Genomic DNA, 56,233 nt, shown 5'->3' with positions numbered 1-56,233 from the left:
GTGGGCGGGCAGGTCGTAGTGGTCCCGCTCGAAGGCGCGCGGCGGCACCCCGATCCGCGCCGCGAAGGCGTGCAGTTCCTCGTACGAGACGTCGCTGACCAGGTGCGACCAGAGGCGGCCGTGTCCGGGCCAGGCCGGCGGGTCGATGTAGATCACGGGCGCCCCGTCAGCCGGTGGCGCCGCCGAGCGAGCCGACCGGCGCGATCACGGCCCCGGCCTTGCCGCACACCCAGTGCGGGTCCTCACCCAACTCCGGCTCCACGTCCAGCGCGTGCGGGTCCTCCTCCCCGCACAGGGGGCAGAGCGGCCAGCGTCCCACCCGCTCCAGCAGGGCGTCCTGCACGTCCTGCGCGACCAGCCCGGTGACGTACGCGGCCCCCTCCGGCCACTGCTCCACCCACCACCGCCGCCCGGCCACCGCGTCCTCCACCAGATCAGCCTCCTCGGCCGACCGCGCCCCGAGATCAGCGAGGACCGCCGCCCGAGCGCCGTGCAGGGCCTGTTCCGTCCGCGCCATGTCGTTCATGGGTCCATTGTCCCCCGGAGGGGGCGGGGAGTGGCCGGTGACGCCGTGCCCGCGACCTCGACTGGGGCCGTCCACGTCCTCGGAACCCCGGAGCAGATCACAGAACGCCGCTACGCCGAACGGGAGTTCCGGGTCGGGACCTGACCGGTCCGGCATCCGGTACGCGCCCCAGCCGTCCGCACAGGCGGATCGCCGGGGCGAACGTGCACCGGGCCGGATCAGCGATTGACCGCCTGAACCTCCTGGACCGTCATCTCCCGCGTCGTCTCGAAGGTGCCGTCAGGGAGGACGCCCCGTGTGCCGCTCGATCCTTCCCAGGAGATCTCCCAGGTGACCGACGCCTTCAGTGCGTACGGCTCGCCGTTGGTGGCGCGGAGGTAGCGGATGCCGCAGGGCGGCGTGCTGTCGGCGTCGCCCTCGGTGTACGGCATGCCGATCGAGCCGTCGCCGTTGATCCGGCAGTCGCCGGAGGCGGGGTACGTGCGGGCGTCCGCGGTCCCCGGCTCCAGGCGCAGGCCGACCGGCTTCGCGGTGGTCTCGGCCCGGACTCCAGACGACACGGGGGGGCAACTCGGACGGACCAAAGCTCTCCAGGCGGCGTACGGGCGCACCAGTCGAGATTCCGCACTCTCCCGGCAACCCGCCCGGCCCGGCCGGCTCGTTCGGGAGGCGCCGCGAAGGCGGGGCCGTCGGGGCTCTCCGCACATCTGGCCGGGCCGGCGAACCCTCCCCGATCGCCCTCCCCGCCCTTGCCAAACCCCCGGTCTGAAAATACCTTCCAAACGTGAGCAGCAACGTGAAGGAAAGTTTCGGACGGTCCGCCCCGCCCGCGCCGGCGGCGCTTGCGGCCAAGGTCAGGACGTTGGGGCCGTCGATGACGCGGTCGGTGCAGCGGGTGGCGGAGGCGGTGGCCCAGGACCCGGCGGGGTGTTCGGCGTTGACCGTGACCGGGTTGGCGGAGCTGACCGGGACCAGTGAGGCGACCGTGGTGAGGACGGCGCGGCTGCTGGGGTATCCGGGGTACCGGGACCTCAGGCTCGCGCTGGCGGGGCTCGCCGCGCAGCAGGAGTCGGGGCAGTCGCCGGCCGTGACCGCCGACATCGCGGTGGACGACTCGCTGGCGGACGTGGTGGCGAAGCTGGCCTACGACGAGCGGCAGACCCTCGCCGACACCGCCGCCGGACTGGACACCGCGCAGCTCGCGGCGTGCGTGGACGCGCTCGCGGGGGCGCGCCGGATCGACCTCTACGGCATCGGGGCCTCGGGGCTGGTCGCCCAGGACCTGGCGCAGAAGCTGCTGCGGATAGGTCTGATCGCCCACGCCCACGCCGACCCGCACCTCGCGGTGACCAACGCCGTGCAGCTGCGCCCGCGTGACGTGGCGATCGCCATCACCCACTCCGGCACGACCGGCGACGTGATCGAGCCGCTGCGCACCGCCTTCGAGCGGGGTGCCACCACGATCGCGGTGACCGGGCGGCCCGACGGCGCCGTCTCCCAGTACGCCGACCACCTGCTGACCACCTCCACGGCGCGCGAGAGCGAGCTGCGGCCGGCCGCCATGTCGTCCAGGACCAGCCAGCTCCTGGTCGTCGACTGCCTCTTCGTGGGGGTCGCCCAGCGTACGTACGAGACGGCGGCGCCCGCGCTGTCCGCCTCGTACGAGGCGCTGGCGCACCGCCACGACCCGCGCTCGGCGCGTCGCTGACTCCGTACGCACCGCCCGGCCGCACCCCGCACCCCGCACCCACGTACCGAAAGAGCCCGTTCCGATGACCGACACCACCGCCCGTGAAGACGTCCCGTCCGACGAGGGTCTCCGTGCCCAGCTGGAGACGCTGACCACCGAGGCGTTCCGGCCGGAGCTGGCCGAGATCGACCGGCTCTCCACGCTGGAGATCGCCCGCACCATGAACGCGGAGGACGCCACCGTGCCCGGCGCCGTGGCGCGGGTGCTCCCCGAGATCGCCGCCGCCATCGACCAGATCGCGGAGCGGATGGCGCGGGGCGGACGGCTGATCCACGCGGGCGCCGGTACGGCCGGACGGCTCGGCGTGCTGGACGCGAGCGAGTGCCCGCCCACGTTCAACACCGACCCCGCCGAGGTCGTCGGCCTCATCGCGGGCGGCCCCCGCGCCCTGGTCACCTCGGTCGAGGGGGCCGAGGACAGCGCGGAGCTGGCCGCCGAGGACCTGGCCGAACTGGCGCTCACCGCCGACGACACGGTGGTCGGGATCTCCGCCTCGGGCCGCACCCCGTACGCGGTCGGCGCCGTGGAGTACGCCCGGCGGGCCGGAGCGCTCACCGTCGGGCTCTCCTGCAACGCGGGCAGCGCGCTGGCAGCCGCCGCCGACCACGGCATCGAGGTCGTGGTGGGGCCGGAGCTGCTGACCGGCTCGACCCGGCTGAAGTCCGGCACCGCGCAGAAGCTCGTGCTGAACATGGTCTCGACGCTGACCATGATCCGGCTCGGCAAGACGTACGGGAACCTCATGGTCGACGTGCGCGCCTCCAACGAGAAGCTGCGCGCCCGCTCGCGCCGGATCGTCGCGCTGGCCACCGGCGCCGGGGACGAGGAGATCGAGGCGGCACTGGCCGCCACCGGCGGCGAGGTGAAGAACGCCATCCTCACGGTGCTCGGCGGGGTCGACGCCGCCACCGCCGACCGCCTGCTCACCGACGCCCGGGGCCACCTGCGGGAGGCGCTCGCCGCCGCCCGCCCCGGCACCACCTGACCGCGCCACCCCCCGCACAGCAAGGCAGCACGCACCATGGCTGAGAACAAGAACCGCGCCCTCGCCGCCGCGATCCTCCCCCTTGTCGGCGGCGCCGCCAACGTCATCACCGTCGTCCACTGCATGACCCGGCTCCGGCTGGGCCTCGCGGACCGCACGCTCGTCCAGGACGAGGCGCTCAAGGCCGTGCCCGGCGTGCTGGGCGTGGTCGAGGACGACACGTACCAGATCGTCCTCGGGCCGGGGACGGTCGCCCGGGTCACGCCGGAGTTCGAGGCACTGGTGGAGGAGGAGCGGGCCGCCGCGCCCGCGCCCGCCCCCGGACCGGAGACCGCCCCCGGTGCCGCCTCCCCCGAGCCGCACCCGGTGACCGCCGGAGAGCTGGCGGCGCGCGGGGCCGAGATCAGGGCGGCCCGCAAGGCGCGCAACGCCACGCCGGTCAAGCTGTTCCTGCGCCGCGTCGCCGACATCTTCGTGCCGCTGATCCCGGCCCTGATCGGCTGCGGCATCATCGCGGGCGTCAACGGCCTGCTGGTCAACCTCGGCTGGGCGCCGGGCGTGACCCCGGCGCTCGGCGCGCTCGCCTCCGGCTTCATGGCGCTGATCGCGGTCTTCGTCGGCTACAACACGGCGAAGGAGTTCGGCGGTACGCCGATCCTGGGCGGCGCGGTCGCGTCGATCATCGTGTTCCCGGGGATCGGCGACGTCGAGGTGTTCGGGTCGAAGCTCTCGCCCGGGCAGGGCGGGGTGCTGGGCGCGCTGGGGGCCGCGGTCCTCGCGGTGTACGTGGAGCGGTGCTGCCGACGCTGGGTGCCGGAGGCGGTGGACGTCCTCCTCACGCCGACCGTCACGGTGCTCGTCTCCGGCCTGGTCACCGTCTTCGGCCTGATGTTCGCCGCCGGGCGGATCGCCTCCGGCATCGGCACCGGCGCCGACTGGCTGCTGGAGAACACCGGCGCCTTCGCCGGGTTCGTCCTCGGTGGGCTCTTCCTGCCGCTGGTCATGCTCGGCCTGCACCAGGCGCTCATCCCCATCCACACCACCCTGATCGAGTCGCAGGGTTACACCGCGCTGCTGCCGATCCTCGCCATGGCCGGCGCCGGGCAGGTCGGCTGCGCCGTCGCCGTCTACCTGCGGCTGCGCCGCAACGCCTCGCTGCGCCGGACGATCCGCTCGGCGCTGCCGGCCGGCGTCCTCGGCGTCGGCGAGCCGCTGATCTACGGGGTCTCGCTGCCGCTGGGCCGCCCGTTCGTCACGGCCTGCGTCGGCGGCGCGGCCGGCGGTGCCTTCATCGGCGCCTTCTCGATGCTCGGCGACACCGTCGGCTCCACGGCGATCGGCCCGTCCGGCTGGGCGCTCTTCCCCCTCCTCGCGGGCACCCGGGACCTCGGCCCGCTCATCGCCGTCTACGGCGGCGGCCTGGTCGCCGGCTACCTGGTCGGCTTCCTCGCCACGTACTTCTTCGGCTTCAGCAAGCAGATGCTCACCGACCTCAACGCCGAGGCCGGGGAGTCCGGCGGGGCCCGCGCCGAGGCGGAGCCGACGGACGCGGGGCCGGACCAGGACCCGGGGAGCCCGGGCCCGGGGGGCGCGGCCGACCCGCCCGGCCGCCGCCCGGGGACGCCTCCGGCCCCGGCACCGGCCCCCGCGCCGAGCAGCTGACCCCTGCGGTCCCCAACACCGCGTCACGTGTGCGCGAAAGCGCCACCCTGGAACCGTACGCCTGCTTGAATCCAGCCCATGACCACGACCACACCCCGCCCCTCGGCCCTGGATTCCGGCACCTGGCAGCTCGCCGACGACCTGCCCGCGGTCCGCCGCGTCGGCTTCGGCGCGATGCGGCTGCCCGGCCCCCTCGACGGGCCCGGCACCGACCGCGAGCGCGCGCTGAGGGTGCTGCGCCGCGCGGTGGAGCTGGGGGTCAACCACCTCGACACGGCCGCCTTCTACTTCTCCACCACCCGGTCCGCCAACGAGCTGATCAACGCCGCCCTCGCCCCCTACGCCGAGGACCTGGTCATCGTCACCAAGGTCGGCCCTGGGCGGGACACCTGGGGCGAGTGGCAGTGGGCGTCGCCCCGGCAGTTGCGCGGCCAGGTCGAGGAGAACCTGCGCCAGCTCGGCCGCGACCACCTCGACGTGGTCAACTTCCGCGTCAAGCGCCAGCAGACCACCCAGTCGCTCGCCGACCACGTCGGCGCCCTCGCCGAACTCCGCGAGGCCGGCCTCGTCCGCCACCTCGGCGTCTCCAACGTCCGCCCCGACCATCTCGCCGAGGCTCGCGCCATCGCCCCCGTGGTCTGCGTGCAGAACCCGTACGGAGTAGGTGCGAGCGTCCAGGAGCAGGAGTTCGTCCAGGAGTGCGGCGAGGCGGGCATCGCCTACGTCCCGTTCTTCTCCGTCGCCGGCGCCCGCCGCGAGGCCGGCGCCGGCGAGCCGGGCGAGGCCGTCCGCGAGGTCGCCGAGGCGCACGGCGCGACGCCGGCCCAGGTCAAGCTGGCCTGGACGCTCCAGCAGGGCCCGCACGTCCTCGCCATCCCGGGCACCACCGATCCGGCGCACCTGGAGGAGAACGTGGCGGCGGGCTCCCTGCACCTGAGCGAGGCGGAGTTGGCGCGGCTGGGGACGCCGGACGCCTGACGCCGCGGCGGCCCACCCACCGCGCCCCGGCGCCGGGTCGTGGCGCGATGGCCGTACGAGGAGTCGGCCCCGTCGGCGTGGCCGTCCCCGGCCTGGGGGCCGCCACCCGCTTCCTGGTCGGCGCGCTGCCGAGCCCCGCCGCCCGGGACCGGTACCGGGGAACTCCTCGACGGGCCGATGCCCGACTCCCCCATGGGCCGCCCCCGTTCTGCGGCGTACCCTCGGCCGGATGAGCGAGCCCGACACCCCCGCCCCCGTCCCGGACGCCCTCCTCCCCGGCGGTGCCCTGATGCGGCTCGTACGCCCGGACGACGCCCCCGCCCTGCTCGCCGCGTACCGGCGCAACGCCGCCCACCTCGCCCCGACCGAGCCCCGGCGCGGCGCGCGCTTCGCCACGTCGGCCGGGCAGGCCGAGCGGATCGCGGGGCAGTTGCGGGAGTGGGAGGCGGGCCGGGCGGTGCCGTGGGTGCTGGACGGCTCCGGTGTCCCGGGGGCCCACCCGGTGCTCGGCACCCTCACGTTCACCGGCGTCGTCCGGGGCCCGCTGCTCAGCGCCTCGGTCGGCTACTGGGTGGACCGGGAGCACACCGGACGCGGCCTCGCCGGGCAGGCGCTCGCCCACGCCGTGGCGTACGCCCGCGACACGCTCGGCCTGCACCGGCTGGAGGCGGGCACCCTGCTGGACAACACCGCCTCCCAACGCGTCCTGCTCCGTGCCGGCTTCACCTGGTACGGAACCGCCCCGGACTACCTGCACATCGCGGGTGCCTGGCGCGACCACCACCGCTACCAGCTGATCCTCGGCGAGGTGGAACCCCAGCCGTGACGGGCGCGCCGGTCCCCCGTGACCGGCGCGCCCCGGCCCGGCTCAGGGGAGCCTCCCCTCCCAGTTGATCTCCCGCACCTTGGCGCGCAGCACCTCCTTGCGGTCGGCGGCCCGCACCGCGCGCGGCGGGCAGTCCCACTCCTTGCCGCCACCGGGCGGCCGGAGCTGGATGTACGGGCCCTCGCTGCCCATGACCCGGCCGAGACGGCCGTCCCGGACATCGACGGCGAAGGCGCCGACCACCCACACGGCCTCGGGCACCTCCGGCTCGTCGGCGTCGGCGCAGCAGGCATCGTCGTCGCTCATCGCTGCCGAGCCCCCTCCAGGACGGCGCTGAGCCGGTCGGCGGTCTCGACGTTGCACCGCCCGAGGTCGACGAGCGGAGCGGGGTCGTTCCCCGCGCTCGACACCGGCTCCAGCCGCAGCGACGGCAGGATGATCCCGGCCTCCGCCAGCCCGGCGCGGAGCCGGTCCACCGCCTCCTGAGCGGCCCCCACCCGATCGGTGGTCCTGCCGTGCGCCTCCGTGCCCTTCACGGCGCTCACTCCCTCTCCATCGTCCACGCTCTGTAGCGAGCTAGCCCACACAGCGTGTTCAACGCGCCGAGGCCCCCGACAGTGGCGCTCCTCCCCACATCCGGGGGTAGCAGCAGGCACATCCGGGGGTGGCGGGGGCGCGCGGAGCCCGTCAGGCAACCGCCCCGCACACCCCCCGCCGGGCCGCCGCACGCCCGTGTGCCGGGGGATGGGCGCCACGGCCGCGCCCCGCCCCGGCACCGCCCCCGAAGGAGCGGGCGCCCCGTACGGGCCGGCCGCGGGCGGCGCGCGGTCCGTGTACGACCACCGCGATCCGCTGGGCCTCGCCCTGATGCCGCCGGCGCCGCTCACCGCGCTCGGCGGCATCCTCCCCCTGCGCGACTCCGGCAGTTGGAGCCGCGAGGGGACTGCGGGACGCGGTCCGCACGGCGACTGAGGGGACGGGCCGGCCCCGCACGTCCACCACCGCGACCTCGGCTACGGCCTGGTCGCCGGAGGACGCCGTCGACCGGCAGCCGGGCACACCGCCCATCGGCTCCCGCGTCCACCGCGGCACCGGCCCGGACCGCACCGCACCGCCCCACCGTGACCGGCTCCGGCACCTGCGCCGCGCACCGCCTCCACGCGTACGGGGGCCACGACGCTGCCGCCGACCGGTCGATCCTCCACGCCCCGGCCGACTACGGCCCCGCCGACCCGGAACGCACGACGCCCCCGTCTGCCGCCTGCGGCGGTGTGACGGGGGCGTCGTGCCGGTGGTCCCGGGCGCTTCGGGGTCTCCCCCGGCCTCAGGACCGCCGCACGGAAATCAGGACTGCGGCCTCTTGCCGTGGTTGGCGCCGTTCTTGCGGCGAGCCTTCTTCTTACGGCGACGCTTGGAGGACATGACCGCGCTCCCTTCTCTCGAACGATGCTTGGGCCGTGAGGCCGGGTCCACCCTCGCACATCGGGGTGCCGGAAGCGATCCCCGATGCGGGCAGCACGAACGCCACCGGGGCGGCATCCCTCGTAAGAGGGACACCGCCCCGGTGGGCGTGGTGTCGGACGGGCCGACCGGAAGCGGGTCCGGTCAGAAGTCCATGTCACCGCCGGGCATGCCACCCGGGGCAGCGGCGGCGGCCTTCTCCGGCTTGTCGGCGATGACGGCCTCGGTGGTGAGGAAGAGGGCGGCGATCGACGCGGCGTTCTGGAGCGCGGAACGCGTCACCTTGGCCGGGTCGAGGATGCCCTCGGCGATCATGTCGACGTACTCGCCGGTCGCGGCGTTGAGGCCGTGGCCCACGGAGAGGTTGCGCACCTTCTCCACGACCACGCCGCCCTCCAGGCCGCCGTTGACGGCGATCTGCTTGAGCGGGGCCTCCAGGGCCAGCTTGACGGCGGCGGCACCGGTGGCCTCGTCGCCCTCCAGCTCCAGCTTCTCGAAGACCGAGGTCGCCTGGAGCAGAGCCACGCCACCACCGGCGACGATGCCCTCCTCGACGGCGGCCTTGGCGTTGCGCACCGCGTCCTCGATGCGGTGCTTGCGCTCCTTCAGCTCCACCTCGGTGGCGGCGCCGGCCTTGATGACGGCCACGCCGCCGGCCAGCTTCGCCAGACGCTCCTGGAGCTTCTCGCGGTCGTAGTCCGAGTCGCTGTTCTCGATCTCGGCGCGGATCTGCGCGACGCGGCCGTTGACCTGGTCGCTGTCGCCGGCACCGTCGACGATCGTGGTCTCGTCCTTGGTGATGACCACCTTGCGGGCGCGGCCCAGCAGGTCGAGACCGGCGTTCTCCAGCTTGAGGCCGACCTCCTCGGAGATGACCGTGCCGCCCGTGAGGATGGCGATGTCACCGAGCATGGCCTTGCGGCGGTCGCCGAAGCCCGGGGCCTTGACGGCGACGGACTTGAAGGTGCCGCGGATCTTGTTGACCACCAGGGTCGACAGGGCCTCGCCCTCGACGTCCTCGGCGATGATCAGCAGCGGCTTGCCCGACTGCATGACCTTCTCCAGCAGCGGGAGGAGGTCCTTCACGTTGCCGATCTTGGAGTTGACGATGAGGATGTACGGGTCGTCGAGCGACGCCTCCATCCGCTCCATGTCGGTGGCGAAGTACGCCGAGATGTAGCCCTTGTCGAAGCGCATACCCTCGGTGAGCTCAAGCTCCAGACCGAAGGTCTGGGACTCCTCGACGGTGATGACGCCTTCCTTGCCGACCTTGTCCATGGCCTCGGCGATCAGCTCGCCGATCTGGGTGTCGGCGGCGGAGATGGAGGCGGTGGAGGCGATCTGCTCCTTGGTCTCCACGTCCTTCGCCTGCTCCAGCAGCGCGGAGGAGACGGCCTCGACGGCCTTCTCGATGCCGCGCTTCAGGGCCATCGGGTTGGCACCCGCGGCGACGTTGCGCAGACCCTCGCGGACGAGCGCCTGGGCCAGGACGGTCGCGGTCGTCGTGCCGTCACCGGCGACGTCGTCCGTCTTCTTCGCGACCTCCTTGACCAGCTCGGCGCCGATCTTCTCGTAGGGGTCTTCGAGCTCGATCTCCTTGGCGATGGAGACACCATCGTTGGTGATCGTGGGGGCGCCCCACTTCTTCTCGAGGACGACGTTGCGGCCCTTGGGGCCGAGGGTGACCTTGACGGCGTCGGCGAGCTGGTTCATCCCGCGCTCGAGACCGCGCCGCGCCTCCTCGTCGAACGCGATGATCTTGGCCATGTGAAGTGGTCCTCCCAGGACTGGGGGTCCCCCCGGACTCTGTCTGGGGGAGGGTGGATACTCCGGACCGTGTTGGCGCCCGCGACGGACGGCCTGCCTGCCTCGCGGTTCCTTGCCCCGCGCGGCCTGCGGGCCTCACCGACCCGGTCCTTCTGTCACTCTCACTCGGAGAGTGCTAACGCAATAATTAGCACTCGGGGTAGGAGAGTGCAAGGCGCTAGGGGCCTTCGGCCCCGCGCCCGTCGGCTGGGGGTGCCCTGTCCGCGCCGGCGGATGCGGGTGGCCTCAGACGCCGGCCGGGCTGTCTTTTGACGAGCCGTCCGCTCGCCGGCGGGCCTCAAAGACGGCCTCAAGCGCCGGCCGGGCCGCCTATAGCCCGGCCGGCGCTTGAGGCCACCAGCCCGGTCGGCGTCTGAGGCCACCAGCCCGGTCGGCGTTCGAGGTCGCCCCGTCGGGCATGGCAGAGGGCCCGCCCCCGGTGACGGGAGCGGGCCCTCTGGTGAGTGTGGTGCGGTCGGCGCCTCAGGCAGCCGCGCGGACCATGTCCGCCTGCGGCCCCTTCTGACCCTGCGAGATCTCGAATTCGACCCTCTGACCCTCTTCAAGGGTGCGGTAGCCGTCCATCTGGATCGCGCTGTAGTGGACGAATACATCCGCACCACCGTCGACCGCGATGAAGCCGTAGCCCTTCTCCGCGTTGAACCACTTGACGGTGCCCTGAGCCATGCCTAACTCCCCTATTACTGGCCCTTGCACAGGCCCGCACTTCGCGGACCCGGGTCAGACCTCACCCCCCAACCTTCGGTCGGGGGTGTGCGCCGGAACGCGTCGACCGCCGCTGAATGTATCTGCCCAACTGCCGTCTGCAACAGGTCAGTCGGACGAGAAATCCGAAGGCCGGGGACGGACGGAAACGGGAGGATGCGCCGGAGTTCCGGGCAAGTCGGGCCCGGCAAAAGGCGCGCATGGGGGCGAATGGCCGGGCTACTTTGCCTGCAGTCCGCCGGAGGGAGAACGGCGGCTCATATGCTCCTGGCACAAACACGGGAGCCTGTTCCCCAACTCTATCGCGCTCAACCATGCAGAATTGCCCCCTCCGCTTTCCCGGGAGGGAATGGAGCGGAGAGGGCAATTCGGTGGCGCGGGTGGTTCCGCGGGCGCGGGAGGCTCAGCAGCCGCCGGCCACCGCCGGGATGATCGAGACGCCGGCGCCGTCGGGCGTGGCGGTCTCAAGGCCCTGCTCGAAGCGGACGTCGTCGTCGTTGACGTAGACGTTGACGAAGCGGCGCAGCCTGCCCTGGTCGTCGAGGACGCGGGCGGCGATGCCGGCGTGGTTCTCCTCCAGGTCGGCGATGACCTCGGCGAGGGTGGCGCCCTCGGCGGGGACCTCGGACCGGCCGCCGGTGTAGGTGCGCAGGATGGTGGGGATGCGGACGTTGACGCTCATGGGACAGCCTTCCGGGAGTTGGGGCGGCGGGACGGGCGGGGGCGCGTCACGGACGCGCGGGCGACGGCGTCAGGAGGTGGCGAGACCGGCGGCGCGGAAGGCGTCCAGGTCTGGCCGGATGGTCGCGGTCGGGCCGGTGGTGGGCGCCACGGCGTCCAGGGTCTTGAGGCCGTCGCCGGTGTTGAGGACGACGGTGGTGAGGGACGGGTCGATCCGCCCGGCCCCGATGAGCTTGCGGGTGACGCCGACCGTCACGCCGCCCGCGGTCTCCGCGAAGATCCCCTCGGTACGGGCGAGCAGCTTGATGGCGTCGACCACCTGCGCGTCGTCCACGTCCTCGACGGCGCCTCCGGTGCGGCGGGCGATGTCCAGGACGTACGGGCCGTCGGCCGGGTTGCCGATGGCCAGCGACTTGGCGATGGTGTCGGGCTTCTGCGGGCGGACCACGTCGTGCCCGGCCTTGTAGGCGGTGGAGACCGGCGAGCAGCCCTCGGCCTGGGCGCCGAAGATCTTGTACGGACGGTCCTCGACCAGCCCGAGCGCGATCAGCTCCTTGAACCCCTTGTCGATCTTGGTCAGCTGCGAGCCGGAGGCGACCGGGATCACGATCTGGTCGGGCAGCCGCCAGCCGAGCTGCTCCGCGATCTCGTACGCGAGGGTCTTGGAGCCCTCGCCGTAGTACGGGCGCAGGTTGACGTTGACGAAGCCCCAGCCCTCGCCGAGGGGGTCGCCGATCAGCTCGGAGCAGAAGCGGTTCACGTCGTCGTAGTTGCCCTCGATGCCGACCAGGTCGCCGCCGTAGACCGCGGCCATGACGACCTTGCCCTGTTCCAGGTCGTGCGGGATGAAGACGCAGGAGCGGAACCCGGCGCGGGCGGCGGCGGCGCCGACGGCTCCGGCGAGGTTGCCCGTGGAGGAGCAGGACAGGGTGGTGAAGCCGAAGGCGCGGGCGGCCTCGACGGCGATGGCGACGACGCGGTCCTTGAAGGAGTGGGTCGGGTTGCCGGAGTCGTCCTTGACGTACAGGCCGCCGGTGACGCCCAGCTCGGCGGCGAGGTGGTCGGCCTTGACCAGCTGGGTGAAGCCCGGGTTCAGGCTGGGCCTGGTGGCGACGTCGGCGGGGACGGGCAGCAGCGGGGCGTACCGCCAGATGTTGTCCGGCCCGGCCTCGATGGCGGCGCGCAGGGCCTCGGGGGCGCCGGTGGGGAGGGCGTAGGCGACCTCCAGGGGCCCGAAACAGCTCACGCAGGCGAAGACGGGGCCGAGCGGGAAGCGCTCGCCGCACTCGCGGCAGGAGAGGGCGGCGGCGGGACCGAGGTCGACCGCGGGGGCGTCCTGCGAGGGGGTGGCGGGGGTGGCGACGGTGTGCACAGCCATGACGGCGAGGCCCTTTCTCCTCATCTTCCTCGCGACGCATCTCGCCGCGAGACGGAATTGGCACCTTCCCGAGCCGGGAGCCTCGCCGGACGCGGGTGGAACACGCGCCGGGAGTACCGACCGGAGGGTTGCCGGGGCTTCAACGGGCCGTGTCCCTCTGCCCCTCTGGATGAGCGGTATGGCGTCGGTTCCCTTGTCTGACAAGGCCGAACGCGTTTGTCGGGCGCGGAACCGGCGTCTTTCGACATGCGGTGGTCACGCGCGCTGTTCAAGACTGTAACGGACGGCCCGGACGGTCGAGTGGGTCGTCCGAACCGCGAGATGGGGCCCCGGGCACCGGCAGCGCCGCCGGCCGCAGCCCCGCTCGTCGTCGGCCGCCCTTCGGCGTATCGCCCTCCCGCGAGGACGCGCGAAGGCCCGGGAGATCATGGGAGAACACCTAGGACATGGCCTCGGACATGACCCGGAGACGAGGGGACGATCACGTGCTCGAAGAGGTGGAGCGCTGGCTCACCAGGCGGTCCTGGTCCGCCGCCGACCGGCCGCTGAGCGCACTGGCCGCCGCCAAACGCGGCAGCGGCACCACGGTCAGCGTGGTGCTGCCGGCCCTGAACGAGGAGGCGACGGTCGGGGCGATCGTGGCGGAGATCCGCCGCTCGCTCATGGAGGCCGTGCCGCTCGTCGACGAACTCGTGGTGATCGACTCCGGTTCCACCGACCGCACCTCCGAGGAGGCCGCCGCCGCCGGGGCCCGGGTCGTGCACCGCGACGCGATCCTGCCGCGGCTGCCCGCCGTGCCCGGCAAGGGCGAGGTGCTGTGGCGGTCGCTGATGGTCACCAGCGGTGACATCGTCTGCTTCGTCGACGCCGACCTGAAGGACTTCTCGCCCGACTTCGTCTCGGGCATCGTCGGCCCGCTGCTGACCGATGCGGACGTCGACTTCGTCAAGGCGATGTACGACCGCCCGCTCGGCTCGGCCCCGGGCCAGGGCGGCCGGGTCACCGAGCTGATGGCCCGCCCGGTGCTCAATCTGCACTGGCCGCGCCTCGCGGGCTTCGTCCAGCCGCTGGGCGGCGAGTACGCGGTCCGCCGCGGCCTGCTGGAGCAGCTGCCCTTCCCCGTCGGCTACGGCGTGGAGCTGGGCCTGCTGGTGGACGCCCTGCACACGGTGGGCCTGGACGCGCTGGCCCAGGTCGACGTGGGCGTCCGCGTCCACCGCCACCAGGACGGCCTGGCGCTGGGCCGCATGGCCGCCGCCATCTACCGCACGGCCCAGCTCCGGCTGGCCCGCGGCCACCTGGTCCGCCCGGAACTGACCCAGTTCGAACGCGGCGACGACGGCTTCGTCGCCCACACGGCCAAAGTCGACACCGAGGAGCGTCCCCCGATGGTCGAGGTCGCCGAGTACCGCGGCGGGCGCCTCGCCGAGGCCCCACCGGCCCCGCTCCCGGAACACACCGCCCACACCCGCGTCCCGGACCCGTACCACCGGCGGACGGGATGAGCCAAGGTCCGGGGCGAGTGTTTGCCGTGTACGGGAAGGGGCTAGGTAGGCCGCATGGCTGTTACGTCTGACGGTGCACGCATTCTGGTCGCGTCCAACCGCGGCCCCGTCTCCTACGCCCCGCGCTCCGACGGCGGGCTGGAGGCCAGGCGGGGCGGGGGCGGGCTGGTGTCGGGGCTCTCGGCGATCGGGGCGGACGCCTCCACCCTGTGGGTGTGCGCCGCGCTGGGCGACGGGGACCGCGAGGCGGCCCGCCGGGCGGGGACCGGCACGCTGGACGCGGAGGACACCGGCGGGCAGCGGGTGCGGATGCTCGACATCCCGGCCCGGACGCACGCCGCCGCGTACAACGGCATCGCCAACTCCGTGCTGTGGTTCGTCCACCACATGCTGTACCAGACGCCCCTGGAGCCGGCCTTCGGCCCGGAGTTCCGGGAGCAGTGGGCGGCGTACGAGGCGTACAACCGCGCGTTCGCCGAGGCGCTGGCCGCCGAGGCGGGCGAGGGCGCGGCGGTGCTGGTGCAGGACTACCACCTGGCGCTGGTGCCGGGGCTGCTCCGCGAGCTGCGCCCGGACCTCAGGATCTCGCACTTCACGCACACGCCGTGGGCGCCGCCGGACTACTTCCGACTGCTGCCCGACGACATCGCCGCCCAGCTCCTGTCCGGCCTGCTCGGCGCGGACCGGCTCGGCTTCCTCACCCGGCGCTGGGCGGGCGCCTTCGCCGACTGCGCGCAGACGGTCCTGGGCGCCGAGCGCGCCGGGGCCTCGGAACTGTCGTACGCCGGGCGCCGTACGGCGATCGGGGTGCACGGGCTGGGGGCGGACGCGGAGTTCCTGCGGGAGCGGGCGCACCGGGCCGATGTGGAGGACCGGCTGGTGGCGCTGCGGGAGCAGATCGGCGAGCCGGACCGGAAGACGATCGTCCGGGTGGACCGCACCGAGCTGTCGAAGAACATCGTGCGGGGCCTGCTCGCCTACCGCCAGCTTCTCCTCGACCACCCGGAGTGGGCGGGCCGCGTGGTGCACCTCGCCTTCGCCTACCCCTCCCGCCAGGACCTCGCCGTCTACCGCGCGTACACCGCCTCCGTGCGGACGCTGGCCGACGAGATCAACGAGCAGTTCGGCACCGTCGGCTGGACGCCGGTGGTGCTGCACGTCGAGGACGACTTCGCCCGCTCGCTGGCCGCCTACCGGCTGGCCGACGTGGCACTGGTCAACCCGATCCGGGACGGCATGAACCTGGTCGCCAAGGAGGTCCCGGTCGTCTCCGACGCGGGCGTCGCCCTGGTGCTCTCCCGCGAGGCGGGCGCCTACGAGGAGCTGGGCGAGGACGCCCTGCCGGTCAACCCGTACGACGTGAGCGCCACCGCCCGCGCCCTGCACGACGCCCTGATGATGCCGCCCTCGGAGCGCGCCGAGCGCGGCAGACGGCTGGCGGCCGCCGCGACGGCCCTGCCGCCCCAGCGCTGGTTCCTCGACCAGCTGGCGGCCCTGGGCGGCTGACCGGCGCCGCCCCCGCACGCCGCGCCGCCCGCGCCCCGTCAGCGCGTCCGGCGGATCGTCTCCGCGATCCCGGCCAGCAGCGCGGCGACCTGACCGGGCCCCGGCACGACCAGATCCGCGCGGGAGGCCAGCTCGGGGACCTCGTCGCCGCTGCACACCAGCAGCCCGGGGACGCCCTCCGCGCGCAGCCGGTCGACGGCGTCGTACGCGGCGAGGTCGCCGAGGTCGTCCCCGGCGTAGAGCACGGCGCGGGCGCCGGTCTCCTGGACGTACGCGGTCAGGGCGACGCCCTTGTCGACGCCGGGCGGGCGGATCTCCAGGACGAGGCGGCCCGGCTCCAGGTGGAGGCCGTGGCGGTCGGCGAGGTCGGCGAGGGGGCCGCGCAGGGCGGCGAAGCCGGCTTCCGGGTCCTCGGCGCGGCGGGTGTGGACGGCGAACGCCTGGTCCTTGTCCTCGATCCAGAGGCCGGGCAGGTCTCCGGCGGCCTCGACGACGGCGGGGAGTTCGGCGAGGGCTGCGGCGAGGCCGGGGGGCGGCTTCGGGGTGTGGAGTTCGCCGGTGGCGGCGTCCCAGCGCTGGGCGCCGTAGTGGCCGAGGACGGTGAGGTGGCCGAGCCCGGGCTCGTCGGCGAACCCGCCGAGCAGGACGGCCTTCTCGGCGGGCCGCCCGGTGATCACCGCCACCGAGCGCACCAGCGGCGCCAGTTCGGCGAGGGCGGGGACCGCGTCCGGGTGGGCGCCGGCCCGGTCGGGGTCGGCGACGATCGGGGCGAGGGTGCCGTCGAAGTCCAGTGCGACCACGGCCTCGAAGGGCCGGGCCAGCAGGGTCTCCAGCCCTTCCCGCCCGGCGACGGTGTCGGGCAGGGGCAGGGGCGAGGGGCGCGCGGGGCTGGCCATGCGCCCGACCCTACCGAGCGGGGGCGCGCCTGCCCACGGGGCACGCCCGGCACGGTCAGCGGGCGGCTCCGCCTTCGCGAGACGGTTGACGGTGGCGGGTCGCGGCGCAGGACGGCCCGGAGCCCCCGGGGCGGGCCCGGCGGCGTCAGCGGGCGGCGCGGCGTTCGCGGAGGCGGTTGACGGTGGCGGGTCGCGGCGCAGGACGGCCCGGAGCCCACGGGGCGGGCCCGGCGGCGTCAGCGGGCGGCGCGGCGGGCGGCGCGGCGTTCGCGGAGGCGGTTGACGGTGACCGGGTCGTGGCGCAGGGCGGCCGGGTCGTCGAGGAGGGCGCCGAGCAGCTGGTAGTAGCGGGTGGGCGAGAGGCCGAGCTGCTCGCGGATGGCGCGCTCCTTGGTACCGGGGCGCTGCCAGCCGCGCGCCTCGAAGGCGAGCACCGCGCGGTCCTGGTCGCTGAGGCCGTCGGAGTCCGGCTCCTGGGGCGTCGCCGCCGGTGGGGAGGCGGGCTCGTGGTCGGTCATACGGTCAGCCTAAGTCCGCGTGCCGTGTTCCGCCCCGGCCGGGGTCGCCCGCCGCCGGACCGCGGATTCTCGTGGGCGGCGTGGCGCGGGAGGCGGGTGAGGAGGGACTCGGGACCGTCTCCAGTGGCCGTTGCCCCGGCTTGTCCAGGGCTGCTATGCACGTGCGTGCGCGGGCCCGTCGGCCTCGCGCACCGCGTCCGCCGCGCGTCACCGGGACCGCACGCGGACGGCGGCGGGCCCGCCCGCCGCCGACGTACCGTCAGGTCCTGACAGCACCACCGCAGCCAGGTCGCCGACAGACCGCGAGAGCACAGCCCCGCCGGGGGCGGCCGCACCGGAGCCGCCCGGGCGGACCACCGTGAGGGGTACCCGCGCATGTCCCGTACCGCAGCAGAGATCACCACCCAGCCCGCCTGCTGGCGCCGCGCCGCCGGGGAGGCGGCCGGCTTCACCGCCGCGCCCCGGCCCGGGGAGCGGGTCGCCGTCGTCGGCTGCGGCACCTCGTGGTTCATGGCGCAGGCGTACGCCGCCCTGCGCGAGGGCGCCGGTCAGGGCCGCACGGACGCCTTCGCCGCCTCGGAGTTCCCGCGCGGCCGGGCCGTCGGCGCGTACGACCGGGTGGTCGCCCTGACCCGGTCGGGCACGACCACCGAGGTCCTGGAACTGCTCGCCCTGGTCCGCGCCGCCGGAACCGCCACCGTCGCCCTGACCGCCGACCCGGCGACCCCGGTGATGACCGCCGCCGACGAGGTGGCCGTCCTGGACTGGGCCGACGAGGAGTCGGTGGTGCAGACCCGGTTCGCCACCACCGCCCTCGCCTTCCTGCGCGCCGCCCTCGGCGACCTTCCCGGCCTCGTCTCCGTCGACCGCGCCGCCGACGACGCCGAACACGCCGTCACCGAACCGCTCCCCCGCCCCCTGCTCACCGCCGAGCAGTGGACCTTCCTCGGCCGGGGCTGGGCGTACGGCCTGGCCCAGGAGGCGGCCCTGAAGATGCGCGAGGCGGCGGGCGCCTGGACCGAGTCCTACCCCGCGATGGAGTACCGCCACGGCCCCGTCGCGATCACCGCCCCCGGCCGCGTCACCTGGCTCTTCGGCGGTGCCCCCGAGGGCCTCGCCGACGACGTCCGCGCGGTCGGCGGCCACTTCGAGCACCGCCCGTCCACCGACCCCCTCGCCGACCTCATCCGCGCCCAGCGCCTGGCCGTCGCCCTCGCCGAGAGCCGGGGCCAGGACCCGGACCGGCCGCGCAACCTGACGCGCAGTGTGGTGCTGGAGGCGGGGGTGCTGGAGGGCTGACCGCCTCTCCGGCGCACCGCCACGAGCCGGCGCGTGGCAGCCGGCGAACACCCGCCGCTGCCACGCCGCCCGGGGGGAACTCATGGCCTACTTCCCACCTCCGGAAGAGGAGGGGACTTGCCCCACGGCCTGGGCCCCGGCCGGCCTGTTCTCCCCCTGACGAGAACAGGCCGGGCCACAAGCGGATCGTCGCGGCACCGGATGTGCCCGTCCGGTCACCGCAGGCTGCCCGCTCGTACCTTGTGCCAGCGACTCCCAGCCACGTACCCAGGGGATTGACAGTCTCATGCCAGAAGAGGGGCGCCCGTGCACGACCACGAGAAGGCCGACTCCCCCACCAGGGCGGGCAACAGCCGTACACCTGCCCGTCGGCCCGCCTCCGCCCCGCCCCCGCAGCACGGCCTGCTCGGCCTGCAGGCCGCCGCGGGCAACGCGGCGGTCGTCCAGATGCTCCGCGGCGCCGGCCATCCCTGGGCCCGGGAACAGCACGAGCACGGCGCCGGCTGCGGCCACGAGAACCACCAGGAGAACGCGGCCTCGCCCGCACCCGTGCAGCGCTCCGCCGTCCACGACGTGCTCCGCAGCCCCGGAAGGCCCCTCGGCGAGCCGGTGCGCCAGGAGATGGAGGCGCGGCTCGGCGCGGACTTCTCCGACGTGCGCGTCCACGACGACAACGCCGCCCGCGCGTCGGCCACCGAGGTCGGCGCCCGGGCCTACACGTCCGGCAGCCATGTCGTCATCGGCGCCGACGGTGGGGACAAGCACACCCTCGCCCATGAGCTGACCCATGTCATCCAGCAGCGCCAGGGCCCTGTGGCCGGTACGGACAGGGGCGACGGACTCCGCGTCTCCGACGCTTCCGACAGGTTCGAACGCGCCGCGGAGGCCAACGCGCAGCGTGTCATGCAGGCTCCGCTTGAGGTGCAACGCGCCGTGGAGCCACGGACCGCCCCCGCCGCCGGTGCCGCCCACGAAAGTCGCGGCGGCCCGGTCGCCGTGCAGACCGCGCCCACCGACGGGAAGAGGCAGCCGCCGCCCGTCCCGAAGAAGCCCGCCAGCCTGAGCGCCGGCGGGGCCGCGCGGAGCTCCAGCGCCGAACAGGCCACCTCGGCCGGACAGACGTCGGCCGCCGAGGAGCCCGCGCAGGCACAGTCCGACACCCCCGCGCACGGGTACACGCTGGCCGGATCGGCGAACCTGACCTGCTTCCGGGCCGATGGGCGCTCCCCCGAGGCCATCCGGCAGGCGGGCGGGATGAGGTCCCGCAACGGTACGTCCGTCTCGTCCGAACTCGCCGTGTTCCTCAAGGACCCGATCGACTACGCCCGGGCCCATGTCAGCAGCCCCAAGCCGACCCTGGTCTCCACGGCGCTGGACGAGGAGTGCGGCGGGTACGCCAACAACCGGAACGTCTACCGGATCGCGGTCGACGGCTGGTACAGATTCGCCCCGCCGCCCGCGCGGAGCAAGATCCTGACCAAGCCGGCGGTCTACGCCAACAGCACATCCCTGGAGACCGCGACCGCGGCCGTCATCGGTCCCGTCGGGAAGACCCAGGAGATGGACTTCATCGGAGACATCCCCCTGCCCGCCATCACTGGCTGCCGCCGGGTGGGGGAGAGCGGCTTCACCGCGCTCTGACGCCCGCCGGCGCAGGCGGGCCGCGCCCCCGCCCGGACTCCGTAGGCGAGGGCCGACCGGGGCCACTCGGGGGCCGCGCACCACACCTGTGCCGCCCCCGCGGGCCCCGTCCGGGGACGGCACGGGGCCCGGGACGGGGGCTGGGCCGGGGCCCGGCGCGGGATGGCATAGTGAGCGTCACCGCGACGGTCGATCAGGGGAGTTGGCGGACCGTGAAGATCCCTCGCTGGATGGTGCCGGTCATGGCCGTGGCCGTGGTGACGCCCCTGTCGATCGGACTCGGGGTCGTGCTGCTCGGCACAGGCGAGGACGGTGAGGCGGCCGGTACGGGCGTCCCCGCACCGCAGAGCACCGCGTTGAAGGCAGGGGACGTGGGGGTGCCCGTCGTGTACGCGAAGCTGCTGCGCGACGCCGCGTCCGACTGCGACGACGCGTCGCTCACCGCGCCCGTACTGGCGGCGCAGCTGAAGCGGGAGAGCAACTTCAACCCGAGGGCCCGGTCGGTGGCGGAGGAGGGAACCGACGACGACGGCGGCTCGCTGACCGACCCGCGGAGCGCCGAGAAGCGGGCGGAGGACGGGGAGAAGAGCGGTGAGGGGCTTCCCGGCGACGGGGGCCCCGACGCCTCACCGGGCGCGGACCCGTCCGGGGTGGCCCGGTCCGAACGGCCCGTCACCAGGGGGATCGCGCAGTTCTCCGACGCCGACTGGGCCGAGGAGGGGATCGACGGCAACAACGACGGCGTCAAGGACATCCTGGACCCGGCGGACGCCATACCGTCGCAGGGCAGGAAGATGTGCGCCCTCCTGCGGACCGCGAAGGAGCACCCGGACTACCGGGGCAAGCCCCTCGAACTGGCCCTGGCCGCCTACCGGGTGGGCTGGAAGGCGGTCGAGGGGTACGGCGGCCTGCCGTGGGCGACCGGGCCGGACGGCGACACGTACGAGTACGTCAAGGCCGTCATGAAGGCCCGTGAGCAGATGGTCGTCCCGGCAGGCGACGTGGTCGGCGGCTGGGCCCTGCCCGTCGAGGGGCCGGCCGGCACTCCGTACCACCAGCGGGGCTCCGCCTGGTCCACCGGGTTGCACACCGGCGTCGACTTCGTGGTCCCGACCGGGACGCCGGTCAAGGCCATCGGTCCCGGTGAGGTGCTGGCGGCGGGGGCCGGCGGCGCCTACGGCAACCAGGTCGTCATCCGCCACGAGGACGGCACGTTCAGCCAGTACGCCCACCTCTCCCAGGTGAAGGCCGTGGTCGGCCAGCGCGTCCAGGGCGGCACGCTCGTCGGCTGGTCCGGCGACACCGGCAACGCCACGGGGCCGCACCTGCACTTCGAGGTGCGCACCGGCGCCTCCTTCGGGTCCGACGTCGCTCCCGTGCCCTACCTCCGGGCGAAGGGCCTGATTCTCTGACGGCGGGGCCGGACCGGGGGCCGGGCCTCCCGCGCGGACGCCGTCGACGGGACCGGTGAAGGGGCAGGGCCCGTGCCGCCTGGGCTCCCGTGACCCAGCGGCCACCGGGGGAAGAGGGCGGTCCGGTCGGACGGCCTGGCCGGACGGCGACGGAGTCCGCCTCGGACGCGTCGTTCCGGAGAGGCCGGTTGCTCCTGCCCGGTGGTCGGCCCCCGGCGGGCTGATCTTCGGCAGACGCCCGCCGCGCCCGGCGGGCGCGGTCGGCCGGACCGGGCGGCGCCGACGAGGAGATCCCTCGACCTCACGGAGAACCAGGGCGAGGACGCCCCGAGTTCGACTGGCGACGAACCGCACGCGAAGCGGAACTCCCCCGCACGACCGGCGCGTACGGCGGCGGTCCCCGCGTCGCCTCCGGAGCGGGCCGGAGGCGACGTCGGCCGGGCACACCGCTCGGAGGCGGTGTGCCCGGCCGGCCGTCTGCGGCGGGAGCGACCCCTACTCGCCGCTGGTGGCGCGGGTGAAGAACTCGATCTCGGCGATCGAGACCTGCTTCTTGTCGCCCGCGTTGTACGCCGAACGGATCACGAAGCGCACGCTGACGACGTTCTCCGCCCGGAACTTGCGCTGCTGGGCGCCGCTCATCTGGTCCAGCTTGAGGGCGCGGGTGGTCTTCTTGCCGTCAGCCGTCGTGATGACCGCGTCCATGCGGTGCGGCAGCGCGGCCTCGGAGAGGTCGGACGCCTTGTCGGAGATCCCGGACGTGATGAGGATGTCCAGCAGGCGGACGGGTTCCGCGAAGCGCGCCTCGACCCACTCGCCCTCGGCGGACTGCGCGACGCCGGGCCCCCACCAGCTGTTGCTGATCTTGTCGAAGAGCACCTTCGGCGGATGGCCGCCGAAGGAGCGTGACGCCGCGGCGGAGTCCGGGCTGATCTGGGCCCGCTTGGCGAAGTGGTCCCGGGCCGCGTTCCACGCCGTGTCGATGTGGAACGCCCCGTAGACCACCAGCCCGAGGGCGAGGCCGTACCCGATCCAGCTGAAGACGCGGCTGCTCCTGCGGCGCAGCTTGGGGCGTTCGCCCGCCCACGGCGCCGGGCGGTCGCCGGCGCGCCGGATCCGGCGCCACCACGGAAGCCGGGCCTCCGCAACACCGGGGCGCTCCGCGAGGGACATGCCGCAGCGGCGGCAGAAGTGCCGGTCCGCCCGGTTGCCGATCTCGCACCAGGGGCACGGGGGGCCGTTCTCGTCGGCAGGTTCGCCGACGGGGCCCTGGACCCGGGGGCGGGCCGTGGCGGGCATCCCGGGGAGCACCGGGGCGATCTCGTGCTCCGGTGCCGGGGCGGACTGGTCGGCGACCGGGACGAGCAGCGCCCTGGCCCGTGCGCCCGCGTCGGCGGCCTCGGCCTCCGGCGCGGCGGGGACCAGCGGTATGGAGCGCAGGGTGTCGTCCTCCTGGGGAGCGTCCGCCGGCGCGTCGGCGCGGGAGGGCTCCCGCGCGGGCTCACGCGCGGGGTCCGCGCCCGCGGCTCCGGTGTCCGTGCCGGGAGCCCCGTCCGCCTCCGGACCGGGGTCCGCTGGCTTCGGGGCGGACGCGTCGGAGCGCGGGCCCGCCGTGCTCGTGCCGCGGTCCCTCCGGTCCGAGGTCCAGCTCAGTACCGCACCGCAGTCGTCGCAGAAGGACTGCCCCGGGGTCGGCAGTGTGCCGCACTCGGCGCAGTGGCGTGGCTCGTCCCCCGTGCCGCCTGCCCCCGAGGAGGGCGGCTTGGAGGGGGAAGCCTGCTGACTGGTCACCTGTCGGATGTCCTTTCGGCGGTGGTCACATGGACCGTGTAAGGCATGTGGGCGGGGCGGGCCGCCTCGACGAGGCGCTCCAGCCGGTGTTCTGCGGCGGGGCCGGGTTCCGGCAGCCGTACGGTGACGTGCAGGTGCGGGCGGCCCTCGCCGGGGAACGGGCCCAGCGGTCTGGCGTCCCAGGCGGCGGCGCCGCTCTCGGTGATCTCCGGTCGCACCCCGAAGGCCAGCTGTACGGCCTCCGACAGCCCGCGCCGGGTGCCGCGTATGCGGTGCAGCCGGACGGCGGCGGTCACCGCGGCGCGCAGCGCGACCGTCTCCCGGGTGTCCTGCGGGTGGCCGGTGGCCAGGGCCGTGAGGGCGGCCTCGGTGAGCCGCGCCTCGGCGCCCGTGCCGGCCGGCCCGTCCGGCTCCGGGGCCTCGGTCTCGGCGCCCACCCACTCGCCGAGCCACCGGGTGAAGTCCGCGGGCGCGAGCGAGGGCGTGAAGTACGCGTCCAGGCAGTCGAGCACGTTGTGCAGCGGCGCGAGGACCTCGTCGATCCCGGCGACGAAGCGCTGGGCGAGGTCGTCGTCGGCGAACACCGCCGGCAGCATGACCGACAGCGGCGCCGAGGAGCCGAGTCCGTCGACGGACCCGCGCGAGCTGCCTTCCGTCGTCACGACGCGCCCCCGATCACCCGGACACGGTGGTCGAAGGAGAAGACCAGCGCGGGGGGTTCGAGGTCGATCCGCTCGGTGGGCTCGCCGCGCTTGCCGCTGAGCGGGTCGGCGGGGTGCAGCAGCACCTCGTCCACCAGTTCCACGCCGGGCACCCGTTGCAGCACCGCGAACACCTCGCCCGCCTGCACCGGACGGCCGAACGGCCAGCCCGTTCCGTGGGCTCCGCCGGTCAGCGGGTCGAGGTGGCGGTAGAGGGCGTCGTGCGCCTGGCGCCTGACCCGGTCGGTGTCGGCGCCGCGGAACGCGTGCACCGTCGCGACGACCGTCACGCCCTGGTAGAACGGCGGCCCGACCGCGAGCCGGGTGCCGATCAGCCGGCGCTGCTCCAGGTAGCGGGTGATGCGCGCCAGCAGGTCGTCGCCCGGGACGAGTTGCTCGAAGCGCAGCCGGCCGCCCGGGTCGGAGACGGCCTGCGGGACGACCAGCACCCGCACGGCATGCGCGCCGTGCTCGTCCGGATCGGCCGCGAGGCAGGTGATGCGCGCGGTCTCGGGCGCCGCGCGCCGGGCGAGTTCCTCGTAGTCCCGCAGGGTCACGGCGCGGTCCTGCGCGCTCAGCGCGATCGGTGCCCTGCGCTTGGCCTCCTCGACGGTCTCCCCGTCGACACCGCCGCGCGCGGCCTCGCGGTTGACGACGTCGGAGACGTACGGGACGGAGTCGCGCAGCACCTGGATGGCGCCCCGTGCGACGTTGCCCGCCTTCCCGCCGCCCGTGCGGTAGCGGCGGGCCCGGATGGGGGCGCCCTTGGGCGGCACGGCGCCGTACTGGCGCAGGGTGCCGTCCTGCTCGCGGACGGACGGGCCGAAGGCGATCTCGCCGGTGGTCGCGTCCAGGGTGACGTGCCGGTCCGTGGGGCCCGAGGCGGCAAAGTGGCCGACGGTCTCCCAGTCGACCCAGCCGTCGCGCTCGGCGACCTGGAGCAGCAGCGGCTGCGCGTCGCCGACGACGGGGCTGTTGGCCAGCTTCAGCCGGTGTCCCGGCAGGCCGGTGGCCTCCCCCAGCGCCTCGTCCCGCACCGTCTCGGCGTGCACGACACCGGTGGTGCCGCCGATGCTGAAGCCCTCGGCGGAGCGGATGGTCGGCGAGACGGTGTAGAAGGGCTGGTCCTGCGCCGGTTCGAGGACCCGGCAGCGCAGCCAGCCGGCCTCGCGCCGCCCCGTGCGGGAGAGCCCGTGTCCGCCGGGGACGTGCAGCACGACCTCACCGGGGCGGTTGAGCCCGCCCGTGGTGTCCCGCTCGACGTCGCAGGCGACCCAGCCGTCGGCGGTCCACGCCTCCCAGGCGAGGGGCGGCTGCCGGGGGTCGACACCGACGCCGTCCACCTGGCTGTCGAGCTTCAGGACGACCACGCAGTGCGGTACGGCGGCACTGAGCCCGAACAGCACGCGGTCACCGGCGCGCGGAGCCTGGGTGAAGCAGTCCACGTCCTTGGACTCCGCGAGGTCCGCGGTGCGGTCGGCCGCCTCCTGGCCGGCCGGCTGCACCACGAGGTAGGACAACTCGCAGGGGATGACGGTGAGTTCGTGCTCGGTGGCGAACACCACGGCGTCTTCGGTCTGGGTGCGCACCGTGGCGACCTCGGTGCCGGTCGCCAGCACCACGGGCTGCTGCTGGGGTGCCGAGAGCCAGAACGTGACGTCGGCGCGGGCCGCGGTCGGGGGGAACAGGGTGATCCCGATCAGGTCCAGGAACGCGAGGTGGTTCTTCTCGGGGACCCGGTTGAGCCGGTACACGATCTGGTCGGCCATGTGGGCGACCGTCTCGACGAGGGTGATCCCCGGGTCGGAGACGTTGTGGTCGGTCCACTCGGGGGCGCGCTGCTGGATGTAGCGCTTGGCGTCGTCGACGAACTGCTGGAAGCGCCGGTCGTCGAGGTTCGGGGAGGGCAGTGCCATCAGCGGTCGCTTCCAAGCTGCTCGTCGGACGTGCCGGACCCCTCGGGCCCGTCGTGGGAGGGAATGACGTAGAACGGGAAAACCAGGCTGCGCGGGTTGTTGGTGCCCGTGATCGAGTAGCGGACGTCGATGAAGAGCACGCCCTGCTCCTCGCCGGCGGTCACGGTGACCTCGTCCACCTCGATGCGGGGCTCCCAGCGGTCGAGGCAGCTGTGCACCTCGTGCTGGATCCGCCCCGCGGTCGCCTCGTTGACGGGGGCGAAGACCATGTCGTGGATGGCGCAGCCGAACTCGGGGCGCATCGGCCGCTCGCCGGGCGCGGTGGACAGGACGAGCCGGATGGCCTCCTCGACCTCGCGCTCCCCGCTGACCAGGGCGATCCCGCCGGTGGGGCCGATGCGCATCGGGAAGGCCCATCCGGAGCCGACGAACCGTTCGGCCATCAGATTCCGCCTACCGTCAGCACCGGCTTCATCTTGGACAGGACGAGGGGGGCGTTCAGGCCGACCTCCAGGGCCGAGTTGATCTTCAGGGCGAGCCCCGCGTTCAGCGTCATGGCGGCACTGGCCGTCAGGCTCAGCGCGTTCGAGACCACGGAGGTGGCACCCGCCTGCACCGACAGGGCGCCGGCGTTGATGTTCATGGGTCCGCCGCTGCGGATCGTCATGGAGCCCACCGCGTTCAGCGACAGGTTGCCGCCCGCGTTGACGGCCACGTTCGCGCTGCCCCGGATGGAGACCTTCCCCTTGCTGTCCACGACGATCTCGGTCCTGGTCCGGTCCAGATTGATGGTGAGCCGGTTGTCGCCCGTGGAGAGCCGCACCCCGCGCTTGAGGCCGACGCTCTGGTCGAGCAGGTCGAGCCGGTTGTTGCTGCGGTCGGACAGGGTGCGCCGGGTGACCTTGCCCCCCGTCCCGTCGTAGACGGGCACGTCGACGGGGTCGGGCTTGTCCACGCCGTTGTAGAGGCCGCCGATGACGTACGGGTGGTCCAGCGCGCCGCGGTCGAAGGCCACCAGCACCTCGTCGTCGACGTCGGGGGTGATCATGCTGCCGCCGCCGGTCCCGCCGAGCTGGACGGTCCGGGCCCAGTCGCTGACGTACATGTCGTCGAGCCAGGGGAACTTCAGCTTCACCCTGCCCTGCCGCAGCGGGTCCTTGATGTCGGTGACCAGGGCGTTGGCGACGCTCGGCAGTCCGGGCGCCCCCGCTTGGGCGCCGCCGGAGGTGAGACCGTACAGCGAACGCCACTGACGCCCGCTGACGCTCAGGAACGTCTCGTAGTGCTCCTGGTCGCCGAAGCTGTGGCGGGCGGCGGTGATCGTGTACTTGCCCTGGAACGGCTTGCCGACGTCCTTCAGCGTGACGGCGACGCCGGGACGCAGTGCGGTGTTGCCCCGCGCCGTGATCTCGACCTCGGCGAAGGACGAGGTGACGTCGTCCGCGACGGCGTCCGCGGCGTGCTTGACCTCGTCCAGCTTGTCGTAGGGCGTGTCGGTCACGACGAGTTCGGCCTTGCCGAACACCTTGGACACCTCGGACGGCGTCGTCCCGATGGCGAAGCCGGTGTTGTCCAGGGCGGGCGCCTTGGAGACCAGGGGCTGCTTGGTGGTGACGTTCCAGCCGCGTGCCTCGACGGCGGTGACCTGGTCGGCCGAGGTGACCGCCGCGCGGCAGCGCAGGATCTCCTCGCCGCCCTTGAGGAGGAGGGCGCTGTGGGTGCTCGGCAGGCTCTCCGGAGGGGCCGATGCCGCCTGCTGCCGCTTGACGAACTGGAACCGGCCCTTGGAGTTGATGGACATCACCATCTCGTTCTCGTCCGCGAGCCGTTGGACGAAGTCCCAGTCGGTGACGTTGGCCTGGCCGATGAACTCGTACTGGCCCTTGGTCCGTTGGGTCTTGCCGATCGGGATGCCGCTCTTGCGGGCGAGTTCCACGGCGATCTCGGTGGCGGTCTTGTTCCGGTACGCCGCGACCCTGCGCTGGCGGACCATGCGGTGGCCCTTGTCGTAGCCGCGGATGACGGTGAAGGTACCGGTGCGGTCGTAGTCGGTCTCCAGGGCCGTCACCTCCCCGGTGATCAGCGGCGTGCCCTTGCCGTCGGAGAGGGGCGCGATGACCACGGGCACACCGATCTCGGCCCCCAGCCTGGCGAGGATGTCCTTCTTGTCGTCGCGGAAGGTGAGGTGGAAGGCGCCGGGCACCCCCGCGCCGAAGTCGACCCCGCCGGCGACCAGCGTGGTGTTCTCCGGCGACTTGAGCTTCTTTCCGGCGATCTGCACCATGAGGATGTTGGAGAAGCCGATGTCGGACATCAGACGCCGACCTCCTCGGCGGCCGGGAGCATCAGCTCGGTGCCGGGCCTGAGCGCCTTCGGGTCGTCGATGTCGTTGGCCTCGGCGATCGTGCGCCACACCGTGGCGTCGCCGTACTCCCGCCAGGCCAGGAGCTGGAGCGAGTCGCCGGCCACCACCCGGTGGACCCGGCGGGTGGTGAGCGCGCCGGAGGTGGGGTTCTGGCCGGGGGTGCTGCTCGGGATCTCGTGCAGGCTCACCTGGCAGACGGCGCGGATCGGCATGCCGTTGGTGTTGAAGAGGGTGTACTGGGCCTCGACGGAGCTGACGTACGCGTTGAAACGGGCCGTCGAGAAGGCACCCCACTCGAAGATCACCCACGGGGTGGACGGCTGGTTCGCCGCGATGCTGGCGGTGGTCGTCTCGCAGCAGGAGAAGAGGGACTCGACCTTCTTGCGCACGTCGTTGCTGTCCGGGTCGTCGGAGCGGTCGAGGAAGATCTCCACCGTCATCTCCCTCGGCTCGGGCCCCATGAACTCCGGGACGGCGCCGTCGCGCACCGCGGCGGTCGGTGTCGTCTTCCACTGGGCCCTGCGGGTCAGCGACAGCTGGGACGGGTTGAAGTCGAAGTTGAAGGTCTTCATGAGCGCGCCGGGGCTGGTGCTGCTGCCGACCGGCGGCTGGTGGATGGCGAGCGTCGCCCGTACGAGGCTGTCGCCGACGCCGAAGCTGGAGAGGTTCATGGGCTACGCCGCTCCCGCGTCCGTGAACCCGTGGTGGGCGATCTCCAGGACCTCGGTGGCGACCGCGGGGTTGGCCGGGTCGAAGGAGGGACCGCGCCAGCTGACCGGGAGGACGTCGATCAGCCCCCACTGGGCGACCATCGAGCCGTCCGCCCGCAGGGCGGCTATCTGCCCGGTGGGGCGGGTCACCCCGGTGGTCACGGAGGAGATCCACTCCGCCACCTTCGCGGTGCTCTCGGTGAGCGGCCGGGTCAGGGTGATGTGGGAGAAGGTGACACGGGAGGGCAGCTGCCAGACGAATCCGTTGTTGCCGCCCTCCTGCCGCTGCTCGATCTCGACCTGGGAGGAGAGCCCTTCGCAACCGTTGAAGGTGCCCAGGCTCTCACCGTCGATGGTGAGGTGGAAGAAGATGGTGGAGCCTGCGTCGAGTTCCTGGGGCATCGGGTGGGGCCTTCCTGCGGTTCCACGTGCGGTGGGGCGAGGTCGCGGCGGAGATCCCGGCGGGGATTCCCGCGGGTCTCTGCGGGGTTGCTGCTGAGAGGACGTACGGGGGTTCTGCGGGGTCGGTCAGTGTCGTGGGTCGCGCAGCCTGCCGATCCGCTCACGGTCGAGCCGCAGCTCGGTGCGGAGCAGCCGGGTCATCGGGCCGATCAGCCGGTTGACCAGCTCGACCACCTGGTCCTCCCTCAGGTCGCGCGGGTTCACCTGGCTGGTCACGGAGGGCGGGGGCTTGCCCTTGGACTCGCCGCCCGTGCCGCGCTGGACCACGGCGGGGGTGGTCCGGGGCGGGGCGGTCACCCGCTGGACGGCGGGCACCGGTGCCCGTCGGGCCGGGGCCGGGGCCGGGACCGGGACCGCAGCCGGCGCGGGCCGCTCGGCCGCATGGGCGTGCGCCCGCTGCACGGGGAGCGCGGCGGCCGGAGCCGGCGGGGTGGGCGCCAGGGCCACGACGGGGCTCCGGACGGGCCGGGCCGCCGGCTCGGCGGGGACGTGCGGGCCACCGGGGACGGGCGGCAGCTCCGTACGCGCACGCCCCGCACCCGGGACAGGCGGCGGCACCGGCGCGGACACCGAGCGCTGGACGACCGGGTGGGCCCCGCCCCCGGGCCGCGCGGGCGCGGGTGCCGGGGCGCGCGGGGGCACCGGAGAGGGCGGACCGGCGGCGGGCCGGGGCAGCGGGGGGCGCGCGACGGCGGGCGGCTGCGCCGGTGCGGGCGCGGCGGAACGCTGGACGACGGGCCGGTGGGCGTCCGTACCGGCACTGGCCGCGCTCGGTACGGTCCGGACGGGGTGCGGACGCACGGCGGCCGGGGCGGGGCGCACCGGCGCGGGGCCCGGAACCGGGGCGGACGGTCGCGAGGAGCCCGGCACGGCACGGGAGACGGCCGGCACCGCGGGCGCCCGCGGTGCGGTCAGACGCCGTACGGGGGCCGCGGCGGCGGTGGGTCGAGCCGCCTGGTCACGTCCTCCCGGGGCCGACGCCGGAGCGTAGCCCGCCGCCCCGGCGGGGGACGCGGAACGCGGCGGCGCGGGCGCCGGAGTGAGCCCGGCGGCGGTGACCGGCCCGAAGGAGCCCACCAGGGCGGCGCCCGGTGCGGGCGGCGGCACCGGAGCGGCGGCGGCCGGACCCGCGGACACGCCGGGCGCTCGCACCACGGACGGCCGGGGCGCGGATGAGGGCCGGGCCGGGGACGAGCGCTGCACGGACGGCGCGCTGCCCGGACGGCCGGACCCGGACGTGCCCCCGGCCACGGGCCGCACCGGCACGGAGCCCGCGGACGGGCCGGGGGCGGGAGAGGCGCCGGGCGCGGCAGGGATGCCCCGCACGGATGTGGTGCCGGTGGCGGACGAACCGCCGGCGGACGGCAGGGGACGGGTACGGCGGGCGGGCGGGGCGGCGGGACCCGGGGCGTGCCTTCGCACCGGCACCACCGGCAGCGGCGCTCGCTGCACGGCCGGCGCGGCGGCGGGCCGGACCGGGCCGGAACCGCCCGCCGGTGCGGCAGGTGCGCTGCGTCGGCCGGCGGCGCTCCCCGCCGATCCGCCCGCCGGCCGCGCGGGCACGCCTGGGACGGCCGACGGGCCTCCGGCGACCGGGCCGGACCGAGGGGCCGCCGTGGGAGGCGTGGGGGCAGCAGGGACGCCGGCCGGGGAGCCGGGGGTGGAGACGGGACTCGGAGTGTGTGCGGCACCCGGTGCGGGCGCCGGAGCCGGCCGCACCGGAGGTTCGGCCACAGGACGGGCACCGCCCTGCGGACCGCCCTGCGGACCGCCCGACGCGGGTACGGCGTCGGACCGTGCCGGGCCCGGGACGGCGAGCGGCCGGGTCGGCGGACCTCCGGCCCGTCCCGTGGTCGGGCCGCCCGTCGCCGGGGAACCCGGCCGCGCGGGGACGACCGGGCGGACGGGGGCACCGGATGCCGCGACCGCGCCGATCACCCCGGCGTCGGAACCTGCCGGGCCGGACGTGCCGGAGGCGCTGGGGGAACCCGCGGATCTGGCGCCGGTCGCCGGACCGGGACCGGCGCTGACGGCCTGCGTCCGCCCGGCCGGTGACACCGCGTCAGAAGCCCTACGCCGCTGGACGGGAGGGACCGGAGCGGTACCACCCGCGGGTGCCACGGGGCCCTGCGCGGGGGGCGCGGGGGACGCCGCCGGGGGGCTGAGCACCGCGACGCGTGGGACGACGGGGGCACGGCCGGAAGCCGGCGTGGCGGCCGGACCCTCGGCGGGCCGGGGGCCAGGCCCCGTGACGCGTGGAACAGAGGGCGTGCGGCCGGACGCCGGGACGACGGCCGGGCCCTCGACCGGCCGGGGGCCAGGCCCCGTGACACCTGGGACGACGGGAGCACGGCCGGAAGGCGGCGTGGCGGCCGGGCCGTCGGCGGGCCGGCTCGACGGGGCGCCCAGCCCCGGCCGGACGGCCGGACGCGGACCGGGCGTGCCCGTACCGGAGTTGCCCGTACCCGGGGCGCTCTTGGCGGGCGCACCCGCCGCGGGCGTCGGCCTGGTGGGCGTACCCGCTCCGGGCGTGCCGGTTCCCGGGGAGGTGGACGGGCGCGCGACGGAGGCCGGGCCGGCCGAAGCGGGCCCCTGGGCCGGTGGCACAGCGGCGGCACCGCCGGGCGAGTGCGACCTCGCCGACGGCGCTTGGGCCCCGGAGGGACGCGGGGGTGCGACCGCCGGCGCCCCCGGTGCGGGCGCGGACGGCCGTACGACGGGAGCGGCGAGGCCCGGACGGCGGCGGCCGGCGGCCGGCGGTGCCGAGGGAGGCACCGCCCCCGCCGTCGAGGGGCCGAGCGGCGGGCGTCCGGGGGACGCGGGACCGGCCGGTCCGGCCGCCCGGTCGGGAGCGTTCGCCGCGCGTCGCTGGACCGGGCGCGGGGCGGCGGGGGCGCGGTCCGGCCGGACCGCGCCGGGGGCACCCGCCGGTCCCGGCTGCCGGGGGCCCGGCGGCTCGACCCGGGCGGAGCCGCCACGGGGCCCGCCCCCGCCCCCGTCCCCGTCCGGGCGCGGGGCGGGGTCGGCGGCGGGCCCGGCCGGGAGCGGGGTGCGAGGGGCCGGGGCCGAGGCGGCGGGAGGCGCGGCGGACGCGGAGGCCCGCGCGGGCGTCCCGGCCGACGACACCGGGGCGGGTGTCGACGCCGGGGCGGGTGTCGGCCTGCTCGGTGTCACTGCGGGGAGCACCCGGCGCTGGACGGCGCCCGGGGCCGAGGCCCGTGTGAGCGGCGTCGGCGCGGCCGGGGGCCGGGGCCGGGCGGGCGCGACCCGGGGGCCCACGGCGCGCTGCACCGAGGGCCCCTGCCACTCACGTCGGGGGGCCGGGGCGTCATCCGCCCCGGTCTGCTCAGGACGGGCCGGTGCGGCCGGGGCCACCGGGGAGAGCGTGGTCCCGGCGGCCGGGCCCGAGCCCAGCGCGAAGGACGCCACGTCCTTGATGAGGCCGGTCGGCGCGTCGTCCAGGACGGCGTGCGAGAGGGTCCCGGAGAAGGAGTGGTTCTGCCAGGTGGCCAGCGAGCCGGCGAACTCCGCGGACGCGACCGTGTGCCGGGCCGGCGTCAGCATCGCACGCTGGATCGGCGGCAGACCGGCCCAGCCGCGTCCCTGGCCCAAGGCACCGGGGGCGGTGCCGGGAACCGCCCCGGGGGACGGCTCGGGGGCGGGGCCGGGAACCGCCCCGGGGGACGGCTCGGGGGCGGGGCCCGGCGAAGCGCCGCCCCCGCCCGTGCTCCGCTCGTGGTCCTGACCGTGGCCCGGGGCCCGGCTCCCGTCCCTTCCACGGCCCTTGAACCGGTCGAAGATACCCATCACCGCTCCGTTGTCGCTCGCGTCACCAACGTGGCGATCTGATCGGCGAATCGCCGCCGCTCACGGTGTTCCAGATCCAGAATGTCGTCGAGGTTCCAGTGGAAGTGGTAGGCGATGTACGCGATCTCCTCATGGATGCGGTCGGTCGCGTACGTCACGATTCCCCCAGGCGGCTCCCGCCGAGCTCGACCTCGAAAGGCTGCTCGCAGTGCGGGCAGGACACTCCGGCCCTGGTGTGGCCCTCGGCGTTGATCTGACGGTAGAAGTCCTGCAGAAAGGCGAGGTCGGAGGCGAACATGTTCTCCACCACGCCGTCGTGCATGTGCGGCACGGTCCCCAGCTGGGTGATGACCCGGCCGAGCAGGACCACCGAGAGGTACGCGGGGTTCTCCTGCACCCGCATGTCCCTCAGCGGGATCAGCTCGTCCCGGGCGGTCGCCAGCCGCATGACACCCTCGCGGTGCACGGTTCCCGTGTCGTCCACGTATCCGCGCGGCAGCTCGAACGCGAACTCGGTCCGCAACTGCTGCCGCACGGGCGGTGCTTCCGCCGGGGCGACGGCCGCTTCCGCCACGGCCGCGGGAGCGGCCGTGGCGGAAGCGGCGTCGGCGGCGGGCCTGGCAGGTCCGCGGCGCATTACTCCGTGACCAGCTCTTCGTAGACGATCGTGACGGTCTCGGTCATCACGGACGCCTCGCCGGCCGTCGCCGCCGCGCCCATCACCTTGGTGCACCAGGCGTTGCGCAGGTGCTGCCGGCGGACCGGGTTGAACTGGTAGTCCATGTAGATGATGCTCGCGTTCTTGCGCGCCGAGGCCATGTCGCCGCGGAGCGAGGCGTTGATCCACTCGTTGAACGCGGTGGACTGCTCCATGCCGCGCGTGACGGTGGTCTCGCCGGCCTTCTTCACGCCGGGCATCTTCTTGGTGATCGGCTGGCCGTTCGCCGAGACCTGCTGGTACTCGATGACGTCCTGCTCCATGCCGACCTCGCCGACGGCGTGCAGGTACTCGACCATGACTCCGTCGATCTGGAGGCCGAAGTTGTGGGTAGTGAGGGCGTCACCCTGGGAGAGACTCATGAAAAGCCGTTCCTTCTACTGAGGCTGGGACCTGTGGCTGTACGCGAAGTGGAGCGGTTCGAGAGTGCGGCGCCTACTCCTCCAGCTCGCCGCTGCCGCCGGAGAACTGGGCCAGCCGGAAGATCACGAACTCGGCGGGCTTGACCGGCGACACGCCGATCTGGCAGATGACCCGGCCCAGGTCCACCGACTCCGGCGGGTTGGTCTCGGCGTCGCACTTCACGTAGTAGGCGTCCTCCGGCGTGGCTCCGAACAGCGCGCCGCTGCGCCACTCCGTGACCAGGAACGCGGAGATGTTCCGCCTGATCCGGGCCCACAGCGCCTGGTCGTTGGGCTCGAAGACCACCCACTGCGTGCCGTTGAGGATCGACTCCTCCAGGTAGTTGAAGTACCTGCGGACGTTGAGGTAGCGCCAGGCCGGGTCGGAGGAGAGGGTGCGCGCGCCCCAGACGCGGATGCCGCGGCCGGGGAAGGTGCGGATGCAGTTCACACCGATCGGGTTGAGCAGGTCCTGCTCACCCCGGGTGATCTGCATCTCCAGGTCGACGGCGCCGCGGACGACCTCGTTGGCGGGGGCCTTGTGCACGCCGCGCTCGGAGTCGTTGCGGGCCCAGATGCCGGCGACGTGACCGCTCGGGGGGATCAGCCGGGTCTGGCCGCCCGCCGGGTCGAAGACCTTGATCCACGGGTAGTAGAGCGCCGCGTACTTGGAGTCGTAGTTGGACGTCTCCTGGCGCCAGACCCGGATCTGCCGGGCGTTGAGGCCGGGCGGCGGGTCGATGATCGCCAGCCGGTCGCCCATCAGCTCGCAGTGGGCGATCAGGCCGAGCTGGACGGCCTTGACGGCCTCCAGGTCGATCGCGCCGCGCTGGTAGGCGGCCATCAGGTCGGGGACCGCGACCATCGAGACCTCGTCCACCGCTTCGAGACCACCGAAGCCGGTGCGGTCGGCGGAGTCACCCAGGTACTCGGCGATGCCGACCGACTCGCCCTCGGGCGCCTCCGGGACCACGGGGGCCAAGGCGGCGGGGGCGTCGAGGGCGACCGTCTGGTTGTCGGGGCGGGCGAGCTGCGAGGCCGCCGCCGCCTCCTGGACGGAGATCAGCTTCGAGCCCTGCTTGACCTGCGTGACCACGTAGTTGCGGGCGCTCTTCTTCGCCGAGACGTCGAAGGTCTCGACGGCCTTGGCGCCGTCCTTGACGACCAGCCGGAAACGCTCGGCGGGGCCCTCTCCCTCGGAGTCCGTGACCTCGACGCTGAGGGTGCCGCTCTCGCCCGGCGCGATGGCCGCGACCTTGAACGTGCCGAGCGCCTGCGCCTGCCCGGCCGGCAGTGCGGCGGGGGTTCCGGCGCCGGCGACGGCCGAACGGCCGCGCTGCCCGGCGGCCTCCTCGCCGCCCTCGCCCGGCGTGCCCGCGACTCCGCCGGGGGCTCCGCCCACCCGGACCACGTAGGCGGCCGAGCCGCCGTTGTTGAAGAAGCCGTACACCGCGTGGGCCAGGAAGTAGCCGTCGGTGAACTCACCGAAGGAGGCGACGTACTGGGTCCAGTTGGTGACCAGCGTCGGCTCGTTCAGGGGGCCGACGGGCGCCAGCCCGACGAAGGCGGCGACCGAGGTGCCGACACCTTCGATGGGGCGAGAGCCGCTGGCCACTTCTTCCACGTACACGCCAGGCGACAGGTAGGACGGCATGCTCTGCTCTCCTCGGGGTACCGATATACGACCAGATTCACCTTCGCCGGTCGGGCGCACGCGGGTAAACGTCCTCCGGTGCCTCATCAAGGGCACCTAAAATGCCCCCAGGGGCAACGGGGGGCGGCTGGGGAACCCGATTCCGCCGTCAGCGGTCCCCGCAGCACCCGGTGAGGGCGGCGCCCAGAGGCCGCGGCGGGGGCACGGCGCCGAGGTCTTCCAGCGGGGCCGCGCACCGGGGGTATTCGAGGGCAGCGGGCGTCGCCCTTCGGGCAACGGGACTACCCGGCAGCCTCTGACGTGGGCGATCCGGTCCGCAGTAGCGTCGGCGAGGTGACCACCTGGACCTCCCTGGAACCCGCCTCGACCACGGTCGACCCGGGCAGCAGCACCACCGTGCGACTGCGTCTGCGCAACACCGGAGACGTCGTCGACGAGTACCGCTTCGAGGCGGTAGGCGACGTCGCCCCCTACGTCTCGGTGGAACCGCCCTCCCTCAGACTCTTTCCAGGAACCACGGGGGTCGTGGAGCTGACGTTCGCCCCGCCGCGCACTCCGGACGCGACGGCGGGCCCGCACCCGTACGGGGTACGCGTCCTGCCCACCGAGAACCTGGAAGCCACCACGGTCGCCGAGGGCAACATCACCTTCACCACCTTCACAGAGATACGGGCGGAGCTCGTCCCCCAGACCGTCAAGGGCCGCTTCCGGGGCCGCCCCAGGCTGGCCGTCGACAACCTCGGCAACACCGTACTCACCGCATCGATAGCCGGCGGCGACACGGCCAGCGACGACCTCTCCTACGAACTCGTCCCCGCCAACGTCCAGATCCAGCCCGGCCGCGCCGCCTTCGTCGACGCCACCCTGAAACCCCGCCAGATCACCTGGGTCGGCTCGAAACAGGACCGCCCCTACGAACTGGCCGTACGACGCGCCGGGTTCGAACCACTGAAGGTCAACGGGACATTCACACAACGCGGCCTGCTGCCCCTGTGGATGATGACGACGCTGAGCCTGCTGCTCGCCCTCACCATCACCGGCCTCGTGCTCTGGTTCACCTACAAGGCACCCGTACGCACCCTCGCGACACCCAAGACCGAACAGGCCGCGGCCACCGCACTGCCGGAGGAACCACCCGAGCAGCCGCGCGAGAAGCCCAAGCAGGAACCGGAACCCGCCCAGGAGCCCGAGGCCCCGAGCGGCGGCGGCGAGGAGCCCGAGGAAGAGCAGCCCAAGCGGACCGTACTGCCCCTCACCTCACAGGACGAGCCCAACCTCTTCGTGGAGTTCGCACAGGTGCGACTGGAAGTGGGAGCGGGCGGCTGCCAACTGACCGAACCGCACACGACGGGCAAGCTCGACACCGCGACGGAAGAAGCGCTGAAGTGCTTCCAGCAGTCCAACGACACGAAGTACGGCCACTTCAGCACGCTGGTGGAGACCGACGGGCTCGGGAACCTGGGCCGCAGCACGATGACCGCCCTCATCGCGGCGCACTTCGTCGACACCAAGGCGGTCCCGCTGAACCTGGACGAGGCCAGCCCGGAGGTGCCGTGGGTGCGGAACATGCTGCTCTGGAGCACCCAGGCCGAGATCGACAACGGTGATCTGCAGGTGGCGACCGATGCCACCAGGGCCAACATCGCCTACCTGCGGCAGCAGGGGCAGCACGCGGAGAAGCCCACCCCCGGACTCATCTCCAGGATCAAGGAGTACCAGGGCATCCTCTCGGAGGACCGGAACGGCCAGATCGACGAGTTGACGCTCAACAAGCTGAAGGCGGGCTGGATCAAGGCGCAGGACGAGACCGGCACCGTGACCGCCGAGGACTGGCTCCCGGCGCCGACACAGTAAGGACCGCGCCGCGGGCCCGGCGGACAGCCCGGCGCCGTCGAACACGCGGCCCCGATCCCGCCGGGCCCCAACCGGTAGGCGGCGACGACTTCCAGCGGGGCCGCGCACCGGGGGTATTCGAGGGCAGCGGGCGTCGCCCTTCGGGCAACGGGACTACCCGGCAGCCTCTGACGTGGGCGATCCGGTCCGCAGTAGCGTCGGCGAGGTGACCACCTGGACCTCCCTGGAACCCGCCTCGACCACGGTCGACCCGGGCAGCAGCACCACCGTGCGACTGCGTCTGCGCAACACCGGAGACGTCGTCGACGAGTACCGCTTCGAGGCGGTAGGCGACGTCGCCCCCTACGTCTCGGTGGAACCGCCCTCCCTCAGACTCTTTCCAGGAACCACGGGGGTCGTGGAGCTGACGTTCGCCCCGCCGCGCACTCCGGACGCGACGGCGGGCCCGCACCCGTACGGGGTACGCGTCCTGCCCACCGAGAACCTGGAAGCCACCACGGTCGCCGAGGGCAACATCACCTTCACCACCTTCACAGAGATACGGGCGGAGCTCGTCCCCCAGACCGTCAAGGGCCGCTTCCGGGGCCGCCCCAGGCTGGCCGTCGACAACCTCGGCAACACCGTACTCACCGCATCGATAGCCGGCGGCGACACGGCCAGCGACGACCTCTCCTACGAACTCGTCCCCGCCAACGTCCAGATCCAGCCCGGCCGCGCCGCCTTCGTCGACGCCACCCTGAAACCCCGCCAGATCACCTGGGTCGGCTCGAAACAGGACCGCCCCTACGAACTGGCCGTACGACGCGCCGGGTTCGAACCACTGAAGGTCAACGGGACATTCACACAACGCGGCCTGCTGCCCCTGTGGATGATGACGACGCTGAGCCTGCTGCTCGCTCTCACCATCACCGGCCTCGTGCTCTGGTTCACCTACAAGGCACCCGTACGCACCCTCGCGACACCCAAGACCGAGCAGGCGGCGGCCACCGCACTGCCGGAGGAACCACCCGAGCAGCCGCGCGAGAAGCCCAAGCAGGAACCCGACCCCGCCCAGGAGCCCGAGGCCCCGAGCGGCGGCGGCGAGGAGCCCGAGGAAGAGCAGCCCAAGCGGACCGTGCTCCCCCTCACCTCACAGGACGAGCCCAACCTCTTCGTGGAGTTCGCACAGGTGCGACTGGAAGTGGGAGCGGGCGGCTGCCAACTGACCGAACCGCACACGACGGGCAAGCTCGACACCGCGACGGAAGAAGCGCTGAGGTGCTTCCAGCAGTCCTTCGAGAAGTGGGGCGGCTTCAGCCCGCTGCTGAAGTCCGACGAGCCCGGGACCCTGGGTCGCAGCACGATGACCGCCCTGATCGCGGCGCACTTCCCGGAGGAGCAGGGGGTCCCGCTGAACCTGGACGAGGCCAGCCCGGAGGTGCCGTGGGTGCGGAACGCGCTGCTCTGGGGCACCCAGGTCCAGATCGATGACAACGACCTGGAGGTGGCGACCGCCGCCACCAGGGCCAACATCGCCTCCCTGCGGGGGCAGGGGCAGCACGCGGAGAAGCCCACCCCCGGACTCATCTCCAGGGTCAGGGAGTACAAGCGCGCGATCCGCAACGACGACGACACCGAGGAGATGGACCGCACGACGGTCACCATGATGTCGCTGGGCTGGATCAAGGAGCCGGAGAAGACCGGCACCGTGGTCGCCAAGAACTGGCTCCCGGCGCCGACGCAGTAGGCAACGCGCCGCGGGCCCGTCCCCACCGCTCGGGTGGGGGGCGGGCCCGCGGCGCGTCGGCGGCCTACCAGGTCGCGTCGTCCAGGACGAGTCGGCCCGCCTTGCGGTACTCGCGCCGGGCGCCCGCCAGGAGGTCGGCCGTCGACACGGTGTCGCCGCGGCCCGCCGCCGCGTAGGCGGCCGTGACGACCGCGCTGCGGATGGACCCGCCCGCCAGCTCGAACTCGGCCGCGCAGGACGTCGGGTCGACGTCGTCGGCGCACGGGACGTGGGCGAGGCTGTGCCGCCAGAGCGCGAGGCGCTGCTTCGCGTCGGGGAAGGGGAAGTCGACCACCAGGTCCAGCCGGCGCGTGAAGGCGTCGTCGATGTTGGAGCGCAGGTTGGTGGTCAGCAGGGCGATCCCGTCGAACGACTCCAGGCGCTGGAGGAGGTAGGCGCTCTCCATGTTGGCGTGGCGGTCGTTGGAGCTGCTGACCTCGGACCGCTTGCCGAAGACGGCGTCGGCCTCGTCGAAGAGCAGCACCGCGTCCGTGCGGTCGGCCTCGGTGAAGATCCGCTCCAGGTTCTTCTCGGTCTCCCCCACGTACTTGTCCACGATGGACGGCAGCTGCACGACGTAGAGGTCGAGGCCGAGTTCGCCCGCGACCACCTCGGCGGAGAGCGTCTTGCCGGTGCCGGAGTCACCCGCGAAGAGCCCGACCACGCCCCGGCCGCGCCCGCCTCCCGCGCTCAGCCTCCAGTCGCCGAGCACCCGGTCGCGGTGCTGGGCGCGCAGGACCAGCTCGTGCAGGTGCGCCAGGGGGCCCGGGGGCAGGACGAGGTCCGTCCAACCGACGTCCGGCCGGATGCGGCGGGCGTGCCGCTCCAGGCCGGAGGCGGACTGCTGGCGGGCCGCGAGCCGCAGGTGCCCGGCGGACAGCTCCGCACCGTCGAACGCGGCGCGCTCCCGTGCGGAGCGGGCGGCGCGCTCGATCCCGCCGGGCCCCAACCGGTAGGCGGCGACGACCGGCGCCAGGTCGAACTCCGGCTCCACGGGACCGAGCGCCGCACGCCAGACGCCGAGGTCCCCGGCCCGCTGCCGGGGGGCGTCCAGCACGATCGGGTCACGCCCCCGCTCACACCACTGCGGGTCGTACGGGCGCGGGTCCACGAGCAGCACCGGGACGTCGTCGGCCGCGAGGCCCCGGATCAGCTCGTCGGGCCGCTCGGGGAGCGGACTCACCACGACGGCCCGGCCGGTCAGCCGGGCCTCGCGGAGCAGTTCCCGGTACGGGAGGCGCTCGCCCTGCGGCCGTTCCACCGGCGCGTGTTCCTGGGACCGCTGCCCGGCCGGGCGCTCTCCCGGGGAGAGGTGCAGGGCCGGGATGCCGGCCGTGCCGAGGGCGACGGCGGCGAAGGCGAGTCCGTCGCCGTCGCGGTGCTCCCGCAGGTAGACGGTGAGCGGGCGCTCCGCTAGGTACTCGGCGAGCCGGCGCACCAGCGGATCGGCGCCGTACGCCGCGCCGGTGTCCGCCGCGCCCTCCCCGGGCGGGCACGGGAGTGGCCGCACGGTGCCGTCCAGCGCCGGGTCCGGGGTGTCGTCGCCCAGCAGATGGGCCACCACCCGGTCGGGGACGCGCAGGGAGCGGCTGAGGAAGGGGCGTTCGGGCTCGTCGACCTCGATCAGCCCGTGGGCCAGGAGCCGGGCGGCGGGATGGAACCTGGCCCGCCCCGCAGTGGAGTGCGTGGGCACCCCGCACAGGTCGAGCGCGAGTGCCACGGTCGCCCGGCGGCGTGTGACGTCGTCGTTGAGGTAGCCGTAGAGCTGCTCGAACGTGCGGTCCAGGTCGGGCGCCAACGCGATCAGCAGGATCTGGGCGTCGAGCGGGCTGAGGCGCAGCCCGTGGAGGCGGTCGCCCTCGGGCGGCTCGCCCGGCTCCTGTGGCCCGTCCTCGGAGGCCGCCGCCCCGGGGTCCCCCGGCGGGGCCGGGACACCGGGGGTGCCGGGGAGCTCCTCCGGGTCGTGGACAGGCGGCGCGTGCCCGGCGCTCCCCGCGCCGCGGAACAGGACGTGCCGCACCGCCTCGTCCGTCAGGAACATCCCGCGCATCGGGTCCGTGGCCGACGGATCGGTGGCGCTGCGCTGCTCGACGAGGAAGGCCACGCGCTCGCGCAGCCCCGCGAGCCGTTCGAGCAGCGGCAGGGAGAGGTCGCTCACTTCTGCCGCTCCCGGGACGCGCCGGCGGAGCCGTGCTTGCGCGCGAACTCCTCCTTGGCGGCGTCGACGCTGACCGCGCTGTGGAAACGCGCCGTGCCGTCGTCCGGCCGCCCCTCCGTCCCGCGCACCTCGACGCCGAGCCCCTCGGTGACGGCCGGGCCGACCCGGTACTCCGGGTACGCCAGGAAGGGTGCGGTGATCACCACGTCGAGCGAGGGCTTCAGTTCGCCGCCGAGCGCCGACCAGATGTCCGCGAGGGAGCGCGCCTCGGTGTGCACCCCCGCGACGGTCAGCGGGACGGAGAGGCCCAGTTCGGCGAGTGTGCCGCCCAGCTCCTCCGGCGGAAGGATCTCCTTGGGCAGCAGGGTGTGCAGGACGGCGGAGAGCAGCCGGTGCTCGTCCTCGGGGCGCTTGGTCCAGGCCGTCACGAGGTAGGAGAGCCGGAACCAGCGGGGCGGCTGGTGCTGCTTGAGGACGATCCCCTGCTCGTCGCGGAGGGACACCTTGCCGCGCTGGCGCCGCGTGGTGTCCTCGCGGATGTCGTAGAGGTACGCGTCGATGGTCGGGGTGTTGCGCCGGGCCGCCCAGTCGCGGGTCGGGGCGTCGAAGGTGACCTCGACGTCGGAACCGGCGAAGGCGCCGCCGGTGAGCAGCCCCTTCAGGAGGTCATCCACCTCATGGATCACGGTCGGCCTGCCCTTTCACGTTCCGCTCGCCGACGGCACCGCCCGTCGCCGAACGGCCGTCGCGGAACGACCTGTCATGTGTCGGTCGGTCACTGCTGTCGGTCGGTCACTGCTGTCGGCGGACACCTCAGCCGGCCGGACCACGAGGGCCCGGCGGGGCACGGGCGCCGCGGCGCGGAGCATCCCACTCCATCGTCGCCGCCGGGGCCCTGGCCCCGCGAGGCACCCGGGGGCGGCCGGGGGCAGAGCTTCTACCCCCGCGCGGGCCCCTCCTGCCCTCGGGGCCCTTGCCCCGGCGGTCGGCTCGTCAGATATAGCCCTCCCGTAAGGCGTAGGCCACGGCATGGGCGCGGTTGCGGAGTTGCAGACGGGTCGTCAGTCCGTGCATGACGTTCTTGACGGTGCGTTCGGAGTACGAGAGCCGGCCGGCGATCTCCGCGGTGTCCATTCCCTCGGCCACCAGCCGGAGCACGTCGACCTCGCGCGGCGCCAGCCCGGACGCCGTTCCGGCCGACACGCCGGTCGTGCCGCGCTGCAGCCTGCCGACCTGGGTGATGAGTCGGCCCAACAGGTCCGAGGGCAGGTCCCCTTCGCCCCGGGAGGCCGCCAGAACCGCCCGGAGCAGCCGGTGCCCGGTGGCCTCGCGCCGCCAGACGATCGCGCCGACGCCGTACTCGATCACCTGGAGCAGTTCGGCCTCGCGGATCACGCTCGTGACGAGGACGGCGTTGGGCCCGTCGGCGCGTGCCAGCAGCCTCAGCCGCGCGAGCGTCGGTTCGTCCAGAGTGTCGGCGAGTAGGACGGCGACCGTGCCGGGCCGACCGGTGCCCTCATCCAGCAACTCGACCTCGGCGTGCCGACGGAGCTGGCTGACCGCCCCGTCCATGGACAGCGGGTCCGAGGCATGGATCTCCACGGGAACTCTCACCGGGGCTCGATGAACCATGCCTCGCGTCCTCGCAACTCACGTCATGGAACGGAACGTTCCTGCTCCTTTCATCTTTTCATGTACCGAAGGGGCAACGACAACATGGCCCGCCGCGACCCCGGCCACGAGATCAGCGCCAGGCACCCGAAGAACCCACCTGAACCGCAAGCCCATCGGAACCCGCCACAGCCAAGCCGCCCCCAGCCGAACGGCAGCCCGGCCGGCGCTTGAGGCCGATCAGTGACCACCACCGTCAAGCCGAACCCCAGCCGAACGGCAGCCCGCCGGAGGCACCCCCGCCTCGTCAGCGCGCCGCAGGCGATTTCCTCACTGGACTAGACCTCTCCGTCCCCACCGGTCAGACTGTCCGGGTGAGACATGTGATCGCGCTCGATGTGGGCGGCACGGGAATGAAGGCCGCTCTGATCGGCCCGGACGCCGAGCTGCTGCACGAGGCACGCCGGGACACGGGCCGCGACCGGGGCCCGGACGCCGTCGTGGCCTCGATCCTCGACTTCGCCGCCGCCCTGCGCGCCCACGGCCTGGCCGAGTTCGGCGAGGAGCCCGCGGCGGCGGGCGTCGCCGTGCCCGGCATCGTGGACACCGAGAAGGGCGTCGCGGTCTACGCGGCCAACCTCGGCTGGTCCGGCGTCCCGTTGCGGGACATGCTCACCGCCCGCCTCGGCGGCATCCCGGTCGCCCTCGGCCACGACGTGCGCACCGGCGGCCTCGCCGAGGGCCGCGTCGGGGCCGGGCGGGGGGCGGACCGCTTCCTGTTCATGCCGCTCGGCACGGGCATCGCCGGTGCCATCGGCATCAACGGCGTCATCGAACCGGGCGCGCACGGCTCCGCCGGGGAGATCGGCCACGTCGTGATCCGGCCCGGCGGCATCCCGTGCGGCTGCGGCCAGCGCGGCTGCCTGGAGCGGCTCGCCTCCGCCTCCGCCGTCTCCCTGGCCTGGGCCGCGGCGAGCGGCGACCCGAAGGCCGACGCCGCCGACTGCGCGAGCGCGGTCGAGGCCGGTGATCCGAGGGCGGTAGCCGTCTGGCAGGAGGCGGTGGACGCGCTCGCCGACGGGCTGGTCATGGCCGTCACCCTGCTGGACCCGCGCACCCTGATCATCGGTGGCGGCCTCGCCGAGGCGGGGGAGACGCTGTTCGCACCGCTGCGGGCGGCGGTGGAGGAGCGCGTCACCTTCCAGAAGCTCCCCACGATCGTCCCGGCGGCCCTCGGGGACACCGCCGGATGCCTGGGCGCGGGACTCCTCGCCTGGGATCTACTCGCCACGGAGGTATCCGCCTGATGGCCGCTCCCGCACGCAAGGTACTGACCGGCGCCCGGGTGGTGCTGCCCTCCGGCACGGTCGACGACGGCGAGGTCGTGATCGACGGCGCGCGCATCGGCGGGAGCGCTCCCTCGGCAGGCCAGGAGCCCGGGGCAGAGCACTGGGACCTGTCGGGCCACTGGGTCGTGCCCGGTTTCGTGGACCTGCACAACCACGGCGGCGGCGGCGCCTCCTTCACCTCCGGCACCGTCCAGGACGTACTGACCGGCATCGCCACGCACCGCGCGCACGGCACGACGACCCTGGTCGCCTCCACGGTCACCGGCGAGATGGAGTTCCTCGCCGCCCGCGCCGGGCTGCTCTCGGAGCTGACCGAGCAGGGCGACCTGGCCGGCATCCACTTCGAGGGCCCGTTCATCTCCCCGTGCCGCAAGGGCGCCCACAGCGAGGCCCTGCTGCGCGACCCGCGCCCCGCCGACGTGTCGGCCCTGCTCGACGCCGCCCGGGGCGCGGCCCGCATGGTCACGCTCGCCACCGAACTCCCCGGCGGTCTGGACTCCGTACGCCTGCTCGCCGAGCGGGGCGTCATCGCGGCGGTCGGCCACACCGACGCCACGTACGAGCAGACGGTGGAGGCGATCGACGCCGGCGCGACCGTCGCCACCCACCTCTTCAACGCGATGCCGCCGCTGGGCCACCGCGCCCCCGGACCGATCGCGGCGCTGCTGGAGGACGAGCGGGTCACGGTCGAGCTGATCAACGACGGGACGCACCTGCACCCGGCCGCGCTGGAGCTGGCGTTCCACCGCGCGGGCGCGGACCGGGTCGCGTTCATCACCGACGCGATGGACGCGGCCGGATTCGGCGACGGCCGCTACCTGCTGGGCCCGCTGGAGGTCGACGTGGTCGACGGGGTGGCGCGGCTGGTGGAGGGCGGATCGATCGCCGGCTCCACCCTCACGCTGGACCGCGCCTTCCGCCGGGCCGCCCTGGTCGACAGGCTCCCGGTCGACCAGATCGTGCGGGCCCTCTCCGCCAACCCGGCGCGGCTGCTGGGCCTGGCGGACCGGATCGGCTCGCTGGAGCCCGGCAAGGACGCCGACCTCGTCGTCCTGGACGAGGATTTCGAGGTCAAGGGCGTCCTGCGGCAGGGCGAATGGGTCGTCAGGCCGCAGGTTCCGGCGGCGGCCGGCCCTTCGGCGGCCTGAGCCGGCCCCGGCCCTCCGACCGTCAGACGGACTGCCCGCCGGGCCGCACGACGACGGTGTTGACGTCGACCCCGGCGACACTGCCGGTCAGGACGATGCGGCCCTTGCTCTCCTTGAGCGCGGGCAGTGCGTACCGGACCAGCCCCCACCTCACGCCCCGACACAGCCGTCTTCTGAGCCCACCCGGCGCGCAAGACGGCAGAAGCCCGCCGGACCGGCTTGAGGCCATCAGTAGCCGGCACCGTCGAGACAAAGCCCAGCCAGAACAGCCCGGCCGGCGCTTGAGGCCATCGGTGACGGCACCGTCGAGACGGAGCCCAGCAGAAGACCCCCCAGGCCCGCCCCCGGGCCCGGCCAGGGCCAGCCGGGAAGCCCAACTCCCCACACCCCCAGCCCCTTTCCGCGGCCCCGCCGCATCCCTTAGGTTTGGCATGATCAGGCCACGAAACCGCAGGCAGACCCCCCGCCCCCGAGGCGGGCCAGGCAGCACAGGGCTGGAACCGTGATCCTCACCGTCACTCTGAACACCGCAGTAGACCTGACCTACCACGTCCCCGCCCTGCGCGAACACACCACCCACCGCGTCACGAAGACCCTGGAGCGCCCGGGCGGCAAGGGCCTCAACGTCGCCCGCGTCCTGGCCCGGCTCGGCCACGCGACCGCGGTCACCGGCTTCGCGGGCGGCCCCACCGGCACCTGGCTGCGCGAGGCCCTGTCCCACGAGCCCCGCCTCAGGGACGCCCTGGTCCCCGTCGGCGGCACCACCCGCCGCACCGTGGCGGTGGTCGACGCCGCCGCGGGCACCACCACCCAGTTCAACGAGCCCGGCCCCACCGTCACCGCCGCCGAGTGGGAGGCCCTGAAGCGGGCGTACACCACCCTGCTCCCCGGCGCCGAGGCCGTCGCCCTCTGCGGCAGCCTCCCGCCCGGTGTCCCCGTCGGCGCCTACGCCCACCTGATCCGTGAGGCCCGCGCCGCGGGTACCCCCGTCCTCCTGGACACCAGCGGCGAACCCCTGCGCCGGGGCATCGCCGCCCGCCCCGACCTGGTCAAGCCGAACGCCACCGAACTCGCCGAGCTCACCGGCACCCGCGACCCCCGCCGCGCCGCCCGCGCCGCCCGCCGCCGGGGCGCCCGCGCGGTGGTCGCCTCGCTGGGCGCCGAGGGCCTGCTCGCCGAGACCCCGGCGGGCGCCTGGCGCGCCGCACCGCCCGCCCCGGTCCGCGGCAACCCGACGGGCGCGGGCGACTCCGCCGTGGCCGGGTTGCTCTCCGGCCTCGCCGAGGGCGCCGGCTGGCCGGACCGCCTCGTCCGGGCCACCGCCCTCTCCGCCGCGACCGTGCACGCCTCGGCCGCCGGGGAGTACGACGAGGCCGCCTACCGCGACCTGGCCTCCCGCATCACCACCACCGCGCTGCCCGGGGCCGCCTGACCCGGCAGGGGATGCGCCCGGCCCCGTAGCACCGAGCCCGACCGGACGCGGCCGACCGGCCGACGTCAGCCCACACCCGCAGGGGGAGAGCCGTGCCACTCGTACCGACCGGGGAACTCGTCACCGAAGCGGCGGCCACCGGCCGGGCCGTCGCCGCGTTCAACGTCATCACCCTCGAACACGCCGAGGCCGTCGCCGCCGCCGCCGAGGAGGCGGGGCTGCCCGCCGTCCTCCAGATATCCCAGAACGCCGTCGCCTACCACGGCCACCGGCTCGGCCCGATCGCCGCCGCCACCGGCGCCGTCGCCCGCTGCTCCACCGCGCCGCTCGCCCTCCACCTCGACCACGCCGACTCCTGGGAGCTGGTCGAGGCCGCCCCCGCCGAGGGGTTCGGCTCGGTCATGTACGACGCCTCGCGGCTGCCCGCCGCGGAGAACCTGCGCCGTACCGCCGAGGCCGTACGGTTCGGCCACGCGCACGGCCTGTGGGTGGAGGCGGAGCTCGGCCGGATCGGCGGCAAGCCCGGCGAGGCGCCGCTCGACGCGCACGCCCCCGGGGTGCGTACCGACCCCGCCGAGGCGACCGCGTACGTGACGGAGACCGGGGTGGACGCGCTGGCGGTGGCCGTCGGCTCCTCGCACGCCATGACGGAGCGGACCGCCGCCCTCGACCACGCGCTCATCGCCGCCCTGCGCACCGCCGTGCCGGTCCCCCTGGTGCTGCACGGCTCCAGCGGGGTGCCCGACGAGGAGCTGACCCACGCGGTCCGCTCCGGCATGTCGAAGATCAACATCGGGACGGCGCTCAACCAGGCGTTCACCGCCGCCCTCGCCGCCCACCTCACCGACCACCCGGACCCGCGCCCCTACCTCTCGCCGGCGCGCGCGGCGGTACGGGGCCGGGCGCGCCACTTCCTGACGGTGCTCTCCGGGGTCTGAGCGGCACGGAGGACGCGTACGCGAAAGGGCCGGGCCGCCCCGGAAGGGGCGGCCCGGCCGCGTACCTCAGCGCGTGCGTGCGGCGGGCGTCAGCCCTGCGTGCCTTCCTTCAGCCACATCTGGTCGAAGTTGGCGTCGCACTCGTTGCCCTCCTCGCAGGAGAGGGTGATGGTGTTGGTGCCCTTGGTGAGGTTGACCACGGCCCAGGTGTTGACCCACTTGTCGGTCCACTCGCCCTCTTCGACCTGGGCGAAGTTGTCCATGTTGAGCGGGCGCTCCTGGGCCTTGCCGTTGACGAAGATCGTGGCGTTGGCGGCCTTGCCGGGGACTCCGTAGGAGACGCGCAGGCTGTAGCCGGCGTCCTCCGGGATGCCGTTGACCGTCCAGGTCACCTTGGCGCCGACGTTGTTGAACCCGGCGACGTACGTCCCGGCCTCGGCGCCCTGGATGTCGGAGGCGGTGACGGTGCCGCCCTCCAGCTTGAGGGCCTTGGCGTCGGTCTTCGGCAGGTCGACGGGCTTCTGCTCCGCGTCGTCCTTCGGCTCCTTCGGCTGTTCCCCGGCGCCCTCGCCGCCGCCGGCGTCGGCGGTCGGCGCGGTGTCCCGGCCGGCCTCGTCGCTCTTGTCGTCGCCGGAGGTCATCGTGGCGACGATCACCACGATCACCGCGACCACCACCGCGATGGCGCCGATCAGCAGCATCCGCGTGTTGGGCCCGCCCGAGCCGGAACCGCGCCCGTGCCCGCCGCCGGGCCCCACCGGCGGCGGCGCGCCGTGCTGCTGCTGCGGCGGGACGCCCTGCGGCGCCTGCCCGTACGGCTGCTGCTGGGGCGGGTAGCCGTACCCCTGCTGCCCCTGGGTCTGCTGTCCGCCGTAGCGCCGCTCGCCGACCGGGCGCACCTGGTTGTACGAGGAGCGGGGGCCGGGGTAGCCGTAGCCGCCGCCCCCGCCTGGCGGGGTCGCACCGGCGGCCTGTCCGTCGGCGTACAGGTAGCCGAAGGGGTCGTCGCCCTCGGGCGTGCCGTTGTCGCCAGAGGCGCCGTTGTTGCCAGGGCCGGGTGTCATCCCGTGGTCACTCCTCAAACACGTACCGGAATCGCAGGGTCATCGACTCGGCGAGCCTACCCGTTCGATCTGACGGAAAGGGGTGATGTGCACCTCCCCCAGGTTTCAACTCGCCTACAGCTACGGGTGCGTCCGCTCCCGGGGGGCCTTCGCGGCTGTGCCCGGACTCACCTTCGAGGGCGCTACGGGCATACGGCCCACTCAGCCCCGGCCTCGCGATCCTCGTCCGGAGCCGGCGTAGCCCTCCACGCACCCGACGTCCCCGCCGTGGCCGCGCCCGCCTCCCCTCCACGCGCCTCACCCGCGGCGGACCGAAGCCGGCTCTCCATGCTGCTGCGGACGTCGAGCACCACCGGCGCGTCGACCTGGACCCCGCTCCCCGCGTCGCGACCGGCCGCCGCCCCTCCGGTTCCCACGAGGAGCCGCCCCCGGTCCTGGCCGGGGGCCGGGCCGGGCTCGGCGATCCGGTGGCCGCCGGGCGCCTACCCGGCCCGCCGCTGCTGCTTCGAGCGGGAACGTTTCTCGATGTACATCCGCTGGTCGGCGGATTGCAGGACTTCCTCCACGGACATGCCGCAGTGCGCCCACCCGATGCCGAAACTGGCTCCGACGCGCACGGCGCGGCCGTCCACGCGGATGGGCGGGATGATCGCGTTCCGCAGCCGCACCGCGAGGTCCTGGGCGTCGGCGGCGCAGAGGCCGTCCGCGAGGACGACGAACTCGTCGCCGCCGAGCCGGGCCACGGTGTCGCCGTCCCGGACGCCGCTGGTGAGGCGGCGGGCCACTTCGATGAGGACGGCGTCGCCGGTGTGGTGGCCGAACCGGTCGTTGATCGACTTGAAGCCGTCGAGGTCGCAGAAGAGCACCGCCAGTCCCTTGGCGCCCTCGCTGTCCTGGTCGCCGTCCTCGTCGGGGGCGACGGTGTGCACGTGGTGCTCGTACGGGGCGACGCCGAAGCCCGCGCCGGTGGGCCCGGCGCAGTGGCGGGCGCCGCCGAGGCCGAGGCCGAGGTCGAAGTCGTGCGCGTCCGGGTCGTAGGACTCGCCGTCGGCTGCCGGGCCGGGGAACGAACCGGGGGCCGGCCCGCCGTAGGCGGCGTCGAGGGTGTCGACGGCGCTGGGGCGGTCGGCGTGCGGGCGGCTGCAGAGGCGGGCGGAGAGGCGGGCGCGCAGTTCGGCGCTGTTGGGCAGGCCGGTGAGGGCGTCGTGGCTGGCCCGGTGGGCGAGCTGCATCTCGTGGCGCTTGCGCTCGGTGATGTCCTCGACGTGGGTGAGCAGGAGGCGGGGCCCGTCGGTGGCGTCGGCGACGACGGAGTTGCGCAGGCTCACCCAGAGGTAGGCGCCCTCGCTGGTGGAGAGGCGGACCTCGGTGCGACCGCCCTCGGCGCTGGTGCGCAGCAGGGTGCCGATGTCCTCGGGGTGGGCGAGGTCGGAGAAGGTATAGCGGCGCAGGGTGCCCGCGCGTCGGCCGAGCAGGCGGCAGAGGGCGTCGTTGGCGCGGAGGATGCGGCCGTGCTGGTCCCCGCCCATCTCGGCGATGGCCATGCCGCTGGGGGCGAACTCGAACGCCTGGCGGAAGCTTTCCTCGCTGGCACGCAGTGCCTGCTGTTCGCGTTCCAGGCGGACCAGGGCGCGCTGCATGTTGGAGCGGAGCCGGGCGTTGGATATCGCTATCGCGGCCTGGAAGGCGTACATCTGGAACGCTTCCTGACCCCAGGGGCCGGGGAGGCGGCCGTTGCGCGGGCGGTCCACGGAGATGACGCCGAGGAGTTCGTCGCCGCCGGTGGCGTAGAGGGGGGCGAAGAGGCGGTCGCCGGGGTGCCACTCGTCCTCGAAGCGGGGGGCGGGGGCCGGGGTGTACCAGCCGGGGACGCCGTCCTCGTCGAGCGCCCACGCCTCGGTGTGCGAGATGAACCGCAGGTCACCCCAGTGTTCGGCGATGGACAGGCGGTGGTCCCAGGCGTGCCGGGGGCCGACCTGGCCGGTGAGGAGGGCTTCGGCGGAGGAGTTGCCGGCGACGGCGGCGACGACGAGGTCGCCGTCGGCCTGGACGAGGTTGACCGCGGAGATTTCGTAGCCGAGGCCGGTGACCACGCCGTCGGCGACGGTCTGGAGGGTGTCCGCGAGGCTGCGGGCGGTGTTCAGGTCCGCGACGACCTGGTGCAGCTGCCGCAGGGTCGCAAGGCGGACGTAGGGCTCCGACTCGGTCCCCATGCGCTCTCTCCCTGAGACCTCGACAGCAACTCCAGGATGGGCAGCGTCCCTCAGTGTCACGTCATCCGTTCCCGGCCACTGAATCACAGCGAGCTGTTCACCCGGTACACAGGGTCAACTAAATGTGCGCCATGTGTCCCAAGTCACATAACCGGAGGGTGACTTCGACGGCTTGCGGCATATTCACCCGGAGTTGCTCAGGCCCTGCCCGAACCTGGGCGGAATGCGCATCCCCCCCGATCTCGGAAGGCATCCTTCCGCTCATCCTCCCGCCACTCTCAGGCACCTCGCGGTCACAAGCGGCCTGATTCGGCCAACACCGCCCGGCCCGCGCCCCCGGAGCGGATCATTCCGGAATGCGGCGAACCCGTGCGAACGATGCCGGAACCTCCGGCGGAGGTCGGACCCGGGACCTAGGTCCTCGCTGGTTCCCGCGGCCGATGCGACCCTCCAGGACCGGGGACTAACGTGACGAACGTGTTCACGACCAGCGCTACTTCCGGCACCCCCACGCCCGCCGCTCCCGCCGCCCCGTCCGCCGGGCCGGGGCATGCTGGTGGGGTGAGCGACGAAGAGTTCCGCGCCGCCATGTCCCGGCTGGCGGCGGGCGTGGTGCTGGTGACCGCGCACGATCCGCAGGACGGCCCGCGCGGCGAGGACGCCGGGATGACCGCCACCGCCTTCGTCTCCGTCTCGCTCGACCCGCCGCTGGTGATGGTGAGCGTGCGGACCGGCTCGCGGATGGACGACGTCCTGACCGACCAGCCGCTGTGGGCGGTCTCACTCCTCGGCGAGGACCAGCGCGACATCGCGGGCCGCTTCGCCATGCGCGGGCGCCTCAGCGACAGCCTGCTCTTCGCCTCACTCCCCCACACCCGGGGCGAGTACACCGGCGCCCCGCTGGTCGAGGGCGGCCTCGGTTCCGTGGAGTGCCGCACCGAGCAGCGCGTGCTGGCCGGGGACCACACCCTGCTGATCGGCCGCGTCCTGTCGGCCGCCCTGCCCTCCGCCGAGGGCGGGCCCCTCGTCTACTACCGGGGCCGCTACCGCCACCTCGGCCGATAAACGCCCCGCGTGGCCCGGGACCGGGTCGCGCGGGTGTATCGCGGGCACGCGGGCGGCTCACCAGTCGCCGCCGCGCCCCCGGTTCCGCTTCACTTCGGAGCGCTGCTTCTTCTCGCGCAGCCTGCGCTCGTTGATGCCGCGCGGGACACGGGTGGCGCGGCGCTGCTTGGGCGGCGGCGCGGTGGCCTCGCCGAGCAGGGAGACCATCCGGTCGAGCGCGGTCTCGCGGTTGCGCCACTGCGAGCGGTGGTCGCTGGCGCGGACGGCGAGGACGCCGCCGGTGAGCCGGCCCGCGAGCCGCTTGAGCGCCCGCTCCTTCCACGCCTCGGGCAGCGCCTGGGTGGCCGCCAGGTCGAAGCGCAGCTCCACCTGGCTGTCGCTGGTGTTGACGTGCTGCCCGCCCGGGCCCGAGGAGCGCGAGAAACGCCAGGTCAGCTCGGATTCGGGCAGGACGACCGAGCCCCTGATGACGCGCCCGCCCGCGCGGGCGGGCTTCGGGGTGCCGGGCTTTCGGTCGGTGGACATGCCACCCATGGTCGCGCGTCCCCGGGGGTGCCGTCACCTCGGTTTCGCTCGCGGCGGGCGATCCGCGCGTCTCGGCGAAGAAGGCGAAGAGAGAGGGAACCCTGCGGGGTGGTTGCGGCGTTGCAAAGGGTGACGGCAGCTTCGTCACGCGTACGAAGCCCGCGACACACGACGAAAGGGACATCCCATGGCTGTAAGCCTGTCCAAGGGCGGCAACGTCTCGCTCACCAAGGAGGCTCCCGGCCTGACCGCCGTCACGGTCGGCCTCGGCTGGGACGTCCGCACCACCACCGGTACGGACTTCGACCTCGATGCCTCCGCCATCGCGGTCAACGCCGAGGGCAAGGTCTACTCCGACGGCCACTTCGTCTTCTTCAACAACAAGCAGACGCCGGACCAGACCATCGTCCACACCGGTGACAACCGCACCGGCGCGGGCGAGGGCGACGACGAGGCGATCAACGTCAACCTCGCCGGCCTCCCCGCCGACATCGACAAGATCGTCTTCCCGGTCTCGATCTACGACGCGGAGACCCGCTCGCAGAACTTCGGCCAGGTGCGCAACGCCTACATCCGCATCGTCAACCAGGCCGGCGGCACCGAGATCGCCCGCTACGACCTGAGCGAGGACGCCGCCACCGAGACCGCCATGGTCTTCGGCGAGCTGTACCGCAACGGCGCGGAGTGGAAGTTCCGCGCCGTCGGCCAGGGGTACGCCTCGGGCCTGGTCGGCATCGCCCAGGACTTCGGCGTCAACGTCTGACCGGCGCTCCCTGCCCCGCCCGGCCCTCCGTCCCACCCCGGAGAGCCGGGCGGTCGCGGTTTCCGGGCCCGGCTGCGGGACGGCCGCCCACGCTCCGTACGGCCGCCTCCGGGTGCCCGTCCCGGCTCGCCGCCGCAGAATCGAAGCCCCGGCTCCGGCCGGACCGGGGTGGTGCGGACGAGGGAGTGAGCGCGCGTGGCCGCCATGTACGTCGACATCGTGACCCCGGACGACGCGGCCCTGCCCGGCGCCCTGCTCACCGAGATCACCGAGGTCTACGCCTCCGCGCAGGCGTTCCACGAGCTGACCGGTGACTTCCCGGACGCCGGGGACGTCCGCGTCCCCCAGGTGGCGGCGGCCCTCGCCGACGAGTTGTCGGTGCCCGGCAGCGTCGTCCACCTGGCCCGGGTCAGGGGCGAGCTGGTCGCGGTCGCCGTCACCCTCGACCGCCACCCGGCCGACCCGGACGACCCCGACCCGTGGATCGGGCTGCTCCTGGTCCACGGCGAGCGGCGCCGCGAGGGGCACGGCCGCGCGCTCGCCGACCACCTGGCCGCCCGCTTCCGCGAGGCGGGCCGCACCGGGCTGCGCCTCGCGGTGCTCGACGCCGACACCGGCGCCCTCGCCTTCTGGCGGGCCCTCGGCTACACCCCGATCGACCACCGCCCCGACCTGCGCCGGGGCCGCGAGTCCACGGTGCTGCGCCGGGACCTGGCCGCGCCCGGGGACGGCCGGGCGGAGGCGGCGACCGAGGGTGCCGCTTCGACGGACGACGCCTGAGGCGTACCGCCTTCCACGCCCCCTTCGACCGCCGGGCCGACGGCACGGACGAGGCCGTCCCGCGCCCCCCGAACGCGCGCCCTGACCAGGGGCCCTGTTCTGCACCACCCCGGTAACAGAACCCTCCGTCTCCTTGCCCGGGGCCGGTCCGCGCGGGTGGAGTCGGGGGAATGGGTTCCTCGACAGCGGGCAGGGCGTTCCGCCGGCGGCCACGCGGACGGCAGGTCATGGTGACCGTTCTGGCGGCGGTGGCGGTGCCGGCTTACCTCGTCCTCCTCCCCACCGACCAGGTGGCACCGGTCCCCGGCAGCCCCTGCCGCGCGTCCGGACCGGCCGGCCCGGACGCCACGCACGCCCCCGACCTCGACGGGGACGGCTTCGGCGAGCTGGTCCACGAGGGCTCCCAGGACCCGGAGGACTTCGACGTGGTCATCGTCCCCGGCTCCGCGCGCGGCCCCGTCGCCGACCGGGCCACCGTGCTGGACCGGGACGACCTGGGCGTGCCCGACGCCATCCAGGCCGTCGACGACGCCTGGCGGCCCACCGTCGCGGACCTCGACGGGGACGGCCACCTCGACCTCGTCGTCAGCGGGGCCGCCCGGGTGGTGTGGGGCGGACCGGACGGCCCCCGGGCGGACGGCCCGCGCGGCCACGTCCCCCTGCCGGACGGGCCCTACCACAGTGCCCCGGTCGCCGGGGACTTCGACGGGGACGGCCACACCGACCTCGTGGCGTTCCGGCCCTCCCCCGAGAAGACCGAACTGGTCGTCTTCAAGGGCCCGTTCGCACGCTCCGGCGCCCCCGCCGCCACGGTGGGGCTGCCCACCCCGGTCGACAAGGCCGTCTCCCCCCGGTTCCTCGTCGGCGACGCCGACGGCGACCGCGGCGCCGACCTCGCCGTGTACGACTCCCCGTACGACCCGCCGCAGTTGCTCACCGGCGGCGCGGACACCCCGAGCGGCCTGAGCGCGGAGCCCGAGCCGCTGCCGGAGGGCGAGAGCATCGCCTTCGGCGACTTCGACGGGGACGGGCTGCGGGACGTCGCGGTCGGCCGGAGCTTCGTCGATCCGTACGACGAGGTGGAGACGCCCGACCTGCGCGGTCAGGTCCGGATCGCCTACGGCAAGGAGCCGGGGGCGTGGGTGACCGTGGAGGGCGGCGGACCTCGGGAGGGGTTCGGCACCCTGCTCGAAGCCGGCGACCTCGACGGCGACGGCTGCGACGACCTGGCCGTGCAGCTGACCCGGAAGAAGGAGGAGGGTGACGCCCGGTTCGAGGTGCTGCACGGCGGCTCCACGTACGGGCTCGCCTCCGAGCCCTGGCGTACCTTCCGGCGTACCGTCACCCAGCCCGCCGGGCCGGTCGACGACTGCTCGGCCGTCTGCTCGGTCGACGCCTCGCTCTTCGCCGGCGCCGACTGGAACGCCGACGGCCGCACCGAGCTGGCCCTGAACGGCGCCGGGCGCTGGTGGTTCACCGACGGGACC

51 protein-coding genes, 1 pseudogene and 1 riboswitch (2 of these 53 running past the window's edge) are annotated in these 56,233 nt (G+C 74.1%); of the genes and pseudogenes, 21 read left to right on the top strand and 31 right to left on the bottom strand.

Annotated elements, in window-relative coordinates; genetic code table 11:
• The 3 genes and pseudogenes from ACSLIC_RS15160 to ACSLIC_RS15150 all read right to left on the bottom strand — a co-directional run.
• Window positions 1–156: the 5' portion of a DUF4031 domain-containing protein gene (locus tag ACSLIC_RS15160; protein WP_436738223.1), read on the bottom strand. The gene continues 120 nt to the left of window position 1, outside the view; 156 of the gene's 276 nt are visible here — the first part of the coding sequence; the start codon lies at window positions 154–156; the stop codon falls past the left edge of the window.
• A gap of 10 nt (window positions 157–166) precedes the next feature.
• Window positions 167–526: a hypothetical protein gene (locus ACSLIC_RS15155; protein ID WP_436738222.1), complete on the bottom strand. Its 360-nt coding sequence runs from the start codon at window positions 524–526 to the stop codon at window positions 167–169.
• 218 nt (window positions 527–744) lie between these two features.
• Window positions 745–1,077: pseudogene (locus ACSLIC_RS15150) on the bottom strand (hypothetical protein); the annotation flags it as partial.
• A gap of 233 nt (window positions 1,078–1,310) precedes the next feature.
• Between ACSLIC_RS15150 and ACSLIC_RS15145 the strand changes: the two are divergent.
• From ACSLIC_RS15145 to ACSLIC_RS15125, 5 genes are all read left to right on the top strand, one after another.
• A complete protein-coding gene (locus ACSLIC_RS15145; RefSeq protein ID WP_436738221.1) occupies window positions 1,311–2,234 on the top strand; it encodes a MurR/RpiR family transcriptional regulator in 924 nt (307 codons plus the stop codon).
• 64 nt (window positions 2,235–2,298) lie between these two features.
• The gene (murQ, locus tag ACSLIC_RS15140; RefSeq protein ID WP_436738220.1) at window positions 2,299–3,261 is read left to right on the top strand and encodes an N-acetylmuramic acid 6-phosphate etherase; all 963 of its coding nucleotides are present in this window, start codon (window positions 2,299–2,301) and stop codon (window positions 3,259–3,261) included.
• A 36-nt stretch (window positions 3,262–3,297) separates the two neighbouring features.
• Entirely contained in the window at window positions 3,298–4,923 is a 1,626-nt protein-coding gene (locus tag ACSLIC_RS15135; protein WP_436738219.1) for a PTS transporter subunit EIIC, read from the top strand.
• Between the two features lie 78 nt (window positions 4,924–5,001).
• Window positions 5,002–5,901: an oxidoreductase gene (locus ACSLIC_RS15130; protein WP_436738218.1), complete on the top strand. Its 900-nt coding sequence runs from the start codon at window positions 5,002–5,004 to the stop codon at window positions 5,899–5,901.
• Window positions 5,902–6,130: 229 nt separating this feature from the next.
• Entirely contained in the window at window positions 6,131–6,727 is a 597-nt protein-coding gene (locus ACSLIC_RS15125) for a GNAT family N-acetyltransferase (RefSeq protein WP_436738217.1), read from the top strand.
• Window positions 6,728–6,769: 42 nt separating this feature from the next.
• Here ACSLIC_RS15125 and ACSLIC_RS15120 read toward each other — a convergent pair whose 3' ends face one another.
• The gene (locus tag ACSLIC_RS15120) at window positions 6,770–7,033 is read right to left on the bottom strand and encodes a hypothetical protein (protein ID WP_436738216.1); all 264 of its coding nucleotides are present in this window, start codon (window positions 7,031–7,033) and stop codon (window positions 6,770–6,772) included.
• Complete coding sequence (locus tag ACSLIC_RS15115) at window positions 7,030–7,272, bottom strand: hypothetical protein (protein WP_436738215.1); 243 nt, start codon at window positions 7,270–7,272, stop codon at window positions 7,030–7,032. Before ACSLIC_RS15115 ends, ACSLIC_RS15120 begins: the two co-directional genes overlap by 4 nt.
• Before the next feature lie 199 nt (window positions 7,273–7,471).
• Here ACSLIC_RS15115 and ACSLIC_RS15110 point away from each other — a divergent pair, with 199 nt between their 5' ends.
• On the top strand, window positions 7,472–7,699 hold the full coding sequence (locus ACSLIC_RS15110; RefSeq protein ID WP_436738214.1) for a hypothetical protein: 228 nt from the start codon (window positions 7,472–7,474) through the stop codon (window positions 7,697–7,699).
• A 372-nt stretch (window positions 7,700–8,071) separates the two neighbouring features.
• Here ACSLIC_RS15110 and ACSLIC_RS15105 read toward each other — a convergent pair whose 3' ends face one another.
• The 5 genes from ACSLIC_RS15105 to thrC form a co-directional block, all read right to left on the bottom strand.
• Complete coding sequence (locus ACSLIC_RS15105; protein ID WP_370454205.1) at window positions 8,072–8,149, bottom strand: 50S ribosomal protein bL37; 78 nt, start codon at window positions 8,147–8,149, stop codon at window positions 8,072–8,074.
• A gap of 183 nt (window positions 8,150–8,332) precedes the next feature.
• Window positions 8,333–9,955, bottom strand: coding sequence for a chaperonin GroEL (gene groL, locus ACSLIC_RS15100; RefSeq protein WP_436738213.1), 1,623 nt, complete (start codon window positions 9,953–9,955; stop codon window positions 8,333–8,335).
• Window positions 9,956–10,477: 522 nt separating this feature from the next.
• The gene (locus ACSLIC_RS15095; protein ID WP_008747198.1) at window positions 10,478–10,681 is read right to left on the bottom strand and encodes a cold-shock protein; all 204 of its coding nucleotides are present in this window, start codon (window positions 10,679–10,681) and stop codon (window positions 10,478–10,480) included.
• Window positions 10,682–11,123: 442 nt separating this feature from the next.
• Complete coding sequence (locus tag ACSLIC_RS15090) at window positions 11,124–11,402, bottom strand: MoaD/ThiS family protein (RefSeq protein WP_436738212.1); 279 nt, start codon at window positions 11,400–11,402, stop codon at window positions 11,124–11,126.
• A gap of 69 nt (window positions 11,403–11,471) precedes the next feature.
• The gene (gene thrC / locus ACSLIC_RS15085) at window positions 11,472–12,779 is read right to left on the bottom strand and encodes a threonine synthase (protein WP_436738211.1); all 1,308 of its coding nucleotides are present in this window, start codon (window positions 12,777–12,779) and stop codon (window positions 11,472–11,474) included.
• Between the two features lie 17 nt (window positions 12,780–12,796).
• A riboswitch (SAM riboswitch) is annotated at window positions 12,797–12,955 on the bottom strand.
• Between the two features lie 309 nt (window positions 12,956–13,264).
• Between thrC and ACSLIC_RS15080 the strand changes: the two genes are divergently transcribed.
• Together ACSLIC_RS15080 and ACSLIC_RS15075 are read left to right on the top strand one after the other, a co-directional pair.
• A complete protein-coding gene (locus ACSLIC_RS15080; protein WP_436738210.1) occupies window positions 13,265–14,284 on the top strand; it encodes a glucosyl-3-phosphoglycerate synthase in 1,020 nt (339 codons plus the stop codon).
• 54 nt (window positions 14,285–14,338) lie between these two features.
• A complete protein-coding gene (locus ACSLIC_RS15075; RefSeq protein ID WP_436738209.1) occupies window positions 14,339–15,790 on the top strand; it encodes an alpha,alpha-trehalose-phosphate synthase (UDP-forming) in 1,452 nt (483 codons plus the stop codon).
• Between the two features lie 38 nt (window positions 15,791–15,828).
• On the opposite strand, the gene otsB is transcribed toward ACSLIC_RS15075, so the two are convergent.
• Both otsB and ACSLIC_RS15065 read right to left on the bottom strand, forming a co-directional pair.
• A complete protein-coding gene (gene otsB, locus ACSLIC_RS15070; RefSeq protein WP_436738208.1) occupies window positions 15,829–16,686 on the bottom strand; it encodes a trehalose-phosphatase in 858 nt (285 codons plus the stop codon).
• Window positions 16,687–16,922: 236 nt separating this feature from the next.
• On the bottom strand, window positions 16,923–17,204 hold the full coding sequence (locus tag ACSLIC_RS15065; protein WP_436738207.1) for a DUF3263 domain-containing protein: 282 nt from the start codon (window positions 17,202–17,204) through the stop codon (window positions 16,923–16,925).
• Between the two features lie 375 nt (window positions 17,205–17,579).
• Here ACSLIC_RS15065 and ACSLIC_RS15060 point away from each other — a divergent pair, with 375 nt between their 5' ends.
• The 3 genes from ACSLIC_RS15060 to ACSLIC_RS15050 all read left to right on the top strand — a co-directional run bounded on the left by ACSLIC_RS15060 (window position 17,580) and on the right by ACSLIC_RS15050 (window position 21,556).
• The gene (locus tag ACSLIC_RS15060) at window positions 17,580–18,503 is read left to right on the top strand and encodes an SIS domain-containing protein (protein ID WP_436738206.1); all 924 of its coding nucleotides are present in this window, start codon (window positions 17,580–17,582) and stop codon (window positions 18,501–18,503) included.
• A 306-nt stretch (window positions 18,504–18,809) separates the two neighbouring features.
• A complete protein-coding gene (locus ACSLIC_RS15055; RefSeq protein ID WP_436738205.1) occupies window positions 18,810–20,144 on the top strand; it encodes an eCIS core domain-containing protein in 1,335 nt (444 codons plus the stop codon).
• A 212-nt stretch (window positions 20,145–20,356) separates the two neighbouring features.
• A complete protein-coding gene (locus tag ACSLIC_RS15050) occupies window positions 20,357–21,556 on the top strand; it encodes a M23 family metallopeptidase (protein WP_436738204.1) in 1,200 nt (399 codons plus the stop codon).
• Window positions 21,557–22,051: 495 nt separating this feature from the next.
• Here ACSLIC_RS15050 and ACSLIC_RS15045 read toward each other — a convergent pair whose 3' ends face one another.
• The 12 genes from ACSLIC_RS15045 to ACSLIC_RS14990 form a co-directional block, all read right to left on the bottom strand.
• The gene (locus ACSLIC_RS15045) at window positions 22,052–23,347 is read right to left on the bottom strand and encodes an NADase-type glycan-binding domain-containing protein (RefSeq protein ID WP_436738203.1); all 1,296 of its coding nucleotides are present in this window, start codon (window positions 23,345–23,347) and stop codon (window positions 22,052–22,054) included.
• Complete coding sequence (locus tag ACSLIC_RS15040) at window positions 23,344–23,943, bottom strand: phage tail protein (protein WP_436740376.1); 600 nt, start codon at window positions 23,941–23,943, stop codon at window positions 23,344–23,346. The genes ACSLIC_RS15045 and ACSLIC_RS15040 overlap by 4 nt, the downstream gene beginning before the upstream one ends.
• A gap of 62 nt (window positions 23,944–24,005) precedes the next feature.
• Window positions 24,006–25,964 (bottom strand): putative baseplate assembly protein, encoded by a 1,959-nt coding sequence (locus ACSLIC_RS15035; protein ID WP_436738202.1) that lies wholly within the window; start codon window positions 25,962–25,964, stop codon window positions 24,006–24,008.
• Window positions 25,964–26,407 (bottom strand): GPW/gp25 family protein, encoded by a 444-nt coding sequence (locus ACSLIC_RS15030; RefSeq protein WP_436738201.1) that lies wholly within the window; start codon window positions 26,405–26,407, stop codon window positions 25,964–25,966. The genes ACSLIC_RS15035 and ACSLIC_RS15030 overlap by 1 nt, the downstream gene beginning before the upstream one ends.
• Window positions 26,407–28,278: a VgrG-related protein gene (locus ACSLIC_RS15025; protein ID WP_436738200.1), complete on the bottom strand. Its 1,872-nt coding sequence runs from the start codon at window positions 28,276–28,278 to the stop codon at window positions 26,407–26,409. Before ACSLIC_RS15025 ends, ACSLIC_RS15030 begins: the two co-directional genes overlap by 1 nt.
• Entirely contained in the window at window positions 28,278–29,000 is a 723-nt protein-coding gene (locus ACSLIC_RS15020; RefSeq protein ID WP_436738199.1) for a CIS tube protein, read from the bottom strand. The genes ACSLIC_RS15025 and ACSLIC_RS15020 overlap by 1 nt, the downstream gene beginning before the upstream one ends.
• A 3-nt stretch (window positions 29,001–29,003) precedes the next feature.
• On the bottom strand, window positions 29,004–29,441 hold the full coding sequence (locus ACSLIC_RS15015) for a phage tail protein (RefSeq protein ID WP_436738198.1): 438 nt from the start codon (window positions 29,439–29,441) through the stop codon (window positions 29,004–29,006).
• A gap of 126 nt (window positions 29,442–29,567) precedes the next feature.
• Window positions 29,568–29,948 (bottom strand): hypothetical protein, encoded by a 381-nt coding sequence (locus ACSLIC_RS15010; RefSeq protein WP_436738197.1) that lies wholly within the window; start codon window positions 29,946–29,948, stop codon window positions 29,568–29,570.
• A gap of 3,359 nt (window positions 29,949–33,307) precedes the next feature.
• Complete coding sequence (locus tag ACSLIC_RS15005) at window positions 33,308–33,466, bottom strand: DUF6760 family protein (protein ID WP_436738196.1); 159 nt, start codon at window positions 33,464–33,466, stop codon at window positions 33,308–33,310.
• Window positions 33,463–33,945, bottom strand: coding sequence for a hypothetical protein (locus tag ACSLIC_RS15000; protein WP_436738195.1), 483 nt, complete (start codon window positions 33,943–33,945; stop codon window positions 33,463–33,465). Before ACSLIC_RS15000 ends, ACSLIC_RS15005 begins: the two co-directional genes overlap by 4 nt.
• The gene (locus ACSLIC_RS14995; protein WP_436738194.1) at window positions 33,945–34,388 is read right to left on the bottom strand and encodes a phage tail protein; all 444 of its coding nucleotides are present in this window, start codon (window positions 34,386–34,388) and stop codon (window positions 33,945–33,947) included. The genes ACSLIC_RS15000 and ACSLIC_RS14995 overlap by 1 nt, the downstream gene beginning before the upstream one ends.
• A gap of 73 nt (window positions 34,389–34,461) precedes the next feature.
• Complete coding sequence (locus ACSLIC_RS14990; protein ID WP_436738193.1) at window positions 34,462–36,081, bottom strand: phage tail sheath family protein; 1,620 nt, start codon at window positions 36,079–36,081, stop codon at window positions 34,462–34,464.
• Between the two features lie 333 nt (window positions 36,082–36,414).
• Here ACSLIC_RS14990 and ACSLIC_RS14985 point away from each other — a divergent pair, with 333 nt between their 5' ends.
• A complete protein-coding gene (locus ACSLIC_RS14985) occupies window positions 36,415–37,935 on the top strand; it encodes a COG1470 family protein (RefSeq protein WP_436738192.1) in 1,521 nt (506 codons plus the stop codon).
• Window positions 37,936–38,140: 205 nt separating this feature from the next.
• Complete coding sequence (locus ACSLIC_RS14980) at window positions 38,141–39,661, top strand: COG1470 family protein (RefSeq protein ID WP_436738191.1); 1,521 nt, start codon at window positions 38,141–38,143, stop codon at window positions 39,659–39,661.
• Between the two features lie 64 nt (window positions 39,662–39,725).
• Here the strand turns inward: ACSLIC_RS14980 and ACSLIC_RS14975 are convergent, their stop codons facing one another.
• The 3 genes from ACSLIC_RS14975 to ACSLIC_RS14965 form a co-directional block, all read right to left on the bottom strand.
• Window positions 39,726–41,858, bottom strand: a complete 2,133-nt coding sequence (locus ACSLIC_RS14975; protein ID WP_436738190.1) for an ATP-binding protein — start codon at window positions 41,856–41,858, stop codon at window positions 39,726–39,728.
• On the bottom strand, window positions 41,855–42,544 hold the full coding sequence (locus ACSLIC_RS14970) for a DUF4255 domain-containing protein (protein WP_436738189.1): 690 nt from the start codon (window positions 42,542–42,544) through the stop codon (window positions 41,855–41,857). The genes ACSLIC_RS14975 and ACSLIC_RS14970 overlap by 4 nt, the downstream gene beginning before the upstream one ends.
• A gap of 307 nt (window positions 42,545–42,851) precedes the next feature.
• On the bottom strand, window positions 42,852–43,490 hold the full coding sequence (locus ACSLIC_RS14965) for a helix-turn-helix transcriptional regulator (RefSeq protein WP_436738188.1): 639 nt from the start codon (window positions 43,488–43,490) through the stop codon (window positions 42,852–42,854).
• A 353-nt stretch (window positions 43,491–43,843) separates the two neighbouring features.
• Here ACSLIC_RS14965 and ACSLIC_RS14960 point away from each other — a divergent pair, with 353 nt between their 5' ends.
• A complete protein-coding gene (locus tag ACSLIC_RS14960) occupies window positions 43,844–44,776 on the top strand; it encodes an ROK family protein (protein ID WP_436738187.1) in 933 nt (310 codons plus the stop codon).
• Window positions 44,776–45,966: an N-acetylglucosamine-6-phosphate deacetylase gene (nagA, locus tag ACSLIC_RS14955; protein ID WP_436738186.1), complete on the top strand. Its 1,191-nt coding sequence runs from the start codon at window positions 44,776–44,778 to the stop codon at window positions 45,964–45,966. Before ACSLIC_RS14960 ends, nagA begins: the two co-directional genes overlap by 1 nt.
• 22 nt (window positions 45,967–45,988) lie before the next feature.
• On the opposite strand, the gene ACSLIC_RS14950 is transcribed toward nagA, so the two are convergent.
• Entirely contained in the window at window positions 45,989–46,120 is a 132-nt protein-coding gene (locus tag ACSLIC_RS14950) for a hypothetical protein (RefSeq protein WP_436738185.1), read from the bottom strand.
• A 348-nt stretch (window positions 46,121–46,468) separates the two neighbouring features.
• Here ACSLIC_RS14950 and ACSLIC_RS14945 point away from each other — a divergent pair, with 348 nt between their 5' ends.
• Both ACSLIC_RS14945 and ACSLIC_RS14940 read left to right on the top strand, forming a co-directional pair.
• Window positions 46,469–47,398 carry a 1-phosphofructokinase family hexose kinase gene (locus tag ACSLIC_RS14945; RefSeq protein WP_436738184.1) on the top strand — a complete coding sequence of 310 codons (930 nt, stop codon included), beginning with the start codon at window positions 46,469–46,471 and terminating at the stop codon, window positions 47,396–47,398.
• 92 nt (window positions 47,399–47,490) lie between these two features.
• Window positions 47,491–48,336, top strand: a complete 846-nt coding sequence (locus ACSLIC_RS14940) for a class II fructose-bisphosphate aldolase (RefSeq protein ID WP_436738183.1) — start codon at window positions 47,491–47,493, stop codon at window positions 48,334–48,336.
• An 89-nt stretch (window positions 48,337–48,425) separates the two neighbouring features.
• Here ACSLIC_RS14940 and ACSLIC_RS14935 read toward each other — a convergent pair whose 3' ends face one another.
• A complete protein-coding gene (locus ACSLIC_RS14935) occupies window positions 48,426–49,400 on the bottom strand; it encodes a carbohydrate-binding protein (protein WP_436738182.1) in 975 nt (324 codons plus the stop codon).
• A 482-nt stretch (window positions 49,401–49,882) separates the two neighbouring features.
• Window positions 49,883–51,613 (bottom strand): diguanylate cyclase CdgB, encoded by a 1,731-nt coding sequence (gene cdgB, locus ACSLIC_RS14930; RefSeq protein ID WP_436738181.1) that lies wholly within the window; start codon window positions 51,611–51,613, stop codon window positions 49,883–49,885.
• A 477-nt stretch (window positions 51,614–52,090) separates the two neighbouring features.
• Between cdgB and ACSLIC_RS14925 the strand changes: the two genes are divergently transcribed.
• A complete protein-coding gene (locus ACSLIC_RS14925; RefSeq protein ID WP_436738180.1) occupies window positions 52,091–52,678 on the top strand; it encodes a flavin reductase family protein in 588 nt (195 codons plus the stop codon).
• A 57-nt stretch (window positions 52,679–52,735) separates the two neighbouring features.
• Here the strand turns inward: ACSLIC_RS14925 and arfB are convergent, their stop codons facing one another.
• Complete coding sequence (gene arfB / locus ACSLIC_RS14920; RefSeq protein ID WP_436738179.1) at window positions 52,736–53,203, bottom strand: alternative ribosome rescue aminoacyl-tRNA hydrolase ArfB; 468 nt, start codon at window positions 53,201–53,203, stop codon at window positions 52,736–52,738.
• A gap of 187 nt (window positions 53,204–53,390) precedes the next feature.
• Between arfB and ACSLIC_RS14915 the strand changes: the two genes are divergently transcribed.
• The 3 genes from ACSLIC_RS14915 to ACSLIC_RS14905 all read left to right on the top strand — a co-directional run.
• Window positions 53,391–53,966: a TerD family protein gene (locus ACSLIC_RS14915; protein ID WP_436738178.1), complete on the top strand. Its 576-nt coding sequence runs from the start codon at window positions 53,391–53,393 to the stop codon at window positions 53,964–53,966.
• Window positions 53,967–54,161: 195 nt separating this feature from the next.
• Window positions 54,162–54,746: a GNAT family N-acetyltransferase gene (locus tag ACSLIC_RS14910; RefSeq protein ID WP_436738177.1), complete on the top strand. Its 585-nt coding sequence runs from the start codon at window positions 54,162–54,164 to the stop codon at window positions 54,744–54,746.
• Between the two features lie 170 nt (window positions 54,747–54,916).
• On the top strand, window positions 54,917–56,233 hold the 5' portion of the coding sequence (locus ACSLIC_RS14905) for an FG-GAP repeat domain-containing protein (protein WP_436738176.1). Its footprint extends 45 nt past the window's final position; only the first 1,317 of its 1,362 coding nucleotides appear in the window; the start codon lies at window positions 54,917–54,919; its stop codon lies beyond the right edge, outside the window.

Origin of the sequence: Streptomyces sp. BBFR102 (assembly GCF_051397025.1) — a bacterium.
Classification (GTDB): domain Bacteria; phylum Actinomycetota; class Actinomycetes; order Streptomycetales; family Streptomycetaceae; genus Streptomyces.
Note: the sequence above shows the minus strand (reverse complement) of the source record. Positions and strands in the feature narration are given on the sequence as shown.

What these genes read in the sequence shown, in the direction of transcription:
- ACSLIC_RS15155 (WP_436738222.1), bottom strand. Translation starts at nt 526, where the DNA reads ATGAACGACATGGCGCGGACGGAACAGGCCCTGCACGGCGCTCGGGCG.
- murQ (WP_436738220.1), top strand. Translation starts at nt 2,299, where the DNA reads ATGACCGACACCACCGCCCGTGAAGACGTCCCGTCCGACGAGGGTCTC.
- ACSLIC_RS15135 (WP_436738219.1), top strand. Translation starts at nt 3,298, where the DNA reads ATGGCTGAGAACAAGAACCGCGCCCTCGCCGCCGCGATCCTCCCCCTT.
- ACSLIC_RS15130 (WP_436738218.1), top strand. Translation starts at nt 5,002, where the DNA reads ATGACCACGACCACACCCCGCCCCTCGGCCCTGGATTCCGGCACCTGG.
- ACSLIC_RS15125 (WP_436738217.1), top strand. Translation starts at nt 6,131, where the DNA reads ATGAGCGAGCCCGACACCCCCGCCCCCGTCCCGGACGCCCTCCTCCCC.
- ACSLIC_RS15120 (WP_436738216.1), bottom strand. Translation starts at nt 7,033, where the DNA reads ATGAGCGACGACGATGCCTGCTGCGCCGACGCCGACGAGCCGGAGGTG.
- ACSLIC_RS15110 (WP_436738214.1), top strand. Translation starts at nt 7,472, where the DNA reads ATGGGCGCCACGGCCGCGCCCCGCCCCGGCACCGCCCCCGAAGGAGCG.
- ACSLIC_RS15105 (WP_370454205.1), bottom strand. Translation starts at nt 8,149, where the DNA reads ATGTCCTCCAAGCGTCGCCGTAAGAAGAAGGCTCGCCGCAAGAACGGC.
- groL (WP_436738213.1), bottom strand. Translation starts at nt 9,955, where the DNA reads ATGGCCAAGATCATCGCGTTCGACGAGGAGGCGCGGCGCGGTCTCGAG.
- ACSLIC_RS15095 (WP_008747198.1), bottom strand. Translation starts at nt 10,681, where the DNA reads ATGGCTCAGGGCACCGTCAAGTGGTTCAACGCGGAGAAGGGCTACGGC.
- ACSLIC_RS15090 (WP_436738212.1), bottom strand. Translation starts at nt 11,402, where the DNA reads ATGAGCGTCAACGTCCGCATCCCCACCATCCTGCGCACCTACACCGGC.
- thrC (WP_436738211.1), bottom strand. Translation starts at nt 12,779, where the DNA reads ATGGCTGTGCACACCGTCGCCACCCCCGCCACCCCCTCGCAGGACGCC.
- ACSLIC_RS15075 (WP_436738209.1), top strand. Translation starts at nt 14,339, where the DNA reads ATGGCTGTTACGTCTGACGGTGCACGCATTCTGGTCGCGTCCAACCGC.
- otsB (WP_436738208.1), bottom strand. Translation starts at nt 16,686, where the DNA reads ATGGCCAGCCCCGCGCGCCCCTCGCCCCTGCCCCTGCCCGACACCGTC.
- ACSLIC_RS15065 (WP_436738207.1), bottom strand. Translation starts at nt 17,204, where the DNA reads ATGACCGACCACGAGCCCGCCTCCCCACCGGCGGCGACGCCCCAGGAG.
- ACSLIC_RS15060 (WP_436738206.1), top strand. Translation starts at nt 17,580, where the DNA reads ATGTCCCGTACCGCAGCAGAGATCACCACCCAGCCCGCCTGCTGGCGC.
- ACSLIC_RS15040 (WP_436740376.1), bottom strand. Translation starts at nt 23,943, where the DNA reads ATGCTGCCGGCGGTGTTCGCCGACGACGACCTCGCCCAGCGCTTCGTC.
- ACSLIC_RS15035 (WP_436738202.1), bottom strand. Translation starts at nt 25,964, where the DNA reads ATGGCACTGCCCTCCCCGAACCTCGACGACCGGCGCTTCCAGCAGTTC.
- ACSLIC_RS15030 (WP_436738201.1), bottom strand. Translation starts at nt 26,407, where the DNA reads ATGGCCGAACGGTTCGTCGGCTCCGGATGGGCCTTCCCGATGCGCATC.
- ACSLIC_RS15025 (WP_436738200.1), bottom strand. Translation starts at nt 28,278, where the DNA reads ATGTCCGACATCGGCTTCTCCAACATCCTCATGGTGCAGATCGCCGGA.
- ACSLIC_RS15020 (WP_436738199.1), bottom strand. Translation starts at nt 29,000, where the DNA reads ATGAACCTCTCCAGCTTCGGCGTCGGCGACAGCCTCGTACGGGCGACG.
- ACSLIC_RS15015 (WP_436738198.1), bottom strand. Translation starts at nt 29,441, where the DNA reads ATGCCCCAGGAACTCGACGCAGGCTCCACCATCTTCTTCCACCTCACC.
- ACSLIC_RS15000 (WP_436738195.1), bottom strand. Translation starts at nt 33,945, where the DNA reads ATGCGCCGCGGACCTGCCAGGCCCGCCGCCGACGCCGCTTCCGCCACG.
- ACSLIC_RS14995 (WP_436738194.1), bottom strand. Translation starts at nt 34,388, where the DNA reads ATGAGTCTCTCCCAGGGTGACGCCCTCACTACCCACAACTTCGGCCTC.
- ACSLIC_RS14990 (WP_436738193.1), bottom strand. Translation starts at nt 36,081, where the DNA reads ATGCCGTCCTACCTGTCGCCTGGCGTGTACGTGGAAGAAGTGGCCAGC.
- ACSLIC_RS14965 (WP_436738188.1), bottom strand. Translation starts at nt 43,490, where the DNA reads ATGGTTCATCGAGCCCCGGTGAGAGTTCCCGTGGAGATCCATGCCTCG.
- nagA (WP_436738186.1), top strand. Translation starts at nt 44,776, where the DNA reads ATGGCCGCTCCCGCACGCAAGGTACTGACCGGCGCCCGGGTGGTGCTG.
- ACSLIC_RS14935 (WP_436738182.1), bottom strand. Translation starts at nt 49,400, where the DNA reads ATGACACCCGGCCCTGGCAACAACGGCGCCTCTGGCGACAACGGCACG.
- cdgB (WP_436738181.1), bottom strand. Translation starts at nt 51,613, where the DNA reads ATGGGGACCGAGTCGGAGCCCTACGTCCGCCTTGCGACCCTGCGGCAG.
- arfB (WP_436738179.1), bottom strand. Translation starts at nt 53,203, where the DNA reads ATGTCCACCGACCGAAAGCCCGGCACCCCGAAGCCCGCCCGCGCGGGC.
- ACSLIC_RS14915 (WP_436738178.1), top strand. Translation starts at nt 53,391, where the DNA reads ATGGCTGTAAGCCTGTCCAAGGGCGGCAACGTCTCGCTCACCAAGGAG.